The organism is Shinella sedimenti (genome assembly GCF_022601905.1).
Classification (GTDB): Bacteria; Pseudomonadota; Alphaproteobacteria; order Rhizobiales; family Rhizobiaceae; genus Shinella; species Shinella sedimenti.
Window position 1 is genome coordinate 1 of sequence record NZ_JAKVIN010000007.1, and the last position, 57,671, is coordinate 57,671.

Annotated in this window: 49 protein-coding genes and 1 pseudogene (1 of these 50 running past the window's edge); 18 read left to right on the forward strand and 32 right to left on the reverse strand. The window is 58.8% G+C overall.

From position 1 onward, the window contains the following. The first annotated feature begins 607 nt into the window (after positions 1 to 607). Positions 608 to 853, forward strand: a complete 246-nt coding sequence (locus MKI86_RS16330) for a hypothetical protein (RefSeq protein ID WP_241602564.1) — start codon at positions 608 to 610, stop codon at positions 851 to 853. 297 nt (positions 854 to 1,150) lie between these two features. Here the strand turns inward: MKI86_RS16330 and MKI86_RS16335 are convergent, their stop codons facing one another. Next, positions 1,151 to 1,354, reverse strand: a complete 204-nt coding sequence (locus MKI86_RS16335; RefSeq protein WP_241602566.1) for a hypothetical protein — start codon at positions 1,352 to 1,354, stop codon at positions 1,151 to 1,153. A 613-nt stretch (positions 1,355 to 1,967) separates the two neighbouring features. Between MKI86_RS16335 and MKI86_RS16340 the strand changes: the two genes are divergently transcribed. Further along, positions 1,968 to 3,127 (forward strand): IS3 family transposase gene (locus MKI86_RS16340; protein ID WP_241602568.1). Its coding sequence is split into 2 segments (ribosomal slippage): positions 1,968 to 2,304 and positions 2,304 to 3,127, totalling 1,161 coding nucleotides; the frame shifts between segments, so codons are not numbered across the junction. 117 nt (positions 3,128 to 3,244) lie between these two features. Here the strand turns inward: MKI86_RS16340 and MKI86_RS16345 are convergent. After that, positions 3,245 to 3,475: pseudogene (locus MKI86_RS16345) on the reverse strand (IS5/IS1182 family transposase); the annotation flags it as partial. A 138-nt stretch (positions 3,476 to 3,613) separates the two neighbouring features. Between MKI86_RS16345 and MKI86_RS16350 the strand changes: the two are divergent. Further along, on the forward strand, positions 3,614 to 4,837 hold the full coding sequence (locus MKI86_RS16350) for an MFS transporter (protein ID WP_241602571.1): 1,224 nt from the start codon (positions 3,614 to 3,616) through the stop codon (positions 4,835 to 4,837). A gap of 216 nt (positions 4,838 to 5,053) precedes the next feature. Here MKI86_RS16350 and MKI86_RS16355 read toward each other — a convergent pair whose 3' ends face one another. Next, positions 5,054 to 5,893, reverse strand: a complete 840-nt coding sequence (locus tag MKI86_RS16355) for an ABC transporter ATP-binding protein (protein WP_241602575.1) — start codon at positions 5,891 to 5,893, stop codon at positions 5,054 to 5,056. A gap of 171 nt (positions 5,894 to 6,064) precedes the next feature. Between MKI86_RS16355 and MKI86_RS16360 the strand changes: the two genes are divergently transcribed. The 5 genes from MKI86_RS16360 (at position 6,065) to fhuB (ending at position 13,141) form a co-directional block, all read left to right on the forward strand. Further along, a complete protein-coding gene (locus MKI86_RS16360; RefSeq protein ID WP_241602578.1) occupies positions 6,065 to 6,553 on the forward strand; it encodes an RNA polymerase sigma factor in 489 nt (162 codons plus the stop codon). A gap of 100 nt (positions 6,554 to 6,653) precedes the next feature. After that, complete coding sequence (locus MKI86_RS16365) at positions 6,654 to 7,643, forward strand: FecR family protein (RefSeq protein ID WP_241602581.1); 990 nt, start codon at positions 6,654 to 6,656, stop codon at positions 7,641 to 7,643. Between the two features lie 152 nt (positions 7,644 to 7,795). Continuing rightward, complete coding sequence (locus tag MKI86_RS16370; RefSeq protein WP_241602597.1) at positions 7,796 to 10,243, forward strand: TonB-dependent siderophore receptor; 2,448 nt, start codon at positions 7,796 to 7,798, stop codon at positions 10,241 to 10,243. Between the two features lie 127 nt (positions 10,244 to 10,370). Next, positions 10,371 to 11,162 (forward strand): ABC transporter substrate-binding protein, encoded by a 792-nt coding sequence (locus MKI86_RS16375; RefSeq protein ID WP_241602600.1) that lies wholly within the window; start codon positions 10,371 to 10,373, stop codon positions 11,160 to 11,162. Beyond that, complete coding sequence (gene fhuB / locus MKI86_RS16380) at positions 11,159 to 13,141, forward strand: Fe(3+)-hydroxamate ABC transporter permease FhuB (protein WP_256465740.1); 1,983 nt, start codon at positions 11,159 to 11,161, stop codon at positions 13,139 to 13,141. The genes MKI86_RS16375 and fhuB overlap by 4 nt, the downstream gene beginning before the upstream one ends. A 225-nt stretch (positions 13,142 to 13,366) precedes the next feature. On the opposite strand, the gene MKI86_RS16385 is transcribed toward fhuB, so the two are convergent. The 4 genes from MKI86_RS16385 to MKI86_RS16400 are packed head-to-tail and all read right to left on the reverse strand — an operon-like array spanning position 13,367 to position 17,274. Further along, complete coding sequence (locus tag MKI86_RS16385) at positions 13,367 to 14,404, reverse strand: FecCD family ABC transporter permease (RefSeq protein WP_241602602.1); 1,038 nt, start codon at positions 14,402 to 14,404, stop codon at positions 13,367 to 13,369. Continuing rightward, entirely contained in the window at positions 14,401 to 15,441 is a 1,041-nt protein-coding gene (locus MKI86_RS16390; protein WP_241602604.1) for a FecCD family ABC transporter permease, read from the reverse strand. The genes MKI86_RS16385 and MKI86_RS16390 overlap by 4 nt, the downstream gene beginning before the upstream one ends. Continuing rightward, positions 15,438 to 16,403, reverse strand: coding sequence for a Fe2+-enterobactin ABC transporter substrate-binding protein (fepB, locus tag MKI86_RS16395; RefSeq protein WP_241603663.1), 966 nt, complete (start codon positions 16,401 to 16,403; stop codon positions 15,438 to 15,440). Before fepB ends, MKI86_RS16390 begins: the two co-directional genes overlap by 4 nt. Before the next feature lie 10 nt (positions 16,404 to 16,413). Further along, positions 16,414 to 17,274, reverse strand: coding sequence for a siderophore-interacting protein (locus tag MKI86_RS16400; protein WP_241602609.1), 861 nt, complete (start codon positions 17,272 to 17,274; stop codon positions 16,414 to 16,416). 160 nt (positions 17,275 to 17,434) lie between these two features. Between MKI86_RS16400 and MKI86_RS16405 the strand changes: the two genes are divergently transcribed. Together MKI86_RS16405 and MKI86_RS16410 are read left to right on the forward strand one after the other, a co-directional pair. Continuing rightward, positions 17,435 to 18,247: an ABC transporter ATP-binding protein gene (locus MKI86_RS16405; protein WP_241602612.1), complete on the forward strand. Its 813-nt coding sequence runs from the start codon at positions 17,435 to 17,437 to the stop codon at positions 18,245 to 18,247. Next, entirely contained in the window at positions 18,244 to 19,527 is a 1,284-nt protein-coding gene (locus MKI86_RS16410) for an NtaA/DmoA family FMN-dependent monooxygenase (RefSeq protein WP_241602615.1), read from the forward strand. Before MKI86_RS16405 ends, MKI86_RS16410 begins: the two co-directional genes overlap by 4 nt. A gap of 12 nt (positions 19,528 to 19,539) precedes the next feature. On the opposite strand, the gene MKI86_RS16415 is transcribed toward MKI86_RS16410, so the two are convergent. Beyond that, positions 19,540 to 20,325 (reverse strand): IclR family transcriptional regulator, encoded by a 786-nt coding sequence (locus MKI86_RS16415; RefSeq protein WP_241602619.1) that lies wholly within the window; start codon positions 20,323 to 20,325, stop codon positions 19,540 to 19,542. A 174-nt stretch (positions 20,326 to 20,499) separates the two neighbouring features. On the opposite strand from MKI86_RS16415, the gene MKI86_RS16420 reads away from it, so the two are divergent. Next, entirely contained in the window at positions 20,500 to 22,578 is a 2,079-nt protein-coding gene (locus tag MKI86_RS16420; protein ID WP_241602622.1) for a TonB-dependent receptor, read from the forward strand. 137 nt (positions 22,579 to 22,715) lie between these two features. On the opposite strand, the gene MKI86_RS16425 is transcribed toward MKI86_RS16420, so the two are convergent. The 5 genes from MKI86_RS16425 to MKI86_RS16445 form a co-directional block, all read right to left on the reverse strand. Further along, the gene (locus MKI86_RS16425) at positions 22,716 to 23,969 is read right to left on the reverse strand and encodes a DUF2254 domain-containing protein (protein ID WP_241602626.1); all 1,254 of its coding nucleotides are present in this window, start codon (positions 23,967 to 23,969) and stop codon (positions 22,716 to 22,718) included. Positions 23,970 to 24,213: 244 nt separating this feature from the next. Beyond that, the gene (locus MKI86_RS16430) at positions 24,214 to 24,702 is read right to left on the reverse strand and encodes an FUSC family protein (protein ID WP_256465741.1); all 489 of its coding nucleotides are present in this window, start codon (positions 24,700 to 24,702) and stop codon (positions 24,214 to 24,216) included. A 33-nt stretch (positions 24,703 to 24,735) separates the two neighbouring features. After that, positions 24,736 to 25,332, reverse strand: a complete 597-nt coding sequence (locus MKI86_RS16435) for an FUSC family protein (RefSeq protein ID WP_241602632.1) — start codon at positions 25,330 to 25,332, stop codon at positions 24,736 to 24,738. A gap of 189 nt (positions 25,333 to 25,521) precedes the next feature. Then, the gene (locus MKI86_RS16440) at positions 25,522 to 26,970 is read right to left on the reverse strand and encodes an aldehyde dehydrogenase (RefSeq protein ID WP_241602634.1); all 1,449 of its coding nucleotides are present in this window, start codon (positions 26,968 to 26,970) and stop codon (positions 25,522 to 25,524) included. 169 nt (positions 26,971 to 27,139) lie between these two features. Further along, positions 27,140 to 27,877, reverse strand: a complete 738-nt coding sequence (locus MKI86_RS16445) for a response regulator transcription factor (RefSeq protein ID WP_241602636.1) — start codon at positions 27,875 to 27,877, stop codon at positions 27,140 to 27,142. Between the two features lie 88 nt (positions 27,878 to 27,965). Between MKI86_RS16445 and MKI86_RS16450 the strand changes: the two genes are divergently transcribed. Together MKI86_RS16450 and MKI86_RS16455 are read left to right on the forward strand one after the other, a co-directional pair. After that, a complete protein-coding gene (locus MKI86_RS16450) occupies positions 27,966 to 30,017 on the forward strand; it encodes a sensor histidine kinase (RefSeq protein ID WP_241602638.1) in 2,052 nt (683 codons plus the stop codon). Positions 30,018 to 30,236: 219 nt separating this feature from the next. After that, the gene (locus MKI86_RS16455; protein WP_241602640.1) at positions 30,237 to 32,279 is read left to right on the forward strand and encodes an autotransporter domain-containing protein; all 2,043 of its coding nucleotides are present in this window, start codon (positions 30,237 to 30,239) and stop codon (positions 32,277 to 32,279) included. Between the two features lie 270 nt (positions 32,280 to 32,549). Here MKI86_RS16455 and MKI86_RS16460 read toward each other — a convergent pair whose 3' ends face one another. From MKI86_RS16460 to MKI86_RS16485, 6 genes are all read right to left on the reverse strand, one after another. Beyond that, positions 32,550 to 32,849 carry a hypothetical protein gene (locus MKI86_RS16460; protein ID WP_241602642.1) on the reverse strand — a complete coding sequence of 100 codons (300 nt, stop codon included), beginning with the start codon at positions 32,847 to 32,849 and terminating at the stop codon, positions 32,550 to 32,552. Beyond that, complete coding sequence (gene tnpC, locus MKI86_RS16465; RefSeq protein WP_241602645.1) at positions 32,849 to 34,486, reverse strand: IS66 family transposase; 1,638 nt, start codon at positions 34,484 to 34,486, stop codon at positions 32,849 to 32,851. Before tnpC ends, MKI86_RS16460 begins: the two co-directional genes overlap by 1 nt. 59 nt (positions 34,487 to 34,545) lie before the next feature. Continuing rightward, the gene (gene tnpB, locus MKI86_RS16470) at positions 34,546 to 34,896 is read right to left on the reverse strand and encodes an IS66 family insertion sequence element accessory protein TnpB (RefSeq protein ID WP_010009780.1); all 351 of its coding nucleotides are present in this window, start codon (positions 34,894 to 34,896) and stop codon (positions 34,546 to 34,548) included. Then, positions 34,893 to 35,297 carry an IS66-like element accessory protein TnpA gene (gene tnpA, locus MKI86_RS23955; RefSeq protein WP_442475974.1) on the reverse strand — a complete coding sequence of 135 codons (405 nt, stop codon included), beginning with the start codon at positions 35,295 to 35,297 and terminating at the stop codon, positions 34,893 to 34,895. The genes tnpB and tnpA overlap by 4 nt, the downstream gene beginning before the upstream one ends. A gap of 359 nt (positions 35,298 to 35,656) precedes the next feature. After that, the gene (gene kce, locus MKI86_RS16480; protein ID WP_241602649.1) at positions 35,657 to 36,598 is read right to left on the reverse strand and encodes a 3,5-dioxohexanoate:acetyl-CoA acetone transferase; all 942 of its coding nucleotides are present in this window, start codon (positions 36,596 to 36,598) and stop codon (positions 35,657 to 35,659) included. A gap of 26 nt (positions 36,599 to 36,624) precedes the next feature. After that, a complete protein-coding gene (locus tag MKI86_RS16485) occupies positions 36,625 to 37,419 on the reverse strand; it encodes an SDR family oxidoreductase (RefSeq protein ID WP_241602651.1) in 795 nt (264 codons plus the stop codon). A 171-nt stretch (positions 37,420 to 37,590) separates the two neighbouring features. Between MKI86_RS16485 and MKI86_RS16490 the strand changes: the two genes are divergently transcribed. Then, complete coding sequence (locus tag MKI86_RS16490; RefSeq protein ID WP_241602655.1) at positions 37,591 to 38,247, forward strand: GntR family transcriptional regulator; 657 nt, start codon at positions 37,591 to 37,593, stop codon at positions 38,245 to 38,247. Here MKI86_RS16490 and MKI86_RS16495 read toward each other — a convergent pair whose 3' ends face one another. The 6 genes from MKI86_RS16495 to MKI86_RS16520 all read right to left on the reverse strand — a co-directional run bounded on the left by MKI86_RS16495 (position 38,248) and on the right by MKI86_RS16520 (position 46,543). Continuing rightward, positions 38,248 to 39,006, reverse strand: a complete 759-nt coding sequence (locus MKI86_RS16495; protein ID WP_241602657.1) for an SDR family NAD(P)-dependent oxidoreductase — start codon at positions 39,004 to 39,006, stop codon at positions 38,248 to 38,250. Between the two features lie 70 nt (positions 39,007 to 39,076). Beyond that, entirely contained in the window at positions 39,077 to 40,003 is a 927-nt protein-coding gene (locus MKI86_RS16500) for an ABC transporter substrate-binding protein (RefSeq protein WP_241602660.1), read from the reverse strand. 73 nt (positions 40,004 to 40,076) lie between these two features. After that, positions 40,077 to 41,093, reverse strand: a complete 1,017-nt coding sequence (locus MKI86_RS16505) for an ABC transporter permease subunit (protein ID WP_241602663.1) — start codon at positions 41,091 to 41,093, stop codon at positions 40,077 to 40,079. A 13-nt stretch (positions 41,094 to 41,106) separates the two neighbouring features. Beyond that, positions 41,107 to 42,669: a sugar ABC transporter ATP-binding protein gene (locus MKI86_RS16510; protein WP_241602667.1), complete on the reverse strand. Its 1,563-nt coding sequence runs from the start codon at positions 42,667 to 42,669 to the stop codon at positions 41,107 to 41,109. 17 nt (positions 42,670 to 42,686) lie between these two features. Then, complete coding sequence (locus MKI86_RS16515) at positions 42,687 to 44,462, reverse strand: hydantoinase B/oxoprolinase family protein (protein WP_241602671.1); 1,776 nt, start codon at positions 44,460 to 44,462, stop codon at positions 42,687 to 42,689. Between the two features lie 17 nt (positions 44,463 to 44,479). Further along, positions 44,480 to 46,543: a hydantoinase/oxoprolinase family protein gene (locus MKI86_RS16520; protein WP_241602674.1), complete on the reverse strand. Its 2,064-nt coding sequence runs from the start codon at positions 46,541 to 46,543 to the stop codon at positions 44,480 to 44,482. Positions 46,544 to 46,747: 204 nt separating this feature from the next. On the opposite strand from MKI86_RS16520, the gene MKI86_RS16525 reads away from it, so the two are divergent. Further along, positions 46,748 to 48,703, forward strand: coding sequence for an acetoacetate--CoA ligase (locus tag MKI86_RS16525; protein WP_241602677.1), 1,956 nt, complete (start codon positions 46,748 to 46,750; stop codon positions 48,701 to 48,703). Positions 48,704 to 48,930: 227 nt separating this feature from the next. Here the strand turns inward: MKI86_RS16525 and MKI86_RS16530 are convergent, their stop codons facing one another. Together MKI86_RS16530 and MKI86_RS16535 are read right to left on the reverse strand one after the other, a co-directional pair. Then, positions 48,931 to 49,371, reverse strand: a complete 441-nt coding sequence (locus MKI86_RS16530) for a hypothetical protein (protein ID WP_241602680.1) — start codon at positions 49,369 to 49,371, stop codon at positions 48,931 to 48,933. A 136-nt stretch (positions 49,372 to 49,507) separates the two neighbouring features. Further along, positions 49,508 to 49,831, reverse strand: a complete 324-nt coding sequence (locus tag MKI86_RS16535; protein ID WP_241602682.1) for a hypothetical protein — start codon at positions 49,829 to 49,831, stop codon at positions 49,508 to 49,510. A 64-nt stretch (positions 49,832 to 49,895) separates the two neighbouring features. Between MKI86_RS16535 and MKI86_RS16540 the strand changes: the two genes are divergently transcribed. The 3 genes from MKI86_RS16540 to MKI86_RS16550 all read left to right on the forward strand — a co-directional run bounded on the left by MKI86_RS16540 (position 49,896) and on the right by MKI86_RS16550 (position 52,170). Further along, entirely contained in the window at positions 49,896 to 50,360 is a 465-nt protein-coding gene (locus tag MKI86_RS16540) for a hypothetical protein (RefSeq protein WP_241602692.1), read from the forward strand. A 94-nt stretch (positions 50,361 to 50,454) separates the two neighbouring features. Further along, the gene (locus MKI86_RS16545; protein ID WP_241602693.1) at positions 50,455 to 50,814 is read left to right on the forward strand and encodes a helix-turn-helix domain-containing protein; all 360 of its coding nucleotides are present in this window, start codon (positions 50,455 to 50,457) and stop codon (positions 50,812 to 50,814) included. Positions 50,815 to 50,892: 78 nt separating this feature from the next. Further along, positions 50,893 to 52,170, forward strand: coding sequence for a mechanosensitive ion channel family protein (locus tag MKI86_RS16550; RefSeq protein WP_241603665.1), 1,278 nt, complete (start codon positions 50,893 to 50,895; stop codon positions 52,168 to 52,170). A gap of 145 nt (positions 52,171 to 52,315) precedes the next feature. Here MKI86_RS16550 and uxaC read toward each other — a convergent pair whose 3' ends face one another. The 5 genes from uxaC to MKI86_RS16575 all read right to left on the reverse strand — a co-directional run. Beyond that, the gene (uxaC, locus tag MKI86_RS16555; RefSeq protein ID WP_241602696.1) at positions 52,316 to 53,707 is read right to left on the reverse strand and encodes a glucuronate isomerase; all 1,392 of its coding nucleotides are present in this window, start codon (positions 53,705 to 53,707) and stop codon (positions 52,316 to 52,318) included. 1 nt (position 53,708) lies between these two features. After that, entirely contained in the window at positions 53,709 to 55,004 is a 1,296-nt protein-coding gene (locus MKI86_RS16560; protein WP_241602700.1) for a TRAP transporter large permease, read from the reverse strand. After that, the gene (locus MKI86_RS16565; RefSeq protein WP_241602702.1) at positions 55,001 to 55,492 is read right to left on the reverse strand and encodes a TRAP transporter small permease; all 492 of its coding nucleotides are present in this window, start codon (positions 55,490 to 55,492) and stop codon (positions 55,001 to 55,003) included. Before MKI86_RS16565 ends, MKI86_RS16560 begins: the two co-directional genes overlap by 4 nt. 72 nt (positions 55,493 to 55,564) lie before the next feature. Then, the gene (locus tag MKI86_RS16570; protein WP_241602705.1) at positions 55,565 to 56,545 is read right to left on the reverse strand and encodes a C4-dicarboxylate TRAP transporter substrate-binding protein; all 981 of its coding nucleotides are present in this window, start codon (positions 56,543 to 56,545) and stop codon (positions 55,565 to 55,567) included. A 21-nt stretch (positions 56,546 to 56,566) separates the two neighbouring features. Beyond that, positions 56,567 to 57,671, reverse strand: partial view of an AGE family epimerase/isomerase gene (locus tag MKI86_RS16575; RefSeq protein WP_241602708.1) — the 3' portion only. It continues 110 nt past the right edge of the window; 1,105 of the gene's 1,215 nt are visible here — the last part of the coding sequence; its start codon lies off the right edge, out of view; the stop codon is at positions 56,567 to 56,569.

Sequence of the window (57,671 nt, forward strand, 5' to 3'; positions counted from 1 at the left end):
GGGGTGGCCCAGCAGCGAGATCGACGCTCTCATGCCATGGAATTACCAGGCCTAAACGGCCTCAGCTCCCCGCTTACTTAAGATCGAGGTTGAGCGGCTACCAGACCACTGGAAGAGCCGACAAGACTGGCATGGCACCACACCGCAGTCTGTGAAACGCTAGCCCTTCCTCGTCCACCGGCGCATGCGCAAGTGCAACGCGGGCCTTCGCGTGTTGCCGGGATATCGCCTGGGTGGCGTAACGTCGAGTTTTGCCCTGCCCCTGCCGATGCAAAACATACCTCAATCGAGAGGCCGTATGCGACGATGATCGATCAGCAAATCAGACCCGTCAGTTGATGATGCCTGAAATCGATTAGTCGGTCTCGCGGGTAGGCCCGACGGACGAGCTGTGATCCGCGCTTTCCCTGGATCGCTGGCGAAAGCGATAGAAAAACCGCTACTTACACGAGGCTCATATATTAACGTTCCGTAACGTTAGACGGTTGCACCGCCGACGCCTCCTCTAAAATAGCGTGCAACTATTCATCATTTATTAATTAGAATTGATCAAATCTGTAACCACAGTAACGTAGGGTTGCAGCAATTGTCTAAGGAGGAACTGTCGATGGATAAAACGGTTGTACGATTGCACGTCACGGAATCCGAAGTGCCCGAAGCAAAGCCCGCGAAGCAGCCTGTCGCGGTTCCAACACCTGCCGAAAATCTCGCATACATTCACACGATGCTTCGTGAGTTAAGGGAAAAAGCGAGCGAATGTGACTGGCAACTCGCGCATTTCATCGAGATCGCGTATCTCCACAACGCCGACCTTCTCAACAATCCTACGAAGATGCGGCGTCATCGGAAGTGAGAGTTGCGTCGGGCGTCGGCACGGCACCGCCACATGAACTTTCGAGGGCATCAACTATGGCGAGATGTTCCTTTAACTTCTCAAGTGATGCCCTCGCATCATCGCCCTGCAGGGCTGAAACGCGCGCCACTCCCAATGCCAGTCGCGCTTGAGCTTCATTTTTTGTGCGATGCGGCATTTGCCCATCCTTATATGATCAGAGCCGGAAAAAGATTTTCAGAAAGTTTCATGGAATCGAACGCGCGTCAAATCTGACGCAACGGATTCAGTGTTTCTGTTTGGGTGTAAGGAGTAGCGTCAAGAGGGAGCGTCTGGCACATCCTCGACCGCGGCCTCCGCAATTGTCTTAGGGTTTCTCGGCCACGCAAGTCTTTCATTGTAGAGGCGCTCAAACGCATGCTTGGTCTCAGAGGCGGTCTTTCCCTCGTGAAAATTTTTTCGGACCATCGCCATTGCTGTCATAAAAAATTCAGTGTCTGCATTGTCGTTCGCTTTAGACATCGTCCCCTCCAGAGCCCAGCCCCAATTATAGGACGGCCAACTGTAAAATGCAATTTTTGGTCGCGCGCAACTTTCACGATCCAAGAATCGCGGTAAGCCTATAACGCGTTCCCGCAGCCGTCTTCAATCAGCAGGGAGCCGTTGATTGCCGGGTCAAAACCGTTATTTTGCGGATACGAATCGCTACGTGCGTATGCGGTTGGTTCAATGAGGCGGTAGCGGGTACGGCCCCACAACCTCTCCGAAGAGCCCCAGGTAGAAGAGTTGCGGCGGCATCATCAATGCTCAGTGTTCTGCCACCGCCAGCTCGTGTCTCGTTCCGCATCCAAACCTATAAAGCATCGTCCCCAACTGCGCGCTCTGCGGGCAAAGCTTGTTCGCCAATTGCTCCCGTAGAGACCCAATCTCGGCCTCACGGCTGCTGATGTCCTCGGGAGTGGTGCGGGCAACTGAAAGCTGAATTTCAAAATCAGGCCATGAGATCCCACGATTGCTTCTCCTGCGCGTCCCACTGCGCGAAAAATTTGCAAATAATGCTACTGAACTGCCCCCCATTTCGACCGGACAGTCGGCATAAGCAGAAAGGCTCAAGCACAGGCTTGGGTATAGGCTTATGTCTAACGAGTATCGACACGTTGAATTGCTGACGGGTGATGTTCGCCGCAGGCGGTGGACAACCGAGCATAAGCTGACGATCATTGAGCAGAGTTTCGAACCAGGCGAGACGGTATCGTCCACCGCTCGCCGCCATGGCGTCGCGCCCAATCTGCTTTATCGGTGGCGCAGGCTCTTGAGCGAGGGAGGTGCTGCAGCCGTGGATTCTGACGAGCCGGTGGTCGGCAATTCGGAAGTGAGGAAGCTGGAAGATCGCGTCCGCGAGCTGGAGCGCATGCTCGGCCGCAAGACGATGGAGGTCGAAATCCTTCGGGAAGCCTTGTCCAAAGCAGACCCAAAAAAACGGATATCGCGGCCGATCTTGTTGCCGAAGGACGGTTCGCGATGAAGGCCGTCGCAGATACGCTGGGCGTATCCCGTTCCAACCTCATCGAGCGGCTGAAAGGCAGATCGAAGCCGCGCGGCTCCAATCACAAGGCCGAGGATGCAGAGCTTTTGCCCATCATTCGCAGGCTGGTAGATCAAAGGACAACCTATGGCTATCGGCGGATCGCCGCGCTCCTCAATCGCGAAAGGCGAGCCGCCGATAAGCCTGTCGTCAACGCAAAACGGGTTCACCGCATCATGGGCAACCACGCCATGTTGCTGGAGAAGCATACGGCCGTTCGCAAGGGCCGCATCCATGACGGCAAGGTCATGGTCATGCGTTCGAACTTGCGCTGGTGCTCGGATGGGCTGGAGTTCACTTGCTGGAACGGCGAGGTCATCCGTCTCGCCTTCATCATCGACGCTTTCGACCGGGAGATCATCGCCTGGACGGCAGTCGCCAAGCGGTTCGCAGCAACCCGAGCCCCGCACGCAATCGAGCATCTCTCGGACAACGGCTCTGCTTACACCGCGAGGGACACGAGGCTGTTTGCGCAAGCACTCAATCTGACACCCTGCTTCACGCCGGTAGCCAGCCCGCAGTCGAACGGCATGTCGGAGGCCTTCGTCAAAACCCTGAAGCGGGATTATATCCGCATCGCAGCACTACCGGACGCAGAAACAGCGCTCCAGTTCATCGACGGATGGATCGAGGACTATAATGAAATCCATCCACATTCCGCGCTCAAGATGGCTTCCCCTCGGCAGTTCATCAGGGCTAAATCAAACTAGCCGACTTGTCCGGCGAAACGGGGAGCACTCCAGCTACTCTAGGCCGATTTGCATGCAGAACTAGGTAAGGTTAGGCCTCATGATCAGCGTCAAAAGATCAAGGGTACGGCGAGAGTGTTAGCATAGAAAGGCCATTGGACACCGATCGTAGCGCGTAGTGAAACACCGCCAGTCTTCGAGACGCCCAAACATGTCCTCGATCCGGATGCGCTGTCTGCGGCGCCGATTGTCTTATTTGCTTGTGTTGTTACGGGATTTCCGGCGCGGAATGCGATGAGTGTTCCCCTTCCCTTGTAACGCATCGCGAGAGCTGTCGGCATCACAACCACGGTCTGCCGGCAGCCATTTGCGGCAGTGGCGATGCTGCCCGCGCGGCAGGTGACAGCGACGGCTCCAGCGTGATCATGCCTTGGACACTTCGGTCATGACCGAAGCTTTTGCATCTTTGAGGCTGCGATAAGGGCCAATAACCATTGGAACCCTGTCATGACATCTAGAACCTCATCATTCTTCGGCTGGCATGTGGTCGCCGCAACCTTCCTTCTCGCCATGTTTGGCTGGGGTGTCGGTTTTTATGGACCGCCGATCTATCTGCAGATGGTGGTTCAGCGGACGGGATGGCCGGTCGCGCTCGTATCTGCCGCTGTCACGCTGCATTTTCTCATCGGGGCGGTCGTCGTTGCAAATCTGCCTCGGCTTTATCGGCATTGGGGCGTTCCGGTGACAACGCTCGCCGGAGCGGTTCTTCTTGCCATCGGGGTCGGCGGTTGGTCACTGGCCAGCCAGCCGTGGCATCTGTTTGCGGCCGCTCTTTTGAGTGGATCAGGTTGGGTTGCCATGGGGGCTGCGGCCGTGAACGCAATTGTCGCTCCATGGTTTGTCCGCAGACGACCTGCGGCATTGTCGATGGCCTATAATGGGGCGAGCGTGGGTGGCGTGGTTTTTTCGCCACTGTGGGTTGCTCTCATCGCTTGGAGTGGATTTTCACAGGCTGCAATCATTGTCGGCATTTCCATGATCGCCACAGTCGCCGCCCTGTCTGTTCTGGTGTTTTCAAAATCGCCTGAGGCCCTGGGGCAATCTCCGGATGGAGCGCAGTCGAGCCAGGTGGATGCGGTGGCAGCGTCTTCGCCCGCTCCGTCCTTGCCACGCGGTTTGCTGTGGCGCGATCGGCGATTCATAACCCTCTCAGCGGGTATGGCCGCCGGATTGTTTGCGCAGATAGGACTGTTGGCGCATCTGTTTTCGATCGTGGTTCCGATCTTTGGCGCGGAGGGCGCGGGCGTGCTGATGGGGGGTGCAACCGTTGCTGCAATTGCCGGGCGCACGGGCATGGGCTGGTTTATGCCGGCTTCCGCGGACCGCCGTCTTATCGCTTCCGCAAGCTACGGCGTCCAGATCATCGGCTCCCTGACGCTTCTTGCGACGGGTAGAGAACACGCTGCCGCGATAATTGCCGGTGTCCTGCTTTTCGGCCTGGGCATTGGCAACGCCACGTCGCTCCCGCCTCTCATCGCGCAGGTGGAATTCGACAAGGCCGATGTCTCGCGCGTCGTGCCGCTGATCGTGGCGCTGAGCCAGGCGACGTATGCCCTTGCACCCGCGCTGTTCGGCATCGTCAGAACGCTCTCCGAACCTGCCGTTTTTATAGTGGCAGCGGCAATCCAGATCTTCGCAGTGGCGGCCTTCCTGTACGGACGCAATAAATGATTGTTTCGGGCAGCCGAGGCAACTGGCGGGGTTGGCTTGCGCAAACAGCTGCCATGACGACCGCCCGCCCGGATACCGACCAGTCGTTATCCGGGTGACGTCACCGAACCGGGAAAGCTCCATCGACGGTAGGCATAAAGAGTGGATATCCGCCTCAAGCGGAAGCCAATCACAAAATAATGCACTTGAGCAAAGTGAGATGCTGGGTGGACAACGTCAAAGGGGATAGGCGATCGGGTATGATGCGTTCGAGGCAGCGATGACATTCATCTCGATCCCATAAATGGCATGCAAGGTATCCGGGACGAGAATGTCCTGCGGCAGCCCGGTGGCGACGACGCGTCCGCGTTTCAATGCGTGAATTCGATCACAGAAGCGCGCGGCCATGTTGATGTCGTGTAGAACGATGACCACACTCTTTCCGCTGTCGTGAGCCAGCTGGCGTATGAGTGACAGCACGTCCATCTGATGTGCGATATCCAGCGCCGCCGTCGGCTCGTCGAGGAGCAGGCAGCTTGCGTCCTGGGCAACGAGCATCGCGATCCAGGCCCGCTGCCGTTCGCCTCCCGAGAGCGTTCCCACCAGACGATCAGCGTAGGCATCGATACCGGTTGCGCGAATTGCGGCATCCACCCTCTCGCGATCTGCAGCGGAAAAGCGGCCGAGAGCGCCATGCCAAGGATAACGCCCGCAAGCAACGAGTTCTCGCACCGTCATATCCGAGCCCGTTCCCAGGTCCTGGGGAAGATAGGCCACTGACCGTGCAAACGACCTGTCATGATAGGTCGCGAGATGGTGCCCGGCATAGGTAGATATTCCCGCCGTCGGCACAAGCTGCCGAGCAAGTATTTTCAGGAGACTGGATTTTCCCGACCCGTTATGGCCCACGAGCGCGACGACTTCACCCGATGGAAACTCAAGCGTAACATCAGATAGAATGTCCCTCCCATCGATCGTCAAGCCGATGTTGTTCACTGCGAAGGCGATGCCCGCGTCGCTCTCACCCAGGTTGCCGATCGATTTCTTGATCTGATTTCGCAAGCCCAACACAGACATCTCCCCGACGTTCCTCGACACCGTTTACCGTTGGTAATCCTGCGAGATCAAGTCTGGAGCTCTGACCGCGCAGCATGATAAATCGTCGTAGACAACCACATTAGATTGCTAAAGCGCCGCCAAGTCTATAAGCGGAGTGGCGTAGTCCAGTTATATCAACGATGGCCGACCGTGACGACCAAGCAATCCGAATTTGAGGCTCTTTACGCATCGGAACGCTTCCGGCTCGAGAAGCTGGCCGGGCGCCGGATCGGCCGCTCGAATGCAGCCGATGTCGTACAGGACGTTTTTACCATCCTTTGGGCTCGCGCCAAGGAGCATGCCTCGCTTACGCCGGCATATCTCTCGCGAGCCACACAGTTTACGGCGATTAGCCATTTTCGGGCTGAGCAAAGGCGCCAAAAGCTCGCTCACGGCGTGACCGAAGAGCAATATATCCAAGCTGTGATCCCGCCAGACCAGATCGTTGGCGCGCGCCAGGAACTCCGCCACCTTCAGGCTGCCATTTCCAACCTGCCGGAACGGACGCGGCAGGTTTTTATGCTGAACCGCTTTCACGCCTGCACCTATGACGAGATCGCGGTTGCGCTGGATATCTCCTACAGTACCGTCGAACGCGAGATCGCCAAAGCCCTTCTTGCCTGCCGCCAGTTACGATAATCAGGCGGGCGCCGTGAGGGCAATCGCTCCTCGTGCACGATATGTTTAGAGGAAGGCCCGTTCAGGCGGGTCGGATTGCGAGCCGAGGCGATTTCATTCGATGGACGACAGGCAGATCTCTCCGGATGAGGCACGGATCGAGCGAGAGGCAATTGCTTGGTTTACTCGTATGAACGGCAAACCTTCCCGTCAGGACAATCTCGACTTTCACGACTGGATTACCGCCTCCCCACTGCACCAGCAAGCTTTCGAGGATGTTGGCGGCCTATGGTCTGATCTCGGCGCCTCCGGTTCGGCAAGAGGCACTGCGGACGGCGATCTTGCTCTTCCGCTGGAAAAAATCCGTCAACTGCGTGAGAAACGGGCCAGAGGCAAGGCCGGCGCTTTCGTCATCGGCTGTCTCGTGCTCCTGCTGGCCGGATCTTGGGCCTGGCTGGAGCACCCTCATCTCTTGCAGAACATGCAGGCCGATTTCGTCTCGCCGCGCGGCGACCGTCGCGAACTGGCGCTTACCGATGGGTCGCATGTGCTGCTCGATGCCGATAGCGCGCTCGACGTCGCGATTTCTGCGAGTGAAAGACGTGTGAGGCTGCTGCGAGGGAACGCCTTTTTCCGGATCTCTCATACCGGCGCGCCCTTCATTGTCGAAGCTGCGGGCGGGGAAGCGAAGGTTCTAGGAACCGAATTCGATGTCTCGCTGAAGGAGGATCGGCAGGTGACGGTGACCCTTGCCGAGGGCAGTTTGCAGGTCGGCATGATCGGTGCCGGACAGGATGTCATCCTCAAGCCGGGAGAAAGCGTCGATTACGGATCTGAGGGCCTGAGCCCCATCAAACAGGCCATCATCGAAGACGAGATGGCTTGGCATGATGGGCGCTACATTTTCACCAATGCCAGGCTCGCGGACGTGCTTGCCCAAGTTGCACGTTATCGCGCCGGACGCATCGTGCTTCTGGGTTCGAGCATCGCCGAATTCAGGGTGAGCGGCAATATCGCGCTCCACGATACCGACAAGGCGCTTGCTGCCCTGCAGTCGTCGGTCGGTTTCCGCCTGAACAGTTTTGGTCGTGTGACCGTGGTCAGCCCCTGACATCTGCCATAGAGCCACCCAAGAATTTTTTTGAGAGAATGTGAGGGTGGTACGTCTGCTCGGACGACACCCCTTATGAGAGGCTAATGCCGAACACCGGCAGGCTACGCTCGTTTTATTTGGCATGAGGGCGACTTATGAGGGGCAACGCATTGAAAAACAGGACCATGGTCCTGCTGGCTGCAACGATGATGGCAGGGTTTGCCGTTGGCGACATCGGTGTCACACCAGCAGCGGCACAGGCGCTCGCGGGTCGACAGCACAGTTTCGACATTCCCGCCAAGCCGATCCGCCAGGCGATGAACGATATCGTTCGCGCCACCGGCATCAATGTCGTCTTCCCCGAAACGCCGGCCGCCTCGGCATCCGGCCGCAGCGTGCGCGGCACGATGAACACGTCGCAGGCGATCTCCACCCTGCTCTCCGGTTCTGGGCTTGAATTCAGCTTCACCAACGCCAACACTGTTACCATCATCAGCGCCGTGCAGGCGGATAGTGCCGGTGTAACGGGTGACGCAACCGCGCTGGCACCGATCATCCTGGCGGGTGAGGCGGGAGGCGTTGATGGCTATGTTGCAGGAACCAGCACGGCCGGCACCAAAACGGACACACCGATCCTTGAAGTGCCCCAGACGATCAACGTCGTGACACGCAAGGAGATGGACGATCGCGGCGTTACCGATTTCAATTCCGCCGTAGCTTATACACCCGGCGTGCGTATGATCGATTATCCTGGCGGCCAAGGAATGCCGGACATCTATTTACGTGGCTTCAGGGCTATCGGCCAGTTTGCCAACTATCGCGATGGGCTGCGCAATGGCTTCAACAGCTATGACAGCGATATCGAGATGTATGCTTTCGACCGCCTCGACGTGTTGAAGGGCCCCTCCTCTGTCCTTTACGGCCAGGCAACACCAGGCGGCCTCGTCAATGCGACGACCAAGCGCCCGACCGAGACGCCCTTGCGGGAAGTTGAGGTCCAGTATGGCAGTTTCAACAGAAAGCAAACAGCGCTCGATTTCAGCGGGCCCGGGAACGAAGACGGCACCTTCCTTTATCGACTGACAGGTCTTTACCGCGATAGCGGAACGCAAATTGACCACTCCCCCGACGACAGCCTCTACGTCGCACCGGCATTCACCTGGAAGCCGGACGATGCAACGAGCTTCACCCTGCTCACCAATTACCAGAAGACGTCGAAGGGTGGCGGCGAGCAGAGCCTGCCGATGGACAACACGATCTTCGACAATGGCGTGCGGATCCCGTCCAGCACTTATCTCGGCGTACCTGGACTCACCGAATGGAAGGTCGAAAGCGCATCGGTCGGCAACGAGTTCAAGCACGAATTCGAGAATGGCTGGACGTACAGCCAGAACGCCCGCTTCAGCCATTCCAAAGTGGATTATACCGCCGGTTTCATCTGGGACTGGCCGACGACGCTGGTTAATGGCCATTTCGCCAATATCGGCACCCAGAAGCGGCCTAAGACTACCAACAGCTTCCTCTTCGACAACAATGTCAGCGGCGAGGTCGAAACCGGGCCCGTCAGCCACACGGTAACGCTTGGCGCCGATTACGGTTATTATTCCGGCAAGGAAAGCCGCGCCAACTCTTCCAACTTCATCACGATCGATGTTCTCGATCCGGTCTATGGCGGCCCTGCGCTGACTTATGATCCGCTCTGGTCGGATGATAGGGTCGTCACGTCGCAGTTCGGCATCTATGCGCAGGATCAGCTCAAGTGGGACAACTGGATCCTGTCGCTCGGCGGACGTTATGATTGGGTGAACGGTAAGCTCTACGACAATCTCTCCAACAGCGTGACGAAAACAGACGATGCCGCCTTCAGCGGCCGGATCGGCCTTGGATACGTGTTCGACAACGGCGTCGTACCCTATGTCAGTTACGCGACCTCCTTCCAGCCGGACTCATCAATCGATTTCTCGGGCAACCCCTTCAAGCCGACAACGGGCCAACAGTACGAAGCAGGCGTGAAATACCAACCACTTGAGTGGAACGCGTTGTTCACCGCCTCGGTCTTCCAGATCACCCAGCAGAACGTCTCGACGGCAGACCCGCTGCATGTCGGTTATGCCGTGCAGCAAGGCGAGGTACGCTCGCGAGGCTTCGAACTCGAAGCCAAGGCAAGCCTGACCAACGCGCTCAGTCTGACGGCCGGCTATTCCTACACGGATGCGCGTGTCACTGAAGACAACCCGAACATGAGCGGCGTCAGTGCAATCGGGTCCCGCTCAGCGTCTGTGCCCTATCATACTGCATCGTTCTGGCTTGATTATGCTATTCAGGACGACACGTTCGACGGCCTGAGACTTGGCGCGGGTGCGCGCTACGTCGGCAGCTCGATGGCCGTGATGGACACGACAACAGGATCGCAGATCAAAGTTCCCGGCCATACCCTTCTCGACGCTTCGATCTCCTATGATTTTGGCGCGAAAAATCCCGACTTGAATGGCCTGACCCTTGCGATCAGCGGCACCAACCTTACAGACGAGAAGTATTTCACGCCCAGCTTCTACTCCAATACTGTTGTTTACGGCAACCGGCGCGCCGTCAACGCCACCCTCGCCTACAAATGGTAGGCGCTTGATCCAACGACGGACATCCCGCCACCTCATCCCCCGCCGGGCTTTTCTCGGCGGGCTGATGTCTTTTGCATTCCCATCGACATCGGGTGCCCGTAAGCCTCCGCCGTATCGAATTGCCGCCTTGGACTGGACCAGTGCACAAAACCTGCTGGCGCTCGGCGCAAACGTCATCACGCTGCCCGAGCGCACGCGTTACGGCGAGCGCGTGGTGGAGCCGGCAGCGCCGCCGGGCACCTACGATCTCGGTCTTCGTTCGGAGCCAAATCTTGAGCTGCTGAACAGCCTGGCGCCGGATCTGATCGTCATGCATCCGGAGCTCGACATGCTGCGACCGGTATTGGATATGATCGCCCCTTCCATTCTCTTCGATCCTGATGCCAATGACGATCCCCAAAACGCCAACAAACTTGCGAGTGCCCGCGTAAAGCTCGAAAGACTCGCCGACGAGATCGGAAAACTTGACGCATTTTCCTCCTACATGAATGTCTACGACGCGGGGCTATCCGAGGCCGCAGCGAGATTGCGGAGTTATGACGGGAGGGCGGTGTATATCGTGACGCTTCTCGACACCCGCCGCGCCTTGGTCTTTGGGAGGAACAGCTTGTTTCAAAGTCTGTTCAGCCAGTTTTCCATTGAGAACGCATGGGATGGCCCAACCTCTACCTATGGTCATGCCACCGTCACGATCGATGCCCTTGCCCGACGGCCCGATGCAAGGTTGTTGTCAGTCGGACGCGAAAGCAGATTGCTTTTGCAGGCGGCACTGCGATCGCCTGTCATCGCCAGCCTTCCCTTTGTCCGGGAAGAGCGAGCCGTCGCGATAGACGACGTGCTATTTTACGGCGGCCTTCCTTCGGCAGAGCGTTTTGCGCGAATGGCATCCTTCGGTTTGACGGGCACCGCTGCCCCATGAGGCCGGGCGATGTGCTCCGCCATCCGGCGGCCGTTCTGGGCATAATGGCGATATCCGCCGCAGCCGTCTGCCTGCAAAACATCCGCGCCATCCTACCTCCCGGGGCAGGTTTGAGCACGATCTTGTTTCCCAACCCATCCAGCACGGCGGAACTGCTGCTTCACTACACGGTCCTGCCGCGCATCGTGATGGCCCTGATGGCCGGCGGGGCCCTCGGCCTCTCCGGCGCACTTCTCCAGCGGATCCTGAAAAACCCTCTGGCAGAACCCGCAACGCTTGGCGTTTCGGCGGGCGCCTACCTGACACTTGCGATTGCCGGCGTTTTCGCACCTTCCATCCTGCTTGTCGCCCAGACGTGGATCGCGATTGCTGGGGCAGCACTCGCGCTTCTTGCCGTTCTGGGTCTATCGTGGAGAGGCGGTCTTTCACCGGAGACCGTGACCTTATCCGGCCTGATCGTCAGCCTTTATTGCGGAGCAGCCAGCGCCGTGCTGACGCTGTTCAATCATGAACTGCTGCTCGGACTGTTCATCTGGGGCGCGGGGTATCTGGACCAGCAGGACTGGACGGGCGTGCTTTTTCTGGCCCCCCGTGTTGGATGTCTGGCAATCGCCGTGGCGCTCATTCTCCGCCCGCTGACAATCCTTTCCCTCGACGACCGCAGTGCCCGCAGCCTGGGTCTGCCCACCACGACATTCCGCGTTATCGCCCTGGTTCTGGCGACCGCGCTCACCGGGCTGGTAACAGCACAGGTGGGTATAATCAGTTTCATCGGCCTTGCGGCGCCGGCCATCGCGGGCGGTCTCGGCATGCGACGCACCGGCAAGGGGATTGTGTGGGCGAGCCTGATCGGCGCGCTGCTCCTGCTGCTGACGGACCAGATCGTGCTTGCCTTTCCCGTCACCTATCGCCTCTTCCCTGTTGGAACAATCACAGGTCTGCTCGCGGCACCTTTGCTGATCGTGATGATCCGCCGACTGAGACCGACCACTGTGCCGGAACAAAGGGCGCGGCCAAGGCTGGCTCAAATGCGACGCCCTGCCCTACTGTTGGTAACGTTGATCGTTGTCAGCGCACCACTTTTCTGGTTTGCGGTCGCCTTCGGTCGCGGGCTGGGCGGCTGGGAACTCTCCAGCGGTGACGCGCTGATGAGCCTTTCGACCTGGCGATTGCCGCGTGCGGCCTGCGCATTTACCGGAGGTGCGATGCTGGCGCTGGCCGGCGCCATCCTGCAGCGCATGACATCCAATCCGCTGGCCTCTCCGGAAATTCTCGGCGTCTCCTCGGGCGCAATGGTCGGCACTATCCTGTTCATCATGACAGTCGCGCTGCCAACACGATGGGGGCAGATCGGCGCTGGTGCGGCAGGTGCACTGATCGTGCTCGTGGCCATGCTGATCCTGTCGCGCCGCCCCGCCTATGGCGGAAGCCGGCTTCTCCTTCTTGGCGTATCGCTGAGTTCGATCTCGAGCTTTATCATCGCGCTGCTGATGACAAGCCAGGATCCCCGGTTGGGGCAAGTGCTAAGCTGGCTCTCCGGATCGACCTATGCCGTGACGCTCTCCGATGCCATCTCTTCCACCACCGTCCTGTTTCTGGGCTGCCTCACCATTCCGCTGATCGCGCGCTGGCTTGAACTTCTGTCGCTGGGCGAAGCGGCGGCATCCTCGCTGGGCACGCCTCTGATCGGAAGCAGATCGATCCTGTTTTCAATCGCAGCCGTCATGACCGCCACGGCAACAACGCTGGTTGGCCCACTTAGTTTTTCGGGCTTGATGGGACCACATCTCGCCCGCCTCGTCGGCTTTCGGCGCGTGGCGGGTCATCTTTTTTCATCTGCCCTGATGGGTGGGCTTATCCTCCTGATTGCCGACTGGGCCGGGAGAAACCTGATCTTTCCTTACCAGATCCCGGCAGGCCTTCTGGCGACGCTCATCGGTGGGCCTTTCCTACTGTTCCTGATCGGAAGAAGAACATGAGGCGCAACAGCGGTTTCCGAGCGATGCATGTGCTCTCCGAGGGCGAATATTGCATGGCGGGCCCCGGTAACAGTGGAAGTCCGAAGGAAACGAGCGCGTGTTTCCCGATTGTATGTTCAGCGGTGCCCTTCTCGCAAGATCTCTCAGGTGCATACCTGGATTCTGTGTCGTGGTGACTGACCGGCCCGCAGCCTAGACATTTCCGAATGACAAGCCGATCCAACGTTAAACTGATTTACTCTGGACCAGCAGCCACAGGAGATAGAAACCGCCCAGGAAGCCTGTGGTTAGACCGATGGGCATGTGGATTTCGAGCGGAAGGTGCTGGCTGAATAGGTCTGCAGCCATAAGGAGGACCATGCCCATCAGCGCACTCGAGAGAACCGGCACGTCCGGCGATCCGCCAAGCCGGCGGGCGAGCTGCGGTGCAGCGAGCGCGACGAAGGCGATCGGGCCGGCGGCGGCGGTGGCGATCGATGTCAATCCGACGGCAGCCATGATCATCAGCAGTCGCGTACGCTCGGCATCCACGCCGAGTTGACGTGCAGCATCATCGCCCATCTCAAGGAGATTGAGGCTGCGTGCATGCGCGATCGCCACCGGCAGGACGAGGACGAAGCCTATCGCCGCCGGCACCACGTGCGCCCAGGTCCGTGTGTTGAGCGAGCCAGCAAGCCAAAGCTGGGCGGAGGCTGCTTGATCGAGGTCGCCGCGCACCAACAGGATCGTGTTGATGCCCGAGAGCGTCGCGCCAACGCCGATGCCGATCAACACGAGGTGGTAGCCGCCGGTAGAGCGTCCCTTGCGTGCCAAAAGGAAAACCATAACGGCGGTCAGGACGCCCGACACCACCGCCGCTGCGGATGTTTCGAGCGGCCCGGCATCAAGCAGCATGATCTGAACGATCGCGCCCGTGGCTGCGCCTGTCGTGAAGCCGATAATATCGGGGGAGCCGAGCGCGTTGCGCGAGATGGACTGGAAGATCGACCCCGACATGCCGAGCGCGCCGCCGACGAGAATGGCCGTCAAGACGCGCGGAAGCCGGATACGCAAGATGACGCGCTCGACTTTCGCGTCATCGCTCTGCCCGATGAGCGTCGCGACAACATCTTTCAGACTAAGCGACAGAGACCCACTGGACAGCAGCAGAACGGTAAGGACAGCGAGCACCAGGATCAGGAGGCCGCAAAACACGGCGACGCGCGGATGCCACCGCACGGACAGTTGCCCCAGCCGGCACACGGATGCAGGCGCTGTTTTCATAGCGGCCTCAGGCGAAACCTGCGGACAATGAAGATAAAGAACGGCCCACCGACCAGCGCGGTGACGATACCGGTGGCAATCTCGTCCGGTGAGGCGATCATACGACCGAGTAAATCTGCTCCAAGCAGGAGGAGGGCCGCAAACAGAGCAGAATAGGGAAGAATCCAGCGATAATCCGGGCCTGTGACAGCACGCGCAAGATGCGGCGCCACCAGCCCGACGAAGCCTACCGGTCCGGCCGCCGCCGTCGATCCGCCCGCCAGCAGCATGACGGCTAGACATGCAAGGAAGAGTGTGCGGCCCGTATGCAGGCCGAGGACCTTGCCGAGGTCGCTCCCTAGCGAAATCGCGTTGAGGTTTGCGGCAATGGAAAATGCCAGAACGAGCCCTATAGTCGTTACGATGGCCAGGACGCCAGCGACATCGAAGCCGCGTCCGGCCACCGATCCCGCCGCCCAAGTGCGAAAGTCGTCGAGCACGGCCGTTGGTGCATTGATCAGCACGATGCCCGTAACGGCGCCGAGCATGACCGACAGCCCTGCCCCGGCCAGCACCAGCCGTACCGGATTTGTGCCGGTTTCATGTGCACGACCAAGCAGGAGGACGACGACGCCCGCAAGACCCGCCCCGGCAATACCGAACCATACACGACCGGCCATTGTCGCGACGCCGAAAAAAGAGGCCCCGAGCACGACCGCAATGGCTGCGCCTGCGTTGACGCCAAGAAGCCCCGGCTCGGCCATCGGATTGCGGGTGATAGCCTGCATCACAGCACCGGATGCGCCGAGCGCGAGGCCGGCGAGCAACGCAACGGCGGTTCTGGGAACACGCAATGACCAGACAATCAGATGTCGGTCATCGCTCGGGTTGTAGGCGTTAATCGTGTCGAGAACGACACCGAGCGGAATGGGGCGCGATCCGAAGGCGAGGCTGAGAAGGCCTAAACCGACGAGGGCAACAAGGCCCGCAAGCAGGCCCGCAAGCCTGTACTCGCGCCTGCGAACTCTGCGCGCGGCAACCGCAAACGCCTCGCTCATCGGCTCTTCAGCGCGCGGGCGGCCGCGTCGATCATCTGCCGACCCGAATAATAGTCGATACGGAAGGATGTCGGCCCCAGTGGGTAGACACGCCTGGCTTTCACGGCAGCCAAATTGGCGAGCACGGGATCGGCCAGGAAGGCCACCACATCCTCATCCCTCGCCCGCAGCAGGAAGACGCTATCGCCCGTGATTGCCGCCGGCAGGTTCTCCTGCGAAATGAACTCGAAATCGGACGTGCGCGTCACCTGACCGCGCAGGCTTTCTGGCAAGCCGGTCACGGTCATGCCAAGCGCCGCGAGGAGCCGTGCCTGCGGGCTTTTGGGTTTGCTGACGGAGTAGCTGCCACCGATATTGTAGCCGACGATGCTGACCGGACCTTCTACAGGCGGCAATGATGCGGCGACATCAGCCGCATAGGCATCAAAACGGGCGATCGCATCTGCCGCTTCGATCTCAAGGCCAGTGGCCTTGCCGACCTGGAGGGCAATATCCTGCCAACTCTGGTTGGAATAGTTGATGACGATGGCCGGTATGCCCTGCGCCACCAGTTCGGCATAGTGCTGCACGACACTGTCAGCGCCCGTCGCCGAGATGATCAGGAGATCCGGCTCCGCGCCGATAACAGCCTCGATATCGAACTCGAGCTTGCCGTAAAGCACCTCCACCTGGCGCTCGTCGGCGACCTTGGCCCACTGCGAGAAGAAGCCCTTGTCGTCTGTCAGTATGCTCGGCGTCGTGGCAGCGCTGGCCACGACAGGCGCGCCTATGGCAAGCAAGATTCCCGTGAGGCTTGGAGCGGTCGAGACGATCCGCCGGGGCTGCGCGGGGAGTGTCAACTCACCGGCGTCATGGCGTATGACACGCGGCCACCCCACCGTTGCGTGCCCTGCCGCTGGCGGTAGGAGCGTCGTGGCGGCAAATCCGAGGGCGGATGCGAGAAGAGCGCGGCGATGGATCATCGTATGCTGGTCACGCGGGAACGTCGAGATCACCCATCTGCCGCAAGCCTCCGCCTGCTGCGCGCACAGCCTCATACTGTTGGAGGCGCGTCCGATCGATTTCGGAGCTGCTGACACCCTTGCGCCAGTACCCGAAGACGCGGACGTGCTCTTTCGCGAGGCCGCATTCTTCGGTGAAATAGGCACGAATAGCGCGGACATCCTGACGCTCTCCTGCTGCCCAGATCATGCGTCCTTCGGGATTGGGCAACGCGCGCGCGGCCGCGACCAACCGTCCGGTCGTGCCGGCTGCCTCATGGGGCTCGCGAAGCAGCAAGTGGCTCACCACACCCTCCACCTCGGGCAACTCTTCGAAAGCGGCGGGGTCGGCGGTCTCGACATAAAGCTCGCCGCGGCTTCCGCGCTGCCATGTGCTGAGGATCGCGTGGATTGCCGGAATAGCTGTTTCGTCGGCAAAAAGCGCGACACCACCCTCGGTGTCGTGATCGGGAAGATAATGGGCGCGCGGTCCGACAAGATGGATGATGCCACCGATGGCTGCACCATTCAGCCAGCGCATGGCGGGGCTGTCGTCGGCATGGATGACGAAATCGATCTCGATAAGGCTCAGAGCTTCATCAAAGGAACGGATGGTGTAGACGCGGGAAACCGGACGCTGGCCCTCCGGATTTTCGACTTCGAGGCGCACTGCGATATTGGGCCGACGCCATGGAGCCGGATCGCTCGGAGAAATGCGTCCCGTCACCCTCATGACCGAGGGAACCGGACGCTCCAGCGCGACGACTTCCATCGCGAGCCGTTCCATGCTGGCCATATGGTCGTCCTGTGCGAGCAGATTGTTGCGATCCTCGACGCTCTCAGTGCGCTGCATGTCGCCATACTCCTAACTTTCATGTTGATCGAAGCTGGTTGCACGGATGCGTCCCACAGCGATAAACATGACTATTAAAGTCTATATTATTTTGGCCATATTGCAGAATGCATTCCGCAATGCAATACGAATTTGAGATATCGCGGGACAGAAGAATGCCATGACCCATCGCCTGCAAGCCCGTTCCGTAACGCTGCGTTATGACGAACGAACCATATCAAACGATCTAACAATCGCGTTCCCCGATGGAGCTTTCACCGTGATCGTCGGGCCCAATGCCTGCGGCAAGTCCACTCTCCTGAGGGCCATGGCGCGGCTCTTGAAGCCATCGACGGGCGACGTGATCCTGGACGGAAGAAACATCGCCGATTTCCCGACACGCGAGATCGCACGCCGGCTTGGTCTCCTGCCACAGAGCGCCATTGCACCTTCGGGCATCACCGTCGCCGATCTGGTGGCGCGGGGGCGTTACCCGCATCAGTCGTTCTTCCGGCAATGGTCGAAAGCGGACGAGACCGCCGTGGCCGAGGCCATGCAAGCCACCCGCATTACCGAGCTCGCCGACCGACCGGTCGACGAACTGTCCGGCGGTCAGCGGCAGCGTGTGTGGATCGCCATGGTCCTGGCGCAGGAAACGCCGATCCTGCTTCTCGACGAGCCAACAACTTTTCTCGACATCTCCCATCAGATCGAGCTGCTGGAGTTGCTTACCGATCTCAATGCTGGGGGACGGACAATCGTCGCCGTACTGCACGACCTCAACCACGCCTGCCGATACGCGAGCCATCTCGTCGCCATGCGCGATGGTATGATCCTCGCCGAGGGCCATCCGTCCGAGGTGGTGACGGAGTATCTGGTTGAGGCCGTGTTCGGACTTCCATGCACCGTGATTCAAGATCCGGTTTCGCATACGCCGCTCATCGTCCCACTCGGGCGCAGCCGCCCGGCACAGAAGCGGAACTCTGCACCATGACAAACAGACAGCTCCATATCGGACTTTGCCTGACGGAAACCTGGCTTCAGGGACGTGAGCCTGATGATGCCGAGCTTTCCGAGCAGCGGAGCGACCCGGCCGGCTTCTACATCCGGCTGGCACAAGCGGCAGAGAGGGCCAAGCTCGACTTCGTCTTCAAACCCGATGTCCTGGCCATGCGGCGCGGCAAGTCGGGCACTGCGCCGTCCTTCGTCGGCTTGGATCTTACTGTCCTGCTCGCTGCTATTTCCACGGCTACAAGCCGCATCGGGCTTGTCACGACAGCCTCGACGACCTTCAATCCGCCCTATGTCGTCGCGCGGCAGATCCAGTCGCTGCATTGGGTCAGTAACGGGCGCGCCGCCTGGAATATCGTGACCTCGATCGACGGCGCGGAGAATTTCGGGGATGCACCAATGCCGCCGCCACTGGAGCGCTATCGCAAAGCCACAGAGTTCACCGATGTTGTCCGCAGCCTGTGGCAGAGCTATCCGCATGAGGCCCTGGACAATTCTGTAGAGCCGGTGGCGCTCGACCATCGCGGTGCTTTCTTCAGTGTCAAGGGACCGCTCAATGTGCCCGGTCATGCGAGCGGACCACCGCCGCTGTTTCAGGCGGGCGCTTCGGAGATCGGACGGGATTTTGCCGCCTCTGTGGCGGATGCGACTTTCGCCTCCACGCCCGACATGGCCGCCGCCCTCGACCTTCGGAACGATTTGCGCATCCGCGCGCGGAAACAGGGGCGAGCCGATGCGACGCGTGTCCTTCCGGGTCTCTACTTTTTCCTGGCGCGGACGCGGGAGGATGCCGCGGCCATGCACCGGCGCGCCCATGCGCATTTGACGCGGGCGCAACGCCTCGACGCCGTAAAGACCATTCTCGGCCTCGATCTTTCCAAAATGGAGTCAGGGGCTCGCGTGACTGCCGACCTGCTGCCGTCCGACGACCGGCCCGTGCGTAGCCGAACCCATGCCGATCTGCTGCGCCGTCACATTGAGAACAACGAGCCTCTGCTTGAGGATCTGCTGGCGCGGCCGGAAGTCGTTGGCTCTGCCCATTGGGTTTCCGTCGGCACGGTAGAGGATGTCGCAGCCGACATTGTGGATTGGTTCGAGGCCGGAGCGATCGACGGGTTCATCGCGTTACCGGGCGGTTCTCGCGAATCGCTGCGCCTGTTCCTTGAGGAACTCGTGCCACTGCTGACGCGGCGAGGCCTCTTTCGCCAAGACTACGAAGGAGAGACATTGCGGGCGCATCTGCGAATCGGGTCACAGACGTAAACCAATGCGGGTTCAGGCGCCGCCCGAATCGCGCGTCGCCTGTTTTCCCGCTTCGATCAAGGCGCCGGCGTGCCCCTCGCTCTCAGCCGTCTCGACGAAGGATACGGTGGTGACCACACAGCAGATCTCGCCGTAGACATCGAAAACCGGTGCAGCCTTACCCGTCAGCGCGGAAAAAAGCCGTTCGTTCAGTTGGGCGCCACCGGCATGGCGAATGTCCTCCAGAACACCCGGTACGGGCGCGGGCCCGCGAAACGCATCCGGTTGCAACCGCCGCACCGCCTCGATCCGCTCCGCTGGCAGATAGGCCTGAAACACCAGACCGCAGGCCGTGTTGTCGAGCGGCAGGACATCGCCCAGCGTGACGGTGCTGATGGCGAAGCGCGCGCTGCGATACCATTGCACGATGGTCGGTCCACGATCCGTCCAGATCGCAACACCGCAGCTGGCCGCAAAGCGGGATGCCATCATCTTCATATGCCGGGCTGCGACTGCGACCGGATCGATTCGCTTCAGCGCGCTGATGCCGATATTGAGCGCGGCCGGGCCGAGGTCGTAACAACCGGTAACCTGATCCTGTGCCACCAGCCCCTCGCGTACCAGGCTTTGCATGTAGCGATGGGCGGTGGAGCGGCCTGTGCCAGCACGCCGGGCCAATTCAACCAAAGGCAATTCACCATCGGATGCGGCAAGGATGTTCAGGAAACGTGATGCGATAGAGACGGACTGAATGGTGCCCGCCCGCTTCTCGCCTGCAATATCGGCAAGCTCGTCGGCATTTTCTTCAAATTCGCTCAACAGCATCCTCCCAACGACTTCGCTTGCAAGCAACCAGCACCCACACTGTTGCAGATATGACACGGCTCGCCTCCCACGACAATCCGTTCTATACGTGGAATGCATTCCCTATTGCGGAATGAAGTCGACCTCGCTACGCCAACATGAGTTTTATACTCATGTTTAGGGGTTGATATGGGCACTCATATTCATCGTAGGCTGGCGGCCGGCGTCAGCGTCGCCGCGTTGTCGTTGCTTCCCGCCCTCGCAGCGTCCGCACAGGACATCGCGTCGATTGGCGCGACCGTCCTCGAAACCATCACGGTGACAGGCGAGAAGGTTTCGCGGGACATGAAGAGCACTGCCTCTTCGGTATCGATCAAGACAAGCCGCGAGATTGACCGGGAAAAGACCGGCAACGCAACGGTCTCGGAAGTGATCGCTGATGTGCCGAACGTCGTCTACTCCGATACCGTCAGCGCACCTGTCATCCGCGGACAGGACAGCCAGGGTCCTTTGACCGGACAGGGCTCGTTCTGGGGCGGCACGGTGCCGCGTGCCACCATCAATCTCGACGGCCACTACCTGAATTACAACGAGTTCTACTTCGGCGCGACATCGGTCTGGGATCTCGACAGTATCGAGGTCTTCCGCGGTCCGCAGACCACGTCACAGGGTGCCAACGCCATTGCGGGCGCCATCATCGTCAACACGAAGGACCCGACCTTCACGCCAGAGGCGGCCTATCAGGCGGAGATCGGCAATTACAACAGCAAGCGGGCATCCATCGCCCTGTCCGGCCCCATCGTCGAAGACCAACTGGCCGCTCGTCTGGCTATCGATTATTCCGGGCGCGATACCTTCATCGACTATGTTAATGCCGGCTTCCGGCACAGCGGCACGGATCAGGATTTCAGTGCTCTAAACGCCCGCTTCAAGCTGCTTTGGGAGCCCACCGACATTCCCGGCCTGACGGCCAAGTTGACTTATTCGCACACCAGCAGCAACCGGCCATCGCAGGAGGCGGCGTCGCGCCCGTTCAACGAACTCGAACATATCACCACTACGATGCCGAGCTGGGAGCAGCACACCAATACCGGTATCCTGGACATCGCCTATGACTTCGAAAACGGCGTGAAGGTCTTCAACCAGACGCAATATTCGTCTTCTAACGTCCAGCGGGCCACAGGGATCGTCGACGGCGGAAACGCCGACATCGATCAAGCCACCGTGTCGAACGAGACGCGCGTTGCATTCGGCGACGAGAATGACACTGTCAGTGGCGTTGCCGGTCTCTACTACGCCCGCACGCAAACCGACGAGGCGCTTTACCTCTCCGGCCTGTCGTCCTTCGACGACACCAAACGCAATCTCGGTCTCTTCGGTGAGGTCAGCTACCGCTTTGCGGAAAGATGGACGTTGACGACGGGTCTGCGCTATCAGAACGATCGTATCGAACGTGCCGGCTCTTCGGTCTTCGCGCCGACGCCGGTCGATTTCGACACAACCTTCTCTGCACTTCTACCCAAGGCCTCGCTTGCCTATGCCGTGAACGACGACTGGACCGTGGGCGCGCTCGTCAGCCGTGGCTACAATCCCGGCGGCGTCTCGCTCAATCTGAACGCCCGGCGCTGGCAGCCCTTCGAAGAAGAGACGATCTGGAATTACGAGCTCTTCACCCGCGCGACCCTTCTCGATGACCGGCTGACGGTGAACAGCAACCTGTTCTACATGGATTTCAAGAATGCCCAGTACACCATCCCGGTTGTGATCTCGCCAGGCGTAACGCAATCCTACACGATTAATGCCGAAGAGGCGCACGCTTACGGGCTGGAAATCGGCGCGGACTACCAGTTGCTCGACAACCTGACTCTCAAGGGCAGCGCCGGCATCCTGCGTACGAAGATCGACCGGATCGCCAGCAACGTCGCCTATGAGGGCAATGAGTTCGCCAAGGCGCCGGGCTACATGGTCACGTTCGGCGCAAGCTGGGACGTGACCGAGAAGTTGAACCTGTCCGGCCAGGTGCGCCATCTCGACGGCTACTATTCCGACACGTCCAATACGGCGGCCTATGCGATCAAGCCCTACACGATCGCCGATATCCGAGCGAGCTACAAACTGCATGACAACATGGAAGCCTACGGTTACGTGAAGAACGTCTTCGACGAGCGCTCGCCCACCTACATGCAGCAGAACCGCGGCATCGGCGGCATCGAAGCCAGCATGACCGCTCCACGCATGTTCGGTATCGGCGTCAAAGGCACGTTCTAATCGATGGCAGGAATCGTTTTCGCATAACGATCGCGTTCGATCCCGGCCGGCTCAACAGGAGCCGGCCGCAGGTGGTCGAGATCACCGCTCGAACGTTTCGGCTTAGACGGATGTCGCCAAAGCCCTATGTCGCGACATCAGGCTTTTTTGGAATGCCGCCGGGCAAGTTTCGATAGCCGCTCCTTGTCCATGTCCATGTTGAGAGCGGCCTGGGCCCGGTCGAAAGCCAGTCCAGCCTGTTTCAGTGCCGCAGCCTTAAAGCCATCGTCCCCCATAAGAGCAAGGGCGGCCAAAGTCTTCTGGATGCGCAATTGTACCTCGATCAAGCCGGCGCCGTCCCGCGCCATCAGCATGAAGGCATCCTCGAAAAGATCATCCGAATTGAGCGGTGGCACATGGACACGCGGATAGTCCGGCTCATAGTCACTATCGTCGCGTTTGCTCGCGCTCCAAAGACTTAGCAAGCGTGTGTTGCGACCGATGACGTCGATCGCCGTTCCTGGATCGTTGGTGGCGGGCGAAAGTGCACGTGAACCGATCTCGCTCATCACCGCCAATCCGAAACGGGGATCCTGATCGAAGGACCGCTCGTCTCCGACGGTGAAAGCAGCTCTTACCCGCTCCACAGCCGCATCTGCATTCTCGATTTCCCCATCTGCGATCCAGGCGAGGGGCGTATGCGGATAGACGAAGGTGCCGGGAACCGCGTTGACATACAGATCTTTGTCGTACTCTTCAGCGAACCGGGCAAGTGCGGGCATGTCCACATGCTGGATATACCCGATCGTGTCGGTCGTCACTCCAAAGGAGGCTGGCGGATCCTGCGCATCCGCATTCCGCAAAGGTACACCACCGAGATAGGGCTGGCGCAAACGGCCCTCAAGAGCTTCGCGTGTCGCCTCCTCTACCCTGTCGGTCGTTTCCCCGACGCGGCCGAGCCGAGTCAAATGATCGATCCATCGCAACAGAGAGATGACAACAAGCGCGATGACGGCGATCGTCACGATGAAGAGAACAACCCGCCCACGTTCGCCATAGGCACCCGTTCTGAGGACGATCAGACCGACGATACCAAACAGGAAAGAGCCGATGAACGTCGACAGAACCGTTTGTGTCAGCCGGTCCTCGATAAGCAGCTTGGTCGCGCGCGGCGTGACATTGTTCGTTGCCGAACCGTAGGCAGAAACCATGATGCTCAACGAAAACGTCGTCACGGCGAGCATGCTGGAAGCAATTATCGAAAGAATACTGTCGACGGCATCCGCTCCGATGCTACCCGGCATATCCCAGGGAATATACTTTTCCGCGACAGCAGCGAGAATGGCTGCGAATATCCCTAGAGCCCCGATCAATGTCGCCCGAACCCACAGCCGGCGCGCCATTTGCGCCATCAACCATTGCCATCTCGGCATCTGTTAGCCTTTCATAACGCAGCATGAGCAAACAATGTAGCGCGGCGACACGGCTTGTGAACAATCGTCTTACGCAACCGGTGTTTTCGACGGTTTGGGAAGCTCGCGTCAATCAGACGCTGGTGCTGCATGCAACGGTTCGCGAGCCCACACCATCGGTCTTGATGATGCCGATCACTTGCATTGTCTCGCCGGCTAAATCCATCCTCAGCCTCCGGTCGCATCAGTCTGAAGGAACTATGCCCGTTCTTCCAAGCATGGAGACGATACCTGCTGCGGCTGCGGCCGCGATAATTATGGACAGGCCCTCGACGGTGACTGTTCTAAGATCCGTGGCGGCAAGAACCGACCCTTGGCCAAGCAGCAGAAAAATCATGTTTGCATCGAGTGCAGCGCCAGCGGTGGGCGAAAATGAGCGGGCCACACCCCCGAGGGCGAGGAAGGGCAAGAGGCTCAGGATCGCGATTGTCTGGGACGATATGAATGGCAGGATACCGACACGATAGACCATGGCCAGACCGACCCCGATAACGACGCCGGAAAAAAGAAACGGCGCGACTTTGCCCGGATGCTGCAGCCCGCCCAGAATCAGCGCAAAGATGGCGAACCCAAGAGCGCTAAGTTCGGCGGGTCTGTAGGCTTCAAGGATGCCCATCAGGCCAAACGCGAATGTCCCCAACCCCGCGGTCGATCCGGCGAGCAGCGCTCGCACACCAGAATCTGAGTTTACAACGAGCCTTGGCTGTCACGGCGTGTTCACTGGATCTGCGCGCCGCGCCAGCACCTCTGGCGATGGCGGCGTCGTAACCCCAATCACCACAATGGCGGTGACAACACCGACGAGCACCGCAAGCACACGCTCGAGCCCGACGACCACGTCCAGCGTAGGCGAAAGCAGGCCCGGCAGCACAACCACGGCTGCCGTCATGCCGGTCATCAATGCCAGATAGCGGCCCCGCCCATGCCAGAGGTTTTGCGCCCCTCCCCAGACCGCGATCCACAGGCACGTCAGCATCAATCGGATTCCAGGGTCCGGGCACGCCCAAATCATCAGCACCCCGAAGCCGGCGCCGAGGATCGTGCCAATCAAGCGGAATGCGCCGCGCTCCAGAACATGGTCACGATAAGGCTGGGCCACGACCCAAACCGACATAGGCGCCCAATAAGCATGAGAAAGCCCCAGGGCATTGGCAATGATCAAGGCGGAAAAGGCTGCCAGCGTCAACGCCGCAGCGGCCTTCAGGCCGATCAATCTTGTCGCTACGATCACTGTACTTTCTCTCAAACACAATCGCGTCGCGCATTCTTGGGCAATGGCGCAGCCATCGTCAAACGCCTGCATCGTCTCCGCCTCTTTCCGAGCGAAAAACGAGCCATCATCGCCAACGGCGAAATCAGAACCGACCGGCAGCGCGCCGCACAGGGATTGCTACGCCCGAGGGATGCCAGGGCATCAAATAGCTGGCAACTCTAGGCGATCAGTCCGATCAACCACAGGGTCATGGCCGGGGGAGCCCCCCGGCCCGTGCACTCAGAAAGGATAATGCTGATGCGGGTCCTCAATGGTGATCCAACGGAGATCTGTGAACTCCGCGATCGCTGCTTTGCCGCCGAAGCGACCGTAACCCGAATTCTTGACGCCGCCGAAAGGCATCTGGGCCTCGTCGTGGACCGTCGGCCCATTGATGTGGCAAATGCCGGTCTCGATCTGTGCCGCGACAGCCATCGCTCGTTGGACATCGCGGCTGTAGACTGACGAGGACAGTCCATACTCCGTTTCGTTCGCGATGCGGACGGCCTCGGCCTCGTTCTTTACGCGCACGATCGACTTTACCGGTCCGAACGACTCTTCCTCGAAGGTGCGCATGCCAGAGGTCACGTGATCGAGCAGTGTCGCATCGACGACCGAACCATTACGGTTGCCACCAGCGATAAGCTTTGCGCCCTTTCCAACGGCATCGGCAATGAACTCTTCCATCTTGGTCGCAGCTTCCGGTGTGACCAGCGAACCAAGCACGACGTGCCCGCGCGGATCGCCTGCCGGCAGCTTGCTTGCGCGCGCGGCGAGCTTCGCGACGAATTCGTCGGCGATCTTCTCATCGACGATGATGCGTTCGGTGGACATGCAGATCTGACCCATATTGGCAAAGGCGCCAAAGATCGCACCGTTTACAGCTGCATCGATGTCGGCGTCATCCAGCACGATCATCGGCGCCTTGCCACCCAGTTCCAGTAGCGCCGGCTTCAGGTGACGGCCACAGAGCTCGCCGATGATGCGACCGATCTTGGTCGAACCGGTGAAATTGACGCGACGGACCTCGGGCGCGGCAACAAGCGCCTCGACGATCCTAGCTGCATCCTCGGGCGCGTTGGTGATGACGTTGATAACGCCATCCGGCAGGCCTGCCTCAACGAGAGCCTGACCGATAAGCACGTGGAGACCTGGGCAGGTTTCGGAAGCCTTGAGGATGACGGTGTTACCGCATGCCAAAGCCATGGCGATTGCGCGCGTTCCGAGAATGATGGGGGCGTTCCAGGGCGCAATCCCCAGGCAGACGCCTGCAGCCTGACGCATCGCCATCGACACGGTGCCGGGCTTATCGGAGGGAATGATCTCGCCCTGGATCTGCGTCGTCATGCTCGCTGCCTCGCGAAGAATGCCTGCCGCGAGCATTGTGTTGAAGCCGGCCCATGGCGCGGTTCCGCCAGTCTCCTCAATCATGATCCGGGCAAACTCATCCGCCTTGGAAGCAAGAATGTCCGCCGCTTTCAGGAGCAATGCACGGCGCTGTCCCGGGCCAGTCTTCGACCAAGCCGGAAACGCGGCAGCTGCGGCCGCCACGACGGAGTTCACATCATCCAGATCGGATGCCGGGGCGCGGCTTGCCACTTTGCCGGTGAACGGGTCCATGCGATCGAAGGTCTTGCCAGAAATGGCGGGCACGAACTTGCCGCCGATAATCTGCTTGAGTTCCAACATGGTCTTTTTCCTTTTTCTTATAAGCCGAGGACGTCTGCATCGGTGGAGGGTTCGAGGCCACCATCATTGGCAATGTTCACCACGCTGATCCACCGTTCTTCGTCGCAGCCATAAATTCTTTCAGAAGATTGCATCAATCAACGGCCGGACGATACCAGGAAGTTCGGACCTACTTAATGGTCGAAAGCTTGGCGGAAAATCGGAAGCCGAGAGCGTGAACAGCGTGCACCGGCAGCTCTGTATCCACAGCCCTCGCCTTTTGTCTCAACCGACGCAGGACGGCATCGACACGGCGACTTTCAATGTCGATCTCCCGGTAGCCAAGCGCCAGCGCCAGCTCTTCTCGGGACGCTGTTTCCCCTCCCGCCTGAGCCAGCCGATCCACGAACGCCGCTTCCCTGCCCGAGAGTTTGATTGACACACCTGTCGGGGCCATAAGGCGTTGCCCAGCGCGATCGAATGTCCAAATGGCGTTTGATGTCATCTCGCCTTTCGCAACGACCTCGGCCCGACGAAGACGGCGCGCAAGGTTCCTGATGGCGAGAACGAGTTCCGCGCCATCCACGGGCTTGATAAAGAAGAGGTCCGCACCATCCTGGTAGCCTTGAAGGCGGTCCGCGCGCCCGCTTCTGGCTGTAATGATGATCAGCCCGATGCCGGTGCCCCGCAGTTCACGTGCTACGTCCAAGCCGCTTCCGTCAGGCAAGCCGAGGTCAATCAACGCGACGTCAAAGTCTCCATCCACGATCGCCTTGCGAAACGATGCCACAGATGCAACATCGACCACCGAGATCGAGTTCAAGCTGAGGAAGTCAGCCAGACTTTTTCGTAAAACCTGATCATCCTCCAGGAATATGGCCCTGATTGGCCTTTCCCTCATGCTACTCAATGTACTTGTCATGCTCATGCTATCAATCGGTCTCAACAAAAGGGCGCATTACCTTCCCTACGCTCCCTGGGCTCATCAAATATGGCGTCACGCCGTAAAACTCGCCATGTTCGCCGCTATCGCGCTTGGCCTTTACGTGTTTCAAGCATCACAGTCGATCGCGGGCGATCCAAAGACAGCTTCGATCAGAGCGCTTGAGGTTCCCAGCAATTTCCGCGGCAATTTACCCTTAGATGGCTATGTCGATGCAACCGCGCGCGAAGCTTACGATATCAGTTTCGACGAGATGTTTCACCATCAGTCGGAAAAGTTTCACCCTATCAATGGGCACGGACTCAATCTCGGATTTGTAAAGGCGTCTGGTTGGCTACGATTTGCGATTGAGCGTAGCCCATACGCGCTGGACCAGCGGGAGCAGACGGTCCTTCTGTCCCTGCTGCCGAATATGACAAATTTCATCGATGTGTTCGTGGCAACCGACAGGCCCGGGCTGACGGCAAGGGATTTCACAAAATTCGAGATGGGAGACTATGCACCTCTCCTGACGTCGAGCTTCAATGGCCTGGACAACGTTCTCAGGCTGCACTTGCCAGCGCGTGGAAGGCTTCTGGTCTACATTCGCGCAGCCAATATCGATACGAGCCTCAATCTCTCGGCGACCCTTCATTCTCCGGAGGGCTATGGCAAGCGCATCCTCAACTCAAATCTCGTTGTCGGGCTCTGGATGGGCGGGATGCTGATCCTGATTGCGGTACAGCTTGTGTTTTTCTGCCTCGACCGCAGATCGCTGTATGGCTTACTCGCGCTCCACATATTTTTTACGACCCTGGCATATTTTGGGGGACTTGGACTTTCGAGGCTATTGCTCTTTCCATCAGGAGGAACGGGGAACGACCTCTTCATCGGGACGTCCAACTGGCTTGGTCTGACGACCGGCACGCTGTGCATAGCAAGTATTCTCGACCTGCAGCAGCGATATCCTAGGCTTGCGCTTTTCTATCGACTTGGCGCGGTCGCCGGGCTTGTTGGGGTAGCGCTGGTCCTCACAGGGCATAATCGCTGGTTCACACCGATCTCGGGTCCTTTGATCCTTTTCGTCACCACAACGGCGCTGGGCGTGACGATGATTGATTTCTGGCGTCTTCGCCACACCGAGGCAGCGCTGAAACTTGCTGCCTTCGCATTGCTTTGGGCAGGCCTGCTTTTGACCAACAGCCAGCGATACGGCGTGCTTCCGCTGCCGAACTGGGTCTCAAAATCCTACGGAACGACGAGCATCATCTATTTTATCCTGATTACGGGCTCGCTCGCTATTCGTCTTCGCATGGCCGAGGAGACGAGCAGGACGGCAGACCGGAAGGCAATAGAAGCAGCGTCTGCCGCCGAAGCACTCGCAACCCGCCGCGTTGCGGAGCGAACTTCACAACTGGAAGAGGCGAAACGTACGGCAGAAACAGCACTTCAAGCCGAACTAGAAGCTCAGAAAATGCAGGTTCGGTTCATGGAGGTTATCTCGCACCAATACCGAACACCGCTCGCGGTCGTTCGGTCCAATCTGGAGAGCGTGAGGTTCACCTTGCCAACAGATGACGCCGCCAATCGTGAGCGGCTGGACAGGGCGCAACACGCAATCCGTCGCCTTGTCGAAGTGATCGAGATCAATCTTTCCCGCAGCGTTTTCCAAGGTAGCTCCTTTGATCCCGCCTTCGCACGGTCGCCGTTAGGCGAAGTGATCGACCACGCCGCGAAGCGCATAAAGGACCTTTTTCCAACAGCGATCATCGACCGCGACGACAGCAAGGTGCTCGGCATCCGCCCAGTCTCGGTTGATTGCGAAATGCTGTCGCTCGCTCTCGTCAATCTCCTTGAAAACAGTATCAAATTTTCACCGGCCGACACGCCTCGAGTGGTTATTTCGCTGATATCTCATGACGATTTCGCCGTCATCGAAATCCGCGATTTTGGAATCGGAATCCCAAAGAACGAACTCCATGATGTCATAACGCTGGGAGGTCGGGGGTCGAATGTATCCCATCTAGAGGGTACAGGAACGGGCTTGTCTTTGGTCGCCCGAATCGTTTCTGCCCATCACGGCCGATTCGAGATTTCCAATGCCTTGGACGGCGGCACGATCGCCCGAATCTTCCTGCCCGCGTAACCACTTCCTAATGAACATCAGCGATTGCGCGCCCACTGATGCATAGACAGCACGCTGTCCGTTCCAACCCGTTCCAATCCGTTTCAATTGCGTCCTATCCCGGTATGACCCACCCGCCTAATCATTGGCCTGAACAAGAACTGAAGATCCAGGCGGGTGTTTTCAAACATGCATTCCTCTTTAAAATGCCGTTCCCTTCTTTCGAGTTCGGCGATTGCCGTGCTCGCCTTTGCAGCTGCGTCGCAGGCCAATGCTGCCTCGTCAAATTACGTGGGATTGAGCGGAGATGGGCTCGTTCTGCTTGAGCGAATTCATGACCCTCACACGTTTAATTCGTATATTGTGCTGACTAACACGCTGACTGGCGCTCAAACTCGGTTAGACATCCAATCGTCCAACTCGATGTATGCGAACGCTCTCAGCGAAAACGGCAAAACGGTCGTCGGTTCGTACAACAACGGAAGTGCCAATACGGCATTTGTCTGGACCGACGGTGTGTTCACAGACATCGATCTGGCTGGCGCGTCATCATCCTCCGCCGTCGCGGTCAGCGCAAACGGCACAGCCGCAACTGGCTATGCTTACATTATGAACGACATGGAAGCGTTCTACTGGACCAAAGCAAACGGCGCCCGCCTGATCGACGGTCTTGGAGGAGATCACACGTATACTTACGGCATTAGCGCGGACGGATCGACCGTGATCGGCGAATCGCAGCGCGCGACGGGAAACCCTTTGCACGCATTTGTTTGGACAGCGAATGGCGGTGCGGTCGACATTGATACCATCTTCGATTCTTCCAAGGCTAACCTTGTTAGCAAAGATGGTTCGGCCGTCGCGGGGATCGGCATCACAGGGCATAATAGATCACTGTTCCATTGGACATCAGCCGGGATGGTCGATGCGGGCAATCTAGGCGGTAACGGCAATGACCTCAACGCCACCGCGATGAGCAGGGATGGTGGTGTAGTGGTTGGCTACGGTGCGGATGCTACCGGCTACTATCGTGCGTTCAAGTACACCGCGGGCGCCGCTGGGCTTACAAACCTCGGCACCCTTGGCGGAGTCGCTTCCAGAGCTTTCGATGTCAATGCTGATGGAACAGTCGTCGTTGGTGAATCGAGAGATGCGTCCGACGTAGCCCGTGGCTTCCGCTACACGGAAGCCACGGGGATGCAGACCGTCGAGCAATGGCTCGCCGCAAACGGTGGAACGGTCGGAGACCTCAAGACCGCGAGCGCGGAGCTCGTTTCCGACGATGGCAATGTCATTGTCGGGAGCACCAGCGACTACAAGACTTACATTGCCAGGGTCGAAGGCGAACACGTCGGTATCATCGATACGGAAAAGTTCCTTCCGACTGTCGCAGCTGTCGGCGCCGTCGTCGGCCAGAACGGGATTCTGCACGCCGATACGGTCATGTTCGGCGCTCAGGGTGCGCCCATGCGCAACCTGCTGTCCGCCGGCCAAGCATCGGCCTGGGGCACTGTGGACGGCGGCTACGACAACACCGACTATTCCGATGGCGGTCTCGCGCTTGGTGAGTTCGGCCTAGGCTACGGCATCGGCGGCGGCGCCACGGCCCGTCTTTCACTCGGTGGCGTCTACACCAATCAGGATCTCGACTCCGGTGGCGACATCAAACAACGTGGCTTCTACGTCTCGCCTGAAGTGTCGGTCGACGTCGGGAGCAATGTCTTCGTCACAGTGGGCGGCTATTGGGGGCGGAGCAGCATCGACACGCGTCGTGGCTACATGAACGGGGCAGCACTAGACTTTTCCGATGGCAACACGGACGCGACGACGTGGGGTGCCAAGATCCGCGCCGATTGGCTTGATGCCGTAACGATCAATGATACAGCAATTACGCCGTACACAGCTCTTTCCTATGCTCGAACCAACGTCGATGCGTATACGGAAGAGGGTGGCGCCTTCCCAGTCAGCTACGGCGCCGCGAAGGATCACGCGACCATCGCGCGTCTTGGTGCCGACTTTGTCCACCCGATGACCGAGACGGTCAGGCTTCTGGCGAAGGTGGAAGCGGACTATCAGTTCGGCAATCGTGCTGCAGGAACGCAGGCCACTGTCGCCGGCATCAATTTCGATCTCGACGGGGCCGATACAAGGAACTTCTGGGTTCGCGGCGGTATCGGTGCTGAATTCGACGTCGGCAGCGGCACGGCTTCCCTTATAGTGAACGGAACCACGAAAGGCGCAGATCCGGAGGTATGGGTTCGTACCAATTTTACAGTGAAATTCTAACAATTTTCGAAACTACTCAGCCCCGGCAAACATGCCGGGGCTGAGTACGCGTACCTTCTCTCGGGACCTATTGTCGCGCGACTGAGGTCTTAAGGGAAACTTGCAGGTCAAGTTCGCCAGACAAGCAGAAAATGTAAGGTGGACGCTCTAACTGATGCGCTCATTCCGGGTTAGCACTAAGGACACCCCACTTTATTTCTCATAAAATCAAAGCGACATAACCCACAGAGAGTTAGTTTAACCGTATCCATCCGGCTTAGACCGCACCGCTTATGATTTTGGCTGGTCTGCCATGATGCGCTCGATCTTTTCCTGGTCGCATTGCTCGTCGGCAAGGAACTGGCGAACGCCTCCCTCCCAGGTGCGGATGTCGGCGAGGAACTCTTTCAGGCTCTCGACGCCCCGGTCGGTGAATGTCGTGATGCCCTCTTTGCTGCCGTCATGGGCATGGATCATCTCGCCATAGTCGATATTGTCGGAGTTGCTGGCGATTTCCTGGATGAGTTCGAGGTTTTCGCCGATCAGCACAGCGACGTAGCCGATCGTGTAGACATGCGTCGGGCGGCTCATCAGGCGGCCATCTGTCGGCCGCTGCCAGCGGCGAACCAGTTCCAAGGCAGCAGTTCCGGCAGTCGTGATACGGGAATGTTGGGCATGCGGGCGAGGATATCCGCCAACCAGGCCTGCGGATCGATATCGTTCATCTTAGCCGTGACGATCAGGGAATACATGAAGGCAGCACGCTCGCCGCCGCGCTGGGAGCCAGCGAATAGCCATGCCTTTCTTCCCAGAGCGATCCCGCGCAGGGCTCGCTCTGCCGCATTGTTCGACATGCAGAGCCTGCCATCGTTGAGGAACCGGGTGAAGGCTTCCCAGCGCCCGTCCTTCTCGAACATGTAGTTGATCGCCTTGGCGACGGGATTGTGCTTCGACATCTGGGAACGCTGGGCCATGAGCCAGTCGTGCAGGTCCTCGACAAGCGGACGAGTGTGCTGTTGTCGGGCAGCTAATCGTTCCTCTGCGGATTTACCGTTTATGCCACGCTCGATCTCGAAGAACGCGTCGATGCGGGCCACTGCTTCAAGCGCGACAGGCGATATCTCATGGGCAGGTTTGCCTTTGCGCACGTTGCCGGCGATGTCAGCCAGCTCGAAGAACTTCCGTCGCGCGTGGCTCCAGCAGAGGGCGCTGATCACCGCCGCGGGGCGGCGGTCGGCGCGATAAAGATCGTTGTAGCCGCCATAGGCATCCGCCTGCAGGATGCCGTGCCATCCGGCAAGATGCGTGTTGGGATGGGTCTTCTCCCGATCCGGCGAGAAGTAGAAGAGTGCCGCAGGAGGCGCACCACCCGCGAAGGGACGATCATCGCGAACGTAGGTCCATAACCTTGCCTGCTTCGTTGCGCCCCTGGCCAGCAGCGGCACGGTAGTGTCGTCGCCATGAAGCCGCCCGGCGGCCAGCACATGGGCGCGGATCAGATCATGAATGGGCTGCAGCGCCGTTGCGCAGGCTCCAACCTGGTCGGCCAGCGTAGAGAGGCTGAGATCGACGCCCTCCCTGGCGTAGCGCTCAGCTTGGCGGTTCAATGGTTGATGCTGGCCGAACTTCTCGAACAGGATAGTCGCGAGCAAGTTCGGTCCCGCCCATCCGCGTGGTGTCGCATGGAAAGGTGCCGGTGGCTGGCTGATCTTCTCGCAGTCCCGGCAGGTGAACTTCTCGCGCACCGTCTGGATCATCTTCCACTGGCGCGGGATCACCTCCAGCGTCTCGGTGATATCCTCGCCCATCTTAACGATCCGGGCAGAGCCGCAGCAGGTGCAGGTCGAAGGCGCTTCAATGATCAGCCGTTCGCGCGGCAGGTGCTCGGGAAACGGCTTGCGGACCGGGCGGCGGCGTTCAAAGGCTGGAACCTGCACAACCTCAGCCGCCACGCGTTCCGCGGCGATCTCGTCCTCGGTGGCGTCGGCCTCAAGTTCTTCGAGCTGCAATTCCATCTGGTCGATCAGCCGGGCGCGTCGTTCCGAACTCTGACCATATTGCTCGCGACGTAACTTGGCGATCTCGAGCTTGAGGTGCCGGATCATTGCCTCGGACGTCGTCACGACGGCTCGCACCTGAGCGAGATCAGCCTCGGCGGAGGCGGCACGCGCCTCCGATGCCGCAAGCGCGGCGCGTAACCTGGCTATCTCCGAAGCAGCGTCGTCCATGGCCGAAAGCTACCATGCCGCTTGTCAAAAGCCCAACAAAAACAGGGGAATGTTCGCGATCAGCCTGCCGTTGCAGGTCGCTGCGTCCAGCGTGGATTACGCCAGTCGATCCCTTCCAGAAGATAGCCGAGTTGAGCCGCCGACACCGGCACGGCGGAGCCATTCTGGCTAACCGGCCAGATGAACTTGCCTGCCTCCAGGCGCTTCAGGTAGAGCGACATGCCGACGCCGTCATGCCACAGGACCTTGATCAGGTCACCTTTGCGACCTCGAAAGCAGAAGACCTCGCCGCCGTGGGGATCGCGGCCAAGCCCCTGTTGCACCTTCAGCGCCAAGCTGTTCATGCCACAACGCATGTCCGTCACACCGCCCGCAATCCACACCTTCACCCCGGGCGGAAAGGCGATCATGACGCGTCCAGAACCGGCAACAGCCGAGCAAGGATAGTTGGATCAAGCGAAGCCGGGATCGTCAGGCGACGGCCGTTCGGCAGGCCGATCTCGATCATCCTGTCGTCTTCAAGCCGCCGCCGGTCCATCTCGAAAGATGCCGCCGGCGGTGGCGAAATCGAAAGCGGCACGAAGCCCGTTGACGCGGAAACATGCAGAAGCCCGCTTCGGTATTCCCGACGCCAACGGGTCAACAGTGACCGCGACAATCCATAGCGCCGCGCCGTTACCGAGCCCTGCCGAAAGCCTTGCAGGCTCTCCTCGACGATCCGAACCTTCTCTTCGTCCGACCAATCCCGCCGGCGACCAACATCGTCGACAGACATAAGCTCAATGGGGGAAATCACTGTAGTGCATGACATAAGCCATGGACTTAGAGCTAATCACCAAGTCAAGACAGACGGCCTTCGCCGCAGGCATACGTTTAACCAGTTCACCTGGTCTTGATGCTCGCCAACATAAGGATGGCCAGCAAATTTCCACTCCCCACGTTTTTCGATACACATGGAACACACTCGCGCCTGGACGATCCCCACGCTGCGTCAAGATCGCATACGCAGTTTTTGTAGAAGAGGCCGCCTGCAATCTTCTCTAAACGGAAAGCGTAGCAGTTTGCTGTGTAGACTGCCTGACGCCCAGTGGCGATCTCCTCGATTGGTATAGGATGGGAAGATCGCTTCTGGGCATGCCCCAAAGCTTTGGCCTGACGCGATGAGAGGCGTCACGCTCCTTGGAAGCTGACGGCGTCGCGACCCTTTAGATCTAGGATTTGGCGGGCTTGGTCCGGCGTGGCAACGCTCAGGCCTAGACCCTCGATGAGCTGCACCACCTTACGTACCTGTTCGGCATTCGACTTGGCGAGCACCCCCTTCTCGATCCATAGGCTATCTTCAAGACCCACGCGCGCGTGTCCGCCCATCGCGATTGACTGGGCCGCAACGCGGAACTGGCTGGCGCCCGCACCAAGAACCGACCATTCGAAGTCGCTGCCGAAGAGGCGGTCAGCCGTGCGCTTCATGTGGGACACATCTTCCGGGTGGGTACCAATGCCGCCCAGCAGCCCGAAGACGGACTGAATGAAGAAGGGCGGCTTCAAAAGGCGCCGATCGGCAAAATGCGCGAGATTGTAGAGATGGGCAATGTCATAGCATTCGAACTCAAATCGAGTACCGTGTTCGTAGCAGGCCTTGAGGACATATTCGATATCGGCGAAGCTATTGCGGAACACGAGGTCACGCGTGCTCTCCAGATGCGCCGGCTCCCATTTGTGCTGGAACGTCTTGTATTTGTTGAGCAGTGGATAGAGTCCGAAATTAATCGAGCCCATGTTGAGCGAGGCGAGTTCCGGAGCAAATGATACGGCGGGACGAACACGCTCTTCCACCTTCATGAACGGGCTTCCGCCGGTCGTGAGGTTGACTACGGCATCCGTGCCGGCTGCAACGGACGGCAGAATCCTCGCAAAACCTTCGGGGCTTTGGTCCGGCCGTCCGTCCTCACATTTGCGAGCATGGATGTGCAGGATCGCGGCGCCTGCGTCAGCAGCGGCGAGCGCTTCAGCGATGATCGCCTCCGGCGTCACCGGCAAATGTGGCGACATACTCGGGGTGTGGATGGCACCGGTCAAGGCGCAGGTGATAATGACAGGACGGCCCTTGGACATTGTTCAATCCGTATTAAATTGATTTATCAGAGAGTTTCGACGTTCCCGTCCACACCGATGAGCTGGCCGGAGATGTTACGCCCGGCCTTCGACAGTAGAAATGCTGTCGTCGTCGCAACATCCTCGGGATCGACCATCCGGCGCAGGGAAATGTTGCTGAGATAGCGAGCACGCATCTCGTCCGCTGTGACGCCGACTTGTTCCGCACGAGACGAAATGACGTTTTCCATCCGCGGACCGGCAACAATACCAGGCAGAAGCGCGTTGACACGAATATTGAACGGACCGAGTTCCTTCGCGAGGCTGAGCGTGAATCCGACCACGCCAAACTTTGCCGCGGAATAAGGCGTGCGATAAGCATAACCGTGCCGTCCGGCAGATGACGACATATTGACGATGGCTCCACCATTGCCCGCCTTAAACAACGGCACTGCTGCACGTGTGCAAAGGAACTGGCCGGTCAGGCAGATATCAAGGGTTCGCCGCCACTCATCTGGATTGATCTCCTCCACGCCGCCGGTCGGACCTGCAATACCGGCATTGTTGACCAGTGCATCCAGGCCGCCAAACTCATCGCTGACTTGAGAGAATAGCCGCATAACATCGCGTTCTTCCGACACGTCTGCCTTCATCGCCACGGCGTTTGGTATCGCCCTTCGAAAGGCATCGAGCGCCGTTTCCGATACATCACACACGGCAAGGCGACACCCATGCCCAGCGAGCTCGCGTGCGATGGCAAGGCCAATGCCACCAGCTCCCGCGGTGATCAAGACGCGCTGCCCAGCGAGCCCAGACGCTAGGGACGAAGCTGCTTTTTTCATTAGCAACTCTCCCACGTCACGTTGACGACTTTTCTCATGGCATACTCCTCCAATACACTTGTATGATTTGATCATAGATCAAAAATCAATCTATCTTCAAGTCTGAAAGTTTTTGAGCTATGACGTAGATCTTTCCACGAAGTGAGCCACTCAGGGTGGCAGGGGTAGTTCATGAGTCCATTGCCGATCACGCCAATCGCCCACGCCACAATGCACGAGCATGTCTACAAGCGGCTCTGCGACCTTCTCCTGGACGGCAGCATTGCGCCCGGCCAGATGGTCACCATTAACGGACTAGCCGAGTCTTTCGGTGTTAGCGCCATGCCCATCCGAGAGGCTTTAAAGCGTCTGACTGCAGCCAATGCACTCACTGTTGTTTCCGGCCGCACAATTGGCGTGCCAAACCTCGATGCCGACCGAATTCGCGACATGCGTCGCGTACGCCTTCTGCTTGAACCAGCGGCCGCCCGTTGGGCAGCAGAGCGTATAGACGACGCCTTTATTACCGATCTGGCAGAGGCGCTCTCAGAGCTGGAAAAGGCCGCAGCCGACATGGACCGCGCTCGTTTCGTGCGAAGCAACCATCGCTTCCACTTCACGATTTACCGCCACGCCAACTCCGAGACGGCGCTCAGCGCTATAGAGATGTTGTGGCTGCGGGTTGGTCCGTCATTCCATCTGTTGCGCAAGGAGAACCAGTACCGCTACTCGAATATGATGCACCAGGCGGCGTTTGAAGCCTTTAAGCTGGGCGATGCGGACGCCGCCGCAAAGGCTATCCAGAACGATATAGAAGACGGAATGGATAGCCTTTTGGCGCTTCTCTGATCAGCCATTCGACGAGTAGCCGCCATCCACTGGCAGCACGACGCCGGTGATGAAATCCGCAGCCGGCGAGCACAGAAAGAGTGCTGCGCCGGCAAGATCATCCGGCTTCCCCCACCGGCCGGCCGGCGTTCTGGCGAGAACCCGGCCATGCAGTTCGGGAATCTGGACTTTCGCGCCAGCCGTCAGATCTGTGTCGATCCAGCCGGGCAAAATTGCGTTCACCTGAATTCCGTCCTTCGCCCATGCTTGCGCCAGCGATTTCGTCAGTTGAACAACACCGCCCTTCGCCGCTGCATAAGGCGCGGACATTGCCGATCCAAATAGCGATAGCATTGAGCCCACGTTCAAGATCTTCCCGCCATTGCGGGCCAGTTGTGGGAACACCTGCTGCGAAACGAGAAAGGCCGTGGTGAGATTAATGGAAATCAGCGCGTTCCACTCAGCCAGCGAGTATTCCTGTGGCAGCTTGCGATCGTTGGTCCCGACATTGTTAATCACGATGTCGAGCCTACCGTAGTGCGACACCACCTGCTCAACCATGGCAGCGACTTGCCGCTCGTCCGTTGTGTCCGCGACGAGTGCTAGCCCCGGATCACCATTTACGGATGAAAGCAGTAAGGACGCTTCGTCATTCTTCCGCAAGTCACGCCCGACGATTGCAACAGTCGCCCCTGCACTATGCAACGCCTTCGCCATGGCAAGCCCAATTCCGCCATTGCCGCCCGTGACAAGCGCCACCTTGTTGGATAGATCGAACATTCAAGCCTCCATGGTTGAACAAGCCGGGAGGTAAGTCCCCCGGCTCATTTGTTGACTTTACAACGCCGGATTACCGACCCGTCCAGCCGGCATAGTCGTTGACGTTTTCGCGTGTTACCAGCTTGGGCTCGACAAGTGTCAGTTTGCTTTCCGGGACCTTGCCATTGATGAGGTCATAGCCCAGCTTCACGGCAAGCTGCGCCATGCCGTAAGGGTCTTGGCTTGCTGATGCCTGGACAAGCGTGTCGGACTTCAGCGCCTCAACGATGTCTGGTGCACCGTCGACGGACGTGATGATGATGCCGCCACGGCCCAGCTGCTTGGCCGCTAGATCGCTGCCCAGTGCTTGCGGGTCGCAGCAGGCGAAGACGCCGTCAATATTCGGGAAGCGTGTTAGGTCGCTCAGCATGACGGCCATACCGCCTTCGCGCGAGCTCTTGCCGTCTTGGTTATCAGCAAGCACGTTGATGCCGCTGTTGGCCGAAAACACCTCCTTGCACCCCTTTACACGATCGATGACGGCCGAGTTCTGCGGGCCGTTCTGGATGACAACGTCACCTTTACCCTGGAGCTGATCGACGATGAACTGGCAAGCAATCGCGCCAGCCTTCACGTTGTCTGTCGTGACGATGATATCGGCATTGGCAACGCCGGTATCGACTGCGAGGACCTTGATTCCGGCAGCCTGCGCCCGAGCGACAGCGGGCTCGATGGCAACCGGGTCACCGGGTGTTATCACGATCAGATCGACGCCGGCGGCGATGAAATTGTCGATCTGCTCGAACTGTTTATTGAGGTCGAGCTCGAAACCGAGCGTCGTTGTGCGTACGTTCGGATTGATCTCCTTGGCCGCGTCTTCGGCGCCCTTGGAAAGTGCGACGTAGTATGGATTGCCGAGCGATCCAACAGAGACGCCGATACCGTTCAGGTCTTTTGCCTGGAGCGGCATGCTGCTCATGGCAAGAAACGCCAGAGCCGGAATGATACGAAACTGCATATGAATTCCCCTTTTTGTTTGCAGCAGATGATCCCTGCAGAGCAGGATTTCCGGCCCTCTGGGGGCGGAAAGGTTACTGGCGCAGCTTGTCAAGAATGACGGCGCCGATGATGACAAAACCCTTGATGATGTACTGCCAGACGTCGCTGACACCGAGGAGCACGAGACCGTTCGTGAGCACGGCGATGATGAGCGCACCGACGAGCGTGCCCCAAATCGAACCTACGCCGCCAACGAAGCGCGTGCCGCCAAGAATGACTGCGGCGATGGCGTCGAGTTCATAGGATTGACCGAGCTGCAGGCCGTTTGCCGCATATAGGCGCGAGGCTGACATCACACCGCCGAGACCGGCGAGTAGTCCAGAGATCCCATAAGTGAACAGGATGACCTGCCAGACGCGGATGCCGCTCATGCGCGCCGCTTTAGGATTTCCGCCAACGGCGTAGATCCTCACGCCGAGCACGGTGAAACGCAGCACCAGCCATGATAACACAACGACGGCAAGTGCGATTAGCACCATCCACGGAATACCCATGACGGTCCCATTGCCAATCACAGCAAAGGGAAGTTCGCGGTTGAAAACCGTCTGGTCGTTACCGAGCAGGCGCGCGAGGCCACGCACGGCCGTGAGTGCTCCAAGGGTGACGATAAACGGCTGAAGATTGAACACAGAAATCAGCGCGCCGTTGGCAAGGCCGAGCACAAGCCCAACACCAAGCGCCAAAGTGACCGTCCCGAGCGCACCGAAACCCGGATCGATCGATGTCAGTACGCCCACCATTGCGGCAGCGGCCAGAACAGACCCGACTGATAAATCAATGCCGCCGGTAATAATCACGAATGTCATGCCCGCGGCCAGGACGATGTTAATCGAAGCCTGCTGGGCCACGATGGCCATGTTCTGAACGGAAAGGACACGCCCCGCTCCCCATGCCGTGGCAAAATTGCCCGTCAGCAAATAGCCGCTCATCAACTGAAAGGCGATGGCGAGAATGATCAGGATCGGCAACATTCCCACGGCGCGCACGAAGGAACTGACACGTTGCCGCTCATTAGCGGGTGGCGAAAGAGAATGGGTTTGGCTTTGCATAATTCCGGCCCTTCTAGGCTCTTGCAGTGATGGCGTCCGACCCCGTGGCAATGCCGATGATCGCTTCTTGCGATATCGCCACGCCGGAGCTGCCGTCCACTTCACCGGCGATCCGCCCCTCACGCATCACAAGGACGCGATCCGAAAGCCCGATAAGTTCTGGCAGTTCGCTCGAGATCACGAGCACCGCGGCCCCCTCGGCCGCGAGATTGTTGATGATCTTGTAGATTTCCGACTTCGCGCCGACATCGACGCCACGCGTCGGCTCATCGAGTAGGATGACCTTCGGCTTGCGCTGAAGTAAGCGTGCTAGCAGGACCTTCTGCTGATTGCCCCCCGAGAGTGTGCCAACGATCGTATCTGCGCCACGAACACGGATGTTCATCGCGGCGATCGCCTCGGCGCTCCGTTTCGCCCCTGCTGAAGCGTTCAAGACAGCGGTTCCCCAAGCGTCGTCTGCAAGGACGTTGAGATTGATGTTGCTGTGTACCGACATGTCCAGCAGCAACCCTAACCCCTTCCGGTCTTCCGTCAGATAGGCGATGCCGGCATCAATGGCGTCAACTGGTGCGTTTAGCTGCAGCGGCTTTCCGTTTAGCGTGATTGTTCCGCTTTTCGGACGCTCGGCGCCGAAAATGAGGCGAGCAAGTTCCGTTCGACCCGCGCCGACAAGCCCGGCAAGGCCCACAATTTCCCCTGCGCGGAGTTCGAGACTGCAGGGACCGAGCCCCTTCCCATCGCCGACGCCGTCGACGGAAAGAACGATCGGTGCGTCATACCCGACCATGCGACCGCTCCCTCCTTTCGTGTAGAAGGTGGAAAGATCGCGGCCGACCATCATAGAAATGAGCTTTTCTGCGCCGAGCTCTCTACGGTCGAGTTCACCTATAAATGTACCGTCTCTTAGAACGGAAACGCGGTCGGCAAGTTCGTAGATTTCGTTCATGCGATGGCTGATGTAGATGATAGCGCGCCCCTCTGCCCGTAGCTCGCGGACAATACCGAAAAGCCGATCGGTTTCGCGCAGCGAAAGCGAGGTCGTTGGTTCATCCATGACAATGACACGCGCATCAGCCATGAGGGCCCGGGCTATCTCCACCATCTGCTGTTCGGCTATTGAAAGAGTGCCTACCTTGCGGTCTCGAGCCCATGCGAGACCGAGGCGCTGAAGGACGGGTTCGCAGCGCGCGCGCATCTTGGCGCGCGCTCGAAATCCGAAATAGGCTGTTTCATCTCCAAGTGTCATGTTTTCCATGACGGTAAGATTGTCAGCGAGGGCCAGCTCCTGATGTATGATAGCAATGCCCAGGCGCCGTGCGTCGATCGGATTGCGGATCGCTTTGGCAGCACCACTGATGACGATTTCACCACCCGGGTCGGGAGGAATAATGCCGCATAAGATACTGGTCAGCGTGGATTTGCCTGCGCCGTTCTCTCCCATAAGGGCGTGAACTTCGCCTGCGCGGACGGCGATGCGCACACCATGCAACGCCTTGTGCGCACCGAAGGATTTGCTGATATTGCGCATCTCGAGGAGGATCGGCGCTTCGCTCGCCGCTGTTGCCCGGCTGCTCATGGCCATCTCTCCTTTTTTCACGCGAGGAGCGCGCGGCGCGCATCGTTTGTCGCTTTACGATCTATTTCTCCGTCAACACAAAAAATGACACCGAAGAGTTCTTTTGCCTTCTCAGGGGAGAAGTAGCCTTCACGGACATCGCTCATTACGAGGTCCTCGTCGCGCTCGGCCGGGTTGCCGTAGCCGCCGCCGCCCGAAGAGATCGATATGATGCGTTCGTTTTCGGACAAAGAGACCCCAGTACAGGCCGGCTGCGGCTCGATGCTACCATCGCACAGCCGTTTCAAGGCGCCTGTCGGCGCGCCAGAAAGACCGCCCACCGCCCCCTGCGCAACGTTGATCATGCCATCAGCATTATAAAAGACCTTGAGGCTAGCGCCTTCCGCCGGTCCGAATTCTACACGGATCGAGGGAGCACCGCGAAATTTCCCGGCGCCTGCCGTGTCGGTGAGGATGCGGCGTTCCCAAACCGTGATGGGATAGCTAAGCTCGTCCACCTCGACGCAATCGTGGCGGCAAAGGCCGGCATTGCCGACGTGGATCAGTGTCAGCCAGCCATCTTGGCGCGGCGTTGCAGGACCACCCGTGATACCGAGATGCACCTGATTGACATAAGCGGTATCATCGCGGCGCGGATCCCGCCCAGAGATAACACCACCTGCTGGCGGAAATATAGGTCCGCCCTCGGCCATGCCGAAACCCGGTGATATCTGCGCGATCGCCACCTGGACGGGGCTCGCAACGCGATCCGCTAGATTGGTCGTTGCCACCGAGCAGCTGAACGGATGCCGCGGGATGCCAACCACGCAGTTTTCCCGCAAGTGAACCTTCAAGCGTCGAAACGCACCGGCATTGGCCGGGATCGTATGATCGCCGAGCGCATTGAAAACGCCGACCAGCGCGGCACTGCGCGAAGTGCCTTCCGTAAGGTTGAGACCACAGGGAAGGCAATCTGGATTGTCGCGAAGATCGACTTCGATCCGCCCAGCGACAGCATCCACGGTGACCTTTACGTCGACGGGTATCCCGTCCGGTGCGCCGGGAAAAGGATCATGCTTAGAGGAAACGATCGCGGTGCCGCTGTTCAGGCGGCCGATAGCGGCTGTAATGCGCCTCTCGGAATAGTCAAACCAGTTCTCGACATGTTGGGCGAGCTTTTCCCAACCCACTTCCTTGCCAAGATTAAGAAGTTCGTGCTCACCGATACGCGCTGCCCCGAGCGAGGCGAGGTAATCGCCCCACCAAATATCTGGCACGCGAATGCGCGCCTGGCACATTCGAATGACGTCGCCAACGTCCTTGTAGTTGCGCTGAATCTGCACAGCCGGGAAGATGAGCGCGCCCTCTTGATAGACGTCTTCGGCGTCACCGATATAGGTGGTGGGCTTCGAATTGCCGCAGTCGGCCTGATGCGCCTTCGCAAGAACCGTGTAGCGATGGACACCCTCATCATCAATGACGGGCACGACAAGACAATGGTCGGCGGCATGTGAATTGCCGTGATAGGGCGAGTTGTGCAGGAAAGCGTCGCCGCGTTTGAGCACAGGATGCATCTCGCTAACATATCGGGCAATCTCATCAGGACCGGCCATGACATGAGCGGGAAGGCTCACCGCCCCCGCGATAAGGCGGCAGTCCGCCGTCAGTACCACGCAGGAAAAATCGTGACCGCTGTTAAGAACTCCCGAACGAGCTGTACGGAATAGCGTGTTGGCCATTTTTCGGGCGATCGCATCAATTCGGCTTGCGAGGATCGCCATCTGGACGCCAGATTGGCTGTCTGTCCTGGTCATTGCTAAACTCTCCGGCTTCATAGTTGCACCACCAGACCGCCCCCCGCGCTACGCTGCGCGGTAGCACCTGGATCGATCACCACTGTCGTCACGGCCGATTCAACAATCGCAGGACCGTCCAGCACCTCGCCCGGCATCATCTCATCGAAACGCCTGACGTTTACTTCAGTCCAGCCCTTACCTGCGAGATAGATCGGCCGGCGCAGATCATGCTCGGCCACCTCAACGACAATCGGCTGGTGTTCGCTCTCATTCTGCAGCTTGCAGCGCACATAGGCGCGCCAAGCGATGATCTCGATGCCCGACTGGTCGTCGGAGATCTGGAAAAGCGTGCGATGTTCGGCATGGAAGGCCTTCACAAGCTGGTCGAGCGCTTCGGACTTCGAAAAGTCTTCATCCGGCACGGCGATCTCGATTTCCCAGACCTGTTTGGGATATCGAGCTTCAACGGCGATCTCTATGGACGTCGATACGGCGCCCTGGCCATAAGTATCAATGAAGGCCTTACACCGCTCCTTGAGTTCGGCTATCACCTTTGCGGCTGAAACAGGCTCGAAGGCTGCGCTCGACATGTAGCGGACCATCGTGAACTCACCATAGAGGTCAGACATTAGTGCTCCTACCGCACTCAGCGTCGCGCCCGTCTCCGGCACCAGAACCGAGCGGCAGCCCAGACGCTGACCGACTGCGACGGCGTTCAACCCGCCAGCACCGCCTCCGCCAATGAGTGCTGCGGATGATGCATCCACACCCTGGTTGACCGAAATTTCTTCGATCGCGCCCACCATCTTTTCGGTGGTCAGCGCCATCACAGCCAGTGCCGCCTCTTCGACACTGACGTTGAGCTTGCTCGCGACATTAAGCTCCAATGCTTTGCGAGCGTTTTCCACGTCGAGCACAATCTTGCCGCCAAGAAAGAACCTGGGATCAAGGTAACCAAGGATGACCGCACAGTCGGTAACCGTAGGCAATAGACCACCGCGGCCGTAACACACAGGACCGGGCGTCGAGCCTGCGCTCTGAGGCCCCACATGCAGCAGCCCGCCCTCGTCAACCCAGGCGATTGAACCACCGCCAGCGCCAACGCTCGTTACGTCCACGGACGGGAAGCCTGTCAAATGTCCCTGGAACGGCTGGCCAATCCACGTTTCCTTCGTACGCGGGATGCGGCCATTGCGAACTATAGAGACGTCATAACTCGTGCCTCCCGTATCTGCTACAATGGCGATCTGGCTTTCCGCGTCACGCCGGGCATAGAAGCGGCCGGCGACCGGTGCCATGGCAGGTCCGGAATTCAGAGCATGTATGGGCGAGCGAACGACCGCGTCGGCATCCATAACACCACCCTGCGAGGTCACCATCAAAAGGCGCCCCTTGAAACCCGCGCCGATCAGGCGGGATTTGAGACTGCCAAGATAGGTCTGCATCGTGGGCTTCAGTGACGCATCCATGCAAGCAGCCGAAGCGCGGCGATATTCGCGCAATGTTGGGTTCAGCTCATGTGACAACGTGTAGGGAACACCCGGGAGCACCTCCTGGATCAGTTGGCCGATGCGCTGTTCATGCGCACCATTTGAGACGGACCACATAAGGCAAACACCGATTGCCTCGGCGCCAATTGTTTTGGCCTTGGCAAGCGCGTCTTGCACCGATGTCTCGTCAAGTGCCTCAATGACTGAGCCATCAGAACCGATGCGCTCGGCGATCTCGAAAGTTTGCGCGCGTGGGACATAGGGTGAGGGATAGGGAACGGAGTAATTGAATGGGTCCGACCGCCCCCCCTCACGGATAACGAGCACATCCGGATGGCCCTTCGTCGTAAGGAAAACTGTCTTGGCTACATTGCCTGTCAAAACAGCGTTAAGCGAACGTGTGGTGGCATGCATAAAGCTGTCGACGCGCGCAAGCAGGTCAGTCTGTTCTTGTCCGAAATGTTCGGCGGCTAGCGTTATGGCATTGAGGATGCCCTCGACCGGGTCATGCGGTGTCGTCAGGCTCTTGAATATTCTGATTTCATGTTCAGTTGCGACAGCAAGGTCCGTAAAAGTCCCGCCCGTATCGCACGACATACGAATGCCCATTGGCACAGTTCCCACTCTTTTTTTGCGTACCGCCCAAAAGGGCTCTGATTGACTTTTGATCAATGATCATATTGTTCTCGCTGTTGAGCGGCGCTGTCAAGACCGTTTTCAAATCTTCCGCTCAACGAGCCCGCTGGAAAAGAGCCAGGCCGTCACCCACTCCCTCGGGAAGCACAGCTTCTCAGGCAACACAGGAGAAATGCGATGTCAGAAGATCTGTTGTGGGCGCCTAGTGCAGATCGGATGAAGGTATCGTCGCTTTATCAATTGATGAAACGGGCGTCCGCAGTTGCCGATAAACCACTTACATCTTATGCCGCTCTACACGATTGGTCGGTTGAAGAACCTGGCCTTTTCTGGTCGCTTGTATGGGACTTTGTGGGCGTGATCGGTGAGCAGGGTTCACGCTCGCTAGACGACCCTGGGCCGATCCAGGCAGCTCGTTTCTTCCCCGAGGCTTCCCTGAACTATGCCGAGAACCTGTTACGCAAACGTGGCACAGATGACGCGATTGTCTTTTGGGGTGAAGACAAGGTGAAGCAGCGTCTCTCCTGGGACGAGTTGCAGGCGCTGGTTTCCCGCCTGCAACAACTTTTGAGGGCACATGGCGTTGGGCCGGGAGACCGCATTGCTGCAATGCTTCCGAATATGCCGGAAACGATTGCGGCCATGCTAGCGGCCGCCTCCATCGGTGCCGTCTGGTCGTCTTGCTCACCCGATTTTGGCGAACACGGCGCGCTCGACCGCTTTGGCCAGATCGAGCCGAAGGTGTTTTTCGCAGTCGATGGTTACTGGTATGGCGGCAAGAAGATCGACATCCGTGATAAAGTTGCTGCGATCGCCGAGCGTCTGCCCGATCTCAACGCCACGATCGTCGTCGACTATCTGGGTAGCGCGAGAAAGGTCGTCAGCATGATGCGGAACGGTGCCGACTTGAACACGGCTCTCGCCGCTTTCGAAACCCGCCCCGTAACGTTCGAACGGTTGCCTTTTGCTCATCCGCTCTGCATCTTGTTCTCATCAGGAACGACGGGCATTCCCAAGTGCATTGTCCATTCGGCCGGCGGGACTTTGCTGCAGCATGTTAAAGAACATCGCTTCCACGCAGACATCCGTGAAGGCGACAAATTGTTCTATTTCACCACATGTGGCTGGATGATGTGGAATTGGCTCGCCACAGGCCTCGCATCCAATGCCACATTGCTACTCTACGATGGCTCGCCCTTTTCACCGGACGGCAACATACTCTTCGACTATGCCGATGCCGAGGGCATGACTTTCTTCGGCACTTCGGCGAAGTACATCGACACCCTGCGCAAATCCGGGCTCCGACCAATCGATAGCCATAACCTGACAACGCTACGGACCATCTCCTCGACAGGGTCTCCACTCTCGCCGGATGGGTTTCGTTTCGTCTATGACAGCATCCAGTCCGATGTTCACCTCGCATCCATTTCCGGAGGGACAGATATCGTGTCCTGTTTTGTGCTTGGCGTTCCAACAGAGGCGGTCTGGGCTGGAGAAATCCAGGGACCCGGCCTCGGCATGGCGGTAGATGTCTGGGATGATGAGGGCAATCCGATCCGTGTGACGAAGGGCGAACTCGTCTGCACAAAGCCGTTTCCATCGATGCCTACGGCATTCTGGAACGATCCAGACGGCATTAAGTATCACGCAGCCTATTTTGAGCGTTTTGAAAATGTATGGTGTCATGGCGATTATGCGGAATGGACGAAGCATGAAGGCTTAATAATCCACGGGAGGTCGGACACGACGCTCAATCCTGGCGGAGTCCGGATCGGAACTGCGGAGATTTATAACCAGGTCGAGCAAATGCCGGAGATTCAGGAAAGCCTTTGCATCGGCCAAGAGTTCGATGGTGATGTGCGTGTGATTCTTTTCGTCCGGATGGCTGGCTCGAACCGGCTCAACGAAAGACTCGTTGATACTATACGACGCAAGATCCGCGCGGGCGCCAGCCCCCGGCATGTCCCTGCAAAGATTATCGCGGTTGCGGATATCCCGCGCACGAAATCCGGCAAGATCACGGAGCTTACGGTCCGCGATATCGTGCATGGACGATCTGTCAAGAACAAGGACGCTCTGGCCAATCCAGAAGCCCTCGACTTCTTCAAGAACCTACCAGAATTGCAAGCCTAGTACGCCCCGTGTCGGCTCCGAAAAAGTGACGCAAAGTGTGAAAGGTCGGGCCGCATAAGATCAAATAAGGGGAACACCCGACGGTGCTCAACAAAGGGTGCTCAATTCAAGACAGGCGTGTTCGACTTTCCGTTCCGATACTACTTAAAGTTAATGGCCTTGCAGTACCCTCACGGGCAGCGACCTCTGGCTTGAGCCGATTATAAAGAGCCACACCCGCGAAGGGTTCAAAGCCCAGCGTCGTCGTGAAGAAGCTCCCCACTGAAACCGCATGAGGCGCCGTGATAGCCAATGCAGCCGCTTCGCTCCTCCAACAGCAACTTTCGCCCTTCTGTAAAGGTTAAGCCAATTTCGCAGTACCGCTCCTTGAGACCGGGAATCGAAGAATCAGGATCATAGGATTCGTTTTCGACGAAGAAGTTTCCGCCTGTCTTGTCGAGCTTAACCTCTCCGCCGACTCCTCCGCCACACCCCGGAAGATCGCCTTCCATGGCGACTGTTGTCTCGATCGAAATCTTGTAAATGTCGTCTTGTAGGTGCTTCAGATCGACGGTGAGATCTCCTTCTCCTTGGCCGGACCATATCCCCTGGACGCCAGCTGGATCCTGTGCATGGGCGGGCACAACCGCGAGATTGAGCGAGGCGGTGAGAAGAAGGTATTTGAACATATGCTCTCCGAAGGCAATCAGCGCTGACAACTACAATATGGTGCTTAAACCTTCCATGGAAATGCATGACCAATCAAGTCGGACTTTGGGATTTACGCTTCGGATTCCCACGCCGGTTCCCAATGGACGTAGCGCCTCAACGGCGGCGGAACCTTAGCCGCCGGGAAACCATCCATAACGGCGCTTCGGGTGCTCGATCGCCGGCCTCTTCGATCAGGACTTCATGGTTGAGTGCGATGTGAACCCATTTGCGATCGTCCCATTGCCCGTCGTGAACATTCGTGATGTCGATTGCGACGCTTCGAACCGCGGCTTTTTGAAGCTCTGCAAGAGCTTGCCCGTGACGATTGCGCTTTTCCATATGATGATTGGCTGAAACCCCCAAGGAAACGCAAAATCGGCATACTCTCATGATGATTAGGACAATCGCCTGCGCCGATGAACGTATATCGGTCGCCACGAATTTGCCATAGTGAAAAATTCGTGAAATAGTGCGCGCTTAAACACCCCTTGCTGGAGGAAATGTGCCCGGATCGGCCTCCGGGTTCAAATTGAAAGGACTGTTCGTGACTGTTGAGAGAGAGATCGACTATGAAGTCGGTCAGGACGACGTCGACTTTATGGGGCTGGACATACATATTCCGGTCTTCTTCATATCAGGCGGCATAGTTGTTCTTTTCGTATTCTTCGCCGCAACACTCCAGGCTCCGATGGCCGATTTTTTCGGGTGGCTCCGACCGACCGTCACGGGTCCGTTTGATTGGCTTTTCGCCGTTACGGCCGACATGGGTATCGGGGTCACGTTTTACGGTGTCTCCGAGCCGGTTTCGCATTTCCCCGCATCATTGTCATCGCATGCCGGAACATCTGAAGGTTGGGCTCCGCTCGGCGGTGCTGCGGGAATCCCCTTCGCAATAGTGCTGCTCGGCGTGTGCCCAGTTCTCTGGAGAGGTCTGGCTCCCGAGCGCAACAGGCTGCAAACCGCCTAACCCCTACACCTGTGATCCAACCTGTTCGCCAAGCATATGCATGGCGAGCACCTCTCGTTGTTCGATCAACAATCCAGAAAAATGGAGACTGAAGATGTTTACTGAAGACCTTGAATTGCATGCCGAGGACACACTCGGGGGCCGCATCTCACTTGCCCGCGCGACAAGTGGCCTTTCTGTGGAAGAGGCTGCCGAGCGCCTCGGGGTTCTTCCCGAAAGCTGGAAAGCATGGGAATGCGACCGGGACGTCCCGCGCGCAAATCGCTTGACGATGATGGCCGGCATTCTTGGGGCGAGCCCATCGTGGTTTCTGACCGGACAAGGGTATGGGCCGTTGGCCGCCCCTGAAACTGAGAGGCAAGTGCTTCGCGATGCGTTGCGCCAGGCGACGGCGGACGCAGAGGCACTGAACAGACGACTGCGGTCGATCGCATCGCGCATCGAAGCTTCGTAAGACGCCGGGGGGCGTTCCGCGCGCCGGTTTTTCGGCGCGCGTCGACCATACGCACGACATCTCCAGGACACGACATTGATCTCCACCTTCCCAGAACTACACCCGGTCCTTACCACCGGAATTGCCCTTTTCGTTCTCGCGGTTGCCGCGCTGTTTGCGAACTACGTGGTGAAGGCGCTCCTTGTGCGGATGCTCAATCGCGTCTTGAGCTTCACCGCCTATGGCCGGGATGAGGAGTTACGCCGGCACGGTTTTATCGAGAGGCTTTCGAACATAATGCCGGCGCTCGTCATCTCGACCGGCATTGCAATCGTGCCGAACCTCCCGGCATTTGTCGTCGTGGTTGTGCGCAATGTTTCCAGCGCATTCATGATCCTGACTGTCGCCATGGCTATCGGCGCTGCCCTCAACATCATCGACACCGTGTATCATCGCCGACCCGACGCACGGTTGAAGCCGATCAAGGGCTATGTGCAGGTCGTCAAGATCGCGATATATGTGATCGCGGCGCTCCTGATGATTGCGACGCTGATCGATCGCTCACCGTTGATCCTGCTGTCCGGTCTCGGCGCCATGGCTGCCGTATTGATACTGGTCTTTCAGGACACTTTGCTGTCGTTGGTCGCAGGTATCCAAATTTCCTCCACGGACATGGTCCGCGTCGGCGACTGGATCGAAATGCCCGGCCAGAATGCAGACGGCGACGTCATCGAAATTGCTCTTCATACCGTCAAGGTCCAGAATTTCGACAAGACAATCACGACGGTCCCCATCCGCAAGCTGGTGACCGACCCCGTCAAGAACTGGCGCGGCATGCAGGAGTCCGGAGGACGTCGCATCAAGCGTTCGATCCATCTCGACCAGAACAGCATCCGGTTCCTCAGTCCGGAAGATCAGGAGAAGCTGAGGCAGTTCGGCCATCTGGAGACATATCTCAAACGAAAAGAAGCTGAACTTGCGGCATGGAATAGCAAGCTCGGCGCACGCGCAGATGTCCCCGCCAACAGGCGGCGTTCAACGAATATCGGGACGTTCCGCGCTTACGTGGAAAACTATCTGCGCAACCATCCCGGTATTCATCAAGGCATGACGATTATGGTGCGGCAGCTACCACCGCAAGCAGAAGGTCTGCCGCTGGAAGTTTACTGCTTCACCAACACGACTGCCTGGGCTGCATATGAAGGCATACAGTCGGATATCTTCGACCACCTTCTCGCGATCTTGCCGGAGTTTGACCTGCACGTCTTCCAGAATCCGAGCGGTCGCGATTTTCAGGCCTATCGTCAAGAGACTAAGCACACATCCTCCAATCTGTCGGATTCGCGCACTGCTAGTCTGGCATCGTCTTCGCAATAGAGTCGATGGGGCGCGGATATGAAATCCGCGCCAACGGCCTCGTACTGCATCCGTTATCATCTCCAGTCATGTCGTGCCTGGATTTTCTGGTGGCGAACACGACTTGGAATCGATGTCGGTCGCGCCTATGCGCATACGGTAGGCCCTAAAGCCTGTAGCCCTCGCGCGCGAGGCCATCGGACAACAACGGTGCAATTTCGTACGCTTCCGCCTCGTCCAGTCGATGGGTGACGATCAGTTCTGCAAGGAAGGCAGAGTCCACGCGCCGGCTGACGTCGTGGCGTGCTGGGATCGAACACAATGCGCGTGTATCGTCGTTGAACCCTACCGTGTTCCTAAACCCGGCCGTTTCTGTCGCCAGTTCGCGGAACCGACGGATACCTTCGAAACTGTCGTGAAACCACCATGGGGGCCCAAGTCGCAGCGACGGGTAGGCTCCTGCGAGCGGCGCAAGTTCACGGGAGTATGTGGTTTCATCCAGCGTGAACAGGATCAGCCGAAGACGCGTATCCATTCCCACCGCATCGAGAAGCGGCTTCAACGCGACCGTGAAGCTGACCGGCACAGGAATATCAAAGCCTCGATCGCGCCCATAGCGCGAATAGACTGCTGCATTGTGGCTGCGGAAGGATCCGGCATGAAGCTGCATCACCAGCCCGTCCTCGACTGACATGCGCGCCATTTCCGTCAACATCTGCGCACGAAAAAGTTCAGCATCGCCGCTGTCGATCTTGCCGGACCTCACACGTGCGAACAGCGCAGCAGCGGCGGTTTCGGCCAAATCAGCCGTACGTGGTGTCGGGTGACCGTGATCGGTTGCTGTGGCTCCCATTCTGCGAAAGAATGCACGCCGTGCACGATGCGCTTCGAGGTACCCCAGCCAAGAGCCCGTATCGCAGCCGGTGAGATCACCCAGCCGGTCCAGGTTCGCGGCGAAATCCTCGCTGTCAGGATCAATCACTGCATCGGGCCGGTAGGTCGGCACCACCCTGCCCTTCCATCCGCTTTCGCGCGCCATAGCATGCCAGCGCAGATCATCCAGCGCGGAATCGGTGGTGGCAATCACCTCTATGCCGAACCGGTCATAAAGTTCGCGCGGGCGATAATGCGGGCTCGCGAGTTGCTCGGCGATGGCATCATAATGCGCGTCGGCATTGGCCGGCGAAAGTCGCCCGGCAAGGCCGAACACGGTGGAGAGCGCATGGTCCAGCCAAAGCCGTGAGGGTGTGCCTTGGAAAAGGTGGTAATTGGCGGCAAAGCATCGCCATATCGTGCGAGGATCGCGCTCCGCCCCTTCACCAATGCCCAGTTCCTCATAGCGCACCCCCTGGCTGACCAACATCCGCACGACATAGTGATCTGGAACGATGAACAGGTCGGCCGGATTGGAAAAGGCGGAATTCTCCCCCCACCAGCGCGGATCGGTGTGTCCATGTGGAGAGACTATCGGCCTATCTGCCACCGCGGCGTAAAGGCCGCGCGCAATGGCTTTTGTTGCGGGATCGGGGGGCAGCAAACGGTCGGAATGCAACAGCATGTCAGTGCCCGCCCATCATCAAATTGGGCAAAAACATAACGATATCCGGGAAGCAGATCATGATCGCCACGACCCCAAGCACCGCAGCGGCCAACGGAATGAGTTCGACGGTGTAATCCTTGTAGGAGCACTTGAGAATGCCGCAGACCGTGAACATCGATACCCCCACCGGCGGTGTCATCCCCCCGAAGGTGACCAGCGTCATCATGATCAATCCGAAGTGCACCGGATCGACGCCGGCAGCCGTGATGACCGGCACCAGGATCGGTGTCAGCAACATAACAATCACCGTTGCCTCGACGAGCATGCCGAAGAACAGCAGAAATGCCGAGATGGTAAACAAGAGTGCGATCTTTGAGGAAAAGAGACCAAGCGTCAGTTCCGCGAGGGTCTGTGGGACGCGTTCGAAAGTGATGACATAACCGAACGCGCCCGAAAGCAAGATGATGAACATGATCATGCCGATATCGCGCACCGACATGATCAGTGCATCGATAACAGCAGCGAAGCTTAGTTCGCGATAGATCAGCATACCGACAATCAAAGCGTAAGCCACCGCAAAGGCGCCGGCTTCGGACGGCGTGAAAATACCGAAGCGAATGCCCACGATCAGCCAAACCGGAAACAGGATCGCCCAAAAGCTGGTTTTTACCGCTGAAATCACTTCAGAAGATGTGGGGAGCCGGTCATGGACAGGCTTATAGTCGCGCCGCTTTGATATCCAGGCGGTGGCGATCATCAAAGCAATGGTTAGCATGATGCCCGGCACGATGCCGGCGATAAAAAGCCGTCCGATCGATACCTCTCCCAGAAAGCCGTAAAGGATCAGGCCAAGGCTCGGCGGGATTGTTGCGGTAATCAGCCCGCCCACGGAAAGAAGCGCCGCCGTAAACCCCTTGGAATAGCCTTCCTTGATCATCGGGCCGCCCAGGATGCGGGACTGCATCGCCGCATCGGCGACGGCGGAACCGGAGATGCCGCCCATCAAGGCCGACAGAAGAAGGCTGACCTGGGCAAGGCCACCCCGCATCCAGCCCGCAACGGTCGAAGCCAAGGTCATCATGCGGGGCGTTATGCCTGATCCGTTCATCAGATGGCCAACAAGGATGAACAACGGCACGGCCAAAAGGGGAAAAGACTGGCTGGACGCTATTATCCGCTGCACCGCCGTCGCATCGGGCATGAAGGTTGAAGGCAGCAGGAAATAGACAAGGCTCGCCACACCGATGGCGAAAGCAACCGGCATTCCGATGACCATAAAGCCAAGTGCAAGGCACAGAAGAAGAAAGGAAATCACAGGAGTTGTTCCCCGTCACGGGTTTCGGGCTCAATCGAGTACAGCAGGCCATGGCCAAGAATCCGGCGCAGCAGCGACAGGATCATCAGGGCGCAACCTACCGGGAACGCCAGGGTCACCCAGCCGTAGGACAGGCCGGAGGCGCCCATCTCACGGGCCCAGTTCGACATTGCCAGCATCCAGCCCAGCCATCCGCAATAGCCCAAGAAGCCGAGCATGCATATGACACAGACCAGGTGCAGGACGCGGCGGCCTATAGGTGGCAGTGCATCCGGCAAGGCCGAAATGCGGATATGCCCACCGCTCTTAATCATCAGGTCCGCACCCAACATACAGGTCCAGATGAGAAGAAGCTGGGCAATCTCGGGTCCTGCCGGTACCGGATGACCAATTGAGCGCCCGATCGCCCCCGCCAAGACGGCAACGACCGTTCCAGCAAGCAAAGCGACCGCGGCAATTTCCTCTGTCCGGTCGAGAATTTTCAACATGATCTTCTCCTGGGCTTGGCATGTCGGCTGCAGGGCAGCGGGCGGCCGTGCCGCCCGCGCCAGCCGCTCACGTCAGGGTTTGGCCGCGTCGATCGCGGGCTGTAGCGCGGCGCGTGCTTCCTCAAGCCCGAGTTCGGCGTAGACACCGGCGGTCAGCGACTTGAAGTCCTCGGGATTGACGTCGTTCACCACCATTCCGCCCGCTTTCATCTCAGCAAGCACTTCCTTGCCCTTTGCAACGGTTGCCGCCGAAGCCTCATCGCCCGCACGCTCCAGTTCCTCGACCAGAATCGCCTGATGTTCCGGGGACAGCGACTTGAACCACTCTTCCGACGTCGTGAGGCCGGTGACGAGTTGTACATGGTTGGTGAAGGCAAGATTTCCCGTCACCTCGTGCAGCTTGATCCCGTAGGCGCCTGTCAATTGGGCCTCGGCGCCATCAAGCGCACCCAGCTGAAGAGCCGAATAGACCTCGGACCACGCCATCGGCACGGCGGTCGCACCCATGGCATTTACGGTGGCTAGCCAGCCGGCGGCGTCGATTGTGCGAACGCGTACGCCCTTCAGATCCTCGGGCTTCGTCACCGGGTTCTTGGAAAACATCTGACGGGTGCCCTGGAACCAGTTGTAGTTCAAAAGCCGCAGGCCGGAAGAGGCCGCCAGTTCTTCGACCCACGCCTTGTAGGGTTCGGATTTCGTGATGGCAGCGTATTGGGACCAGTCATCCACGAGGTAAGGTGCCGAAAGGATGCCGAGCTCTTTCTTGAATGGCGCAAGGCGACCCGCGTCGACAAGTACGGCGACGGCTGCGCCGTTGCGGATCTGCTCCAGAACGTCGTTGTCCGAGCCCAGCTGCGAGGATGGGTAAACGGTAACGTCGATCTCCCCCTTGGTCCGCTCTTCGATACGCGTCGCTGCCGCCTCCATCGCAATGGCCAGAGGGTCCGTTGCGTTCTGCGAAGTCGAAAGCGCGAACTTGATTTCGGCGATCGCGCCGGTTGCGGTTGCGGCAAGCAGTGCGGCCGCAATACCGATTGTCTTAATGTGGAACATGTCTTTCCTCCTTTGTTAAAGTCAGTTCCCCCGGGGCACTGCCCACAGGCCCGCGCGCGCACCCTCCGTCAGTGCAAGCGCGAGATGGTAGAAGAGGCGCGTCAGAGTTTCGGGCCATAGAACGAGGCCTGCACTGTCCACGCGATTGATCCAGAAGGGCGTGGCGCTGAACCAGCGATCGAATACCAGCGCCACGAGGTCCAGCGCGCGGGGGCCGGCCGCGATATCGCCATAGGCGTGGCGCTGCGCAAAGACCTTTATTGCTTCGGTCTGCGGCCAGAGAAGAAAGGCTTCTTCCTGAATCTGACCGGTTGCGGAAACGGCATCGAGGGCAGCACCCCGCATTCTTCCGGATTGCGCAAAACCATGACGGTCGGCAAAATTCATCAGGCGCACGGCAAGATCATCCAGGGAGGCATTTCCGCTGAAGGAGGCTTCACGGCGCAAAAGCCAGGCCCATTCACATTGATGACCGGGCTCGCGACGCAAGCCCGCAGCCCCGGGCAGGTCAGCAAGATCGGGTGCAATCCATTCTCGAATGCTTCCGGTTTCCTCATCTAAAAAATAGCGCAGGGCAACATTGCGAAGCATTGATGCCCGGTCGAGCCAAACCGCGGCACCGGTCATCTCAAACGCCTGCAGACATGCCTCATAGAGGTGCATATGTGGATTTTGCGCGCGCGGTGGTGCGTGCGGAGCAGCCGGATCAATGACGCCATCGTGCTCCAAAAGCAGGCCGGTCGTCGCATCCGTCAACTGTGAGCCAATTGCGCTCCAGCAGGCCTCGATTTCGGTTTCCGTGTCGACCGAAGGCGCAATCCGGTTCCATGTCACAAGACCCAACAGCACAAAGCTCTGGTCGTAACTGCGGGCGATGCCGTCCTCCCGACGACCAGTCGGGGTGCCATCACGCCGCACCGCCCGGCAGTACAACCCCGCTGCCTTCCGAAACGCAGCAAGCGCACCCGCCTGACGCTTTGCCAGTTCGACGAGTTGCGTTTCGCCACCCGTGATTAGTGCGAGGTGGGAAAGGGTGAATAGCATCCGGGCCTGCACGAGAATGGTCTTATCGGCCCGAAGTTGGGGCCTGCCCGCCGCATCCAGCGTATCGAAAAATCCGAAATGC

Bases quoted from the DNA above. Each gene is read 5' to 3' on its own strand.
- MKI86_RS16330 (WP_241602564.1), top strand. From the start codon at position 608: ATGGATAAAACGGTTGTACGATTGCACGTCACGGAATCCGAAGTGCCC.
- MKI86_RS16335 (WP_241602566.1), bottom strand. From the start codon at position 1,354: ATGTCTAAAGCGAACGACAATGCAGACACTGAATTTTTTATGACAGCA.
- MKI86_RS16350 (WP_241602571.1), top strand. From the start codon at position 3,614: ATGACATCTAGAACCTCATCATTCTTCGGCTGGCATGTGGTCGCCGCA.
- MKI86_RS16355 (WP_241602575.1), bottom strand. From the start codon at position 5,893: ATGTCTGTGTTGGGCTTGCGAAATCAGATCAAGAAATCGATCGGCAAC.
- MKI86_RS16365 (WP_241602581.1), top strand. From the start codon at position 6,654: ATGGACGACAGGCAGATCTCTCCGGATGAGGCACGGATCGAGCGAGAG.
- fhuB (WP_256465740.1), top strand. From the start codon at position 11,159: ATGAGGCCGGGCGATGTGCTCCGCCATCCGGCGGCCGTTCTGGGCATA.
- MKI86_RS16385 (WP_241602602.1), bottom strand. From the start codon at position 14,404: ATGAAAACAGCGCCTGCATCCGTGTGCCGGCTGGGGCAACTGTCCGTG.
- MKI86_RS16390 (WP_241602604.1), bottom strand. From the start codon at position 15,441: ATGAGCGAGGCGTTTGCGGTTGCCGCGCGCAGAGTTCGCAGGCGCGAG.
- fepB (WP_241603663.1), bottom strand. From the start codon at position 16,403: ATGATCCATCGCCGCGCTCTTCTCGCATCCGCCCTCGGATTTGCCGCC.
- MKI86_RS16400 (WP_241602609.1), bottom strand. From the start codon at position 17,274: ATGCAGCGCACTGAGAGCGTCGAGGATCGCAACAATCTGCTCGCACAG.
- MKI86_RS16405 (WP_241602612.1), top strand. From the start codon at position 17,435: ATGACCCATCGCCTGCAAGCCCGTTCCGTAACGCTGCGTTATGACGAA.
- MKI86_RS16410 (WP_241602615.1), top strand. From the start codon at position 18,244: ATGACAAACAGACAGCTCCATATCGGACTTTGCCTGACGGAAACCTGG.
- MKI86_RS16420 (WP_241602622.1), top strand. From the start codon at position 20,500: ATGGGCACTCATATTCATCGTAGGCTGGCGGCCGGCGTCAGCGTCGCC.
- MKI86_RS16425 (WP_241602626.1), bottom strand. From the start codon at position 23,969: ATGGCGCAAATGGCGCGCCGGCTGTGGGTTCGGGCGACATTGATCGGG.
- MKI86_RS16435 (WP_241602632.1), bottom strand. From the start codon at position 25,332: ATGCAGGCGTTTGACGATGGCTGCGCCATTGCCCAAGAATGCGCGACG.
- MKI86_RS16440 (WP_241602634.1), bottom strand. From the start codon at position 26,970: ATGTTGGAACTCAAGCAGATTATCGGCGGCAAGTTCGTGCCCGCCATT.
- MKI86_RS16445 (WP_241602636.1), bottom strand. From the start codon at position 27,877: ATGAGCATGACAAGTACATTGAGTAGCATGAGGGAAAGGCCAATCAGG.
- MKI86_RS16450 (WP_241602638.1), top strand. From the start codon at position 27,966: ATGTTCGCCGCTATCGCGCTTGGCCTTTACGTGTTTCAAGCATCACAG.
- MKI86_RS16460 (WP_241602642.1), bottom strand. From the start codon at position 32,849: ATGAGCCGCCCGACGCATGTCTACACGATCGGCTACGTCGCTGTGCTG.
- tnpC (WP_241602645.1), bottom strand. From the start codon at position 34,486: ATGGACGACGCTGCTTCGGAGATAGCCAGGTTACGCGCCGCGCTTGCG.
- tnpB (WP_010009780.1), bottom strand. From the start codon at position 34,896: ATGATCGCCTTTCCGCCCGGGGTGAAGGTGTGGATTGCGGGCGGTGTG.
- tnpA (WP_442475974.1), bottom strand. From the start codon at position 35,297: ATGTCATGCACTACAGTGATTTCCCCCATTGAGCTTATGTCTGTCGAC.
- kce (WP_241602649.1), bottom strand. From the start codon at position 36,598: ATGTCCAAGGGCCGTCCTGTCATTATCACCTGCGCCTTGACCGGTGCC.
- MKI86_RS16485 (WP_241602651.1), bottom strand. From the start codon at position 37,419: ATGAAAAAAGCAGCTTCGTCCCTAGCGTCTGGGCTCGCTGGGCAGCGC.
- MKI86_RS16490 (WP_241602655.1), top strand. From the start codon at position 37,591: ATGAGTCCATTGCCGATCACGCCAATCGCCCACGCCACAATGCACGAG.
- MKI86_RS16495 (WP_241602657.1), bottom strand. From the start codon at position 39,006: ATGTTCGATCTATCCAACAAGGTGGCGCTTGTCACGGGCGGCAATGGC.
- MKI86_RS16500 (WP_241602660.1), bottom strand. From the start codon at position 40,003: ATGCAGTTTCGTATCATTCCGGCTCTGGCGTTTCTTGCCATGAGCAGC.
- MKI86_RS16505 (WP_241602663.1), bottom strand. From the start codon at position 41,093: ATGCAAAGCCAAACCCATTCTCTTTCGCCACCCGCTAATGAGCGGCAA.
- MKI86_RS16510 (WP_241602667.1), bottom strand. From the start codon at position 42,669: ATGAGCAGCCGGGCAACAGCGGCGAGCGAAGCGCCGATCCTCCTCGAG.
- MKI86_RS16515 (WP_241602671.1), bottom strand. From the start codon at position 44,462: ATGACCAGGACAGACAGCCAATCTGGCGTCCAGATGGCGATCCTCGCA.
- MKI86_RS16520 (WP_241602674.1), bottom strand. From the start codon at position 46,543: ATGGGCATTCGTATGTCGTGCGATACGGGCGGGACTTTTACGGACCTT.
- MKI86_RS16525 (WP_241602677.1), top strand. From the start codon at position 46,748: ATGTCAGAAGATCTGTTGTGGGCGCCTAGTGCAGATCGGATGAAGGTA.
- MKI86_RS16530 (WP_241602680.1), bottom strand. From the start codon at position 49,371: ATGTTCAAATACCTTCTTCTCACCGCCTCGCTCAATCTCGCGGTTGTG.
- MKI86_RS16545 (WP_241602693.1), top strand. From the start codon at position 50,455: ATGTTTACTGAAGACCTTGAATTGCATGCCGAGGACACACTCGGGGGC.
- uxaC (WP_241602696.1), bottom strand. From the start codon at position 53,707: ATGCTGTTGCATTCCGACCGTTTGCTGCCCCCCGATCCCGCAACAAAA.
- MKI86_RS16565 (WP_241602702.1), bottom strand. From the start codon at position 55,492: ATGTTGAAAATTCTCGACCGGACAGAGGAAATTGCCGCGGTCGCTTTG.
- MKI86_RS16570 (WP_241602705.1), bottom strand. From the start codon at position 56,545: ATGTTCCACATTAAGACAATCGGTATTGCGGCCGCACTGCTTGCCGCA.